Genomic DNA, 57671 nt, shown 5'->3' on the forward strand with positions numbered 1-57671 from the left:
CGACCGACCGCTACGAGGCCAATTCCCCGGCATTCTCCCCCGACGGCAAGTGGCTCTACTTCCTCTCGGCCCGCAACTTCAACCTCGGCAACGCCTCGCCCTGGGGCGACCGCAACATGGGGCCCGTGTTCGACAAGCGCGTCGGCGTGTATGCGCTGGCGCTGCAGCCTGGCGGACGTTTCCCCTTCAAGCCCGAGGACGAGCTGACCAAACCCGAAGAAACGCCAACCGACAAGCCGGCCGAGAAATCGACCGCCAAGCCGGGCGACAAGCCTGCTGAGACTCCTGCCGACGCTGCGCGCGGCGGTAGCAGCGCCGATGCTTCCCATGCCGCCAAGGGCGGTGCGGATGCCACCGCGTCCGCCGGCGCAAAAGACGGCGCGGCCGCGAAGAAGCCGCTGCCGGCCGTCGTGTATGCGGGCCTGCGCGAACGCCTCTACGAAGTCCCCGTCGCCCCCGGCAATTACCGCGGGCTGGCCGTCGACGACAAGCGCCTGTACCTGCTGGACGCCGACGACGACGGCAGCAAGGGCAACCTGCTGACGCTGCCCATCAGCCGCAGCACGCCAAAGCTGGAAACCTTTGTCGGCAACGTGCGCGAGTTCGGCCTCACCGACGACAAGAAGCACGTGTTCTATCGCACCTGGGCGAAGGGCACGCCGGGCGACATGCTGATCGTCGACGCCGGCGCCAAGGCACCCGCCGACCTGTCGCGGTCGAAGGTGAAAATCGACGACTGGGCGGTGAGCTCCAACCCGCGCATGGAGTGGAAGCAGATGTTCAACGACGCCTGGCGCATGCACCGCGACTTCCTCTACGACGCGCGCATGCGCGGTATCGACTGGAACGCCGTGCGCACCCGCTACGCGCCGCTGGTCGAGCGTGTCACCGACCGCGCGGAGCTCGACGACGTGCTGGGCATGATGGTGGGCGAAGTCGGGGCGCTGCACTCGCAGATCCGCCCGGGCGACCTGCGCCGCGCGCCCAGCGAAGGCACGCCGGCCAGCCTGGGCGCGGTGCTGACCAGGGTGCCCGAGGGCTATCGCGTCGACCGCGTGTACCGCAGCGAGCCGGAGCTGCCGGCCGAGCGGGGTCCGCTGGCCGCACCCGACGTGAATGTGAACGAGGGCGACATCATCACGGCAGTCAACGGCAAGTCTGCGCTTGATGCACGCGACATCGCCGACCTGCTGCTCGACACGGCCGACAAGCAGGTACTGCTGCAGGTGCAGCGCCAAGGTGCGAAGGCACAAGCCAAGCCGCGCGCCGTCATCGTCACGCCGGTCTCGATGGCGCGTCACGCGAGCCTGCGTTATGCGGACTGGGAACAGGGCAGGGCGCAGCAGACCGACGCCGCGTCGAAAGGCCGCATCGGCTACCTGCACCTGCGTGCGATGGGCGCGCGCGACATCAATGCCTTTGCGCGCGACTTCTACGCCAACGTGAACAAGGAAGGCCTGGTCATCGACGTACGGCGCAACAACGGCGGCAACATCGACAGCTGGATCATCGAAAAGCTGCTGCGCCGCGCCTGGGCCTTCTGGTCCTCGAACGGCCGCCAGCCGCAGCCGAACATGCAGGGCACCTTCCGCGGCCACCTGGTCGTGCTGGTGGACGAGCTGACCTATTCGGACGGCGAGACCTTCGCGGCCGGCGTCAAGGCGCTCAAACTGGGCCCGCTGGTCGGCAAGCGCACGGCTGGCGCGGGCGTGTGGCTCAGCGACGGCAATGGCCTGAGCGACAACGGCATGGCGCGGGTGGCGGAGTTCGGCCAGTTCTCGAGCGACGGCGAATGGCTGATCGAGGGTGTGGGCGTGGTGCCCGACGTGGAAGTCGACAACCTGCCGCACGAGACCTTCGCCGGGCGCGACCGCCAGCTGGAAGTGGCGATCGAACTGCTGGAGAAGAAGCTGAAGGAGCAGCCGGTGAAGGTGTGGAAGCCGGCGGCGATTCCGGCCTTGAAGCGGGAGTAAGAGTGGAGGCACGCTGCTTGAAGTGGCGTGCCGGTAAGGCTGCCGATGTTCGGATGGTGAGACAGCGTGGGCACGGAGTGCCCACCCTACATATCGCGAGGTTCGTAGGGTGGGCACTCGTGCCCACGCTGTCTACGTGTCGCGAGGTTCGTAGGGTGGGCACTCGTGCCCACTGCCGATGTTCGGATGGTGAGACAGCGTGGGCACGGAGTGCCCACCCTACGTGTCGCGAGGTTCGTAGGGTGGGCCCGTCATCGAGGCCATTGGCCTCGATGACCCCACGCGGTATGACATCATGAACAGTTCGTAGGGTGGGCCCGTCATCGAGGCCATTGGCCTCGATGACCCCACGCTGTCTGGCCTCATGAATAGCCGCGCCATTACCGGAGCCGCAGGATGGCCCCGTTCAAACCATCACATCGCGTCCAGCGCCCGCTGCAGATCCGCCCGCTGGTCCTCGACATGCTCGATCCCCACCGACAGGCGGATCAAGGTGTCGCCAATCCCCAGCTCCGCCCGCTGTGCCGGCGGAATCGTCGCATGCGTCATCAATGCCGGATGCTCGATCAGGCTCTCGACGCCGCCCAGGCTCTCGGCCAGCGTGAATACCTTGCACGCTTCCAGGAAGCGCCGCGAGCCGGCCAGGTCGCCTTCGAGCTCGATCGAGATGATGCCGCCGAAGCCGCTCATCTGCCGGCGCGCCAGCGCATGCTGGGGATGCGATTCCAGCCCCGGGTAATACACCTTGCGTACCTTCGGCTCGCGCTCGAGCCACTGTGCCAGCGCCAGCGCATTCGCGTTGCTGCGCTCGACGCGCAGGGCCAGGGTCTTGATCCCGCGTAGCACCAGGAAGCTGTCGAAAGGCCCCTGGATCGCGCCCACGGCGTTCTGGATGAAGCCCAGCTTGTCCGCCAGCTCGGCCTGGTGCGCTTCGCGCCCGACGACGGCCACGCCGCCGATCACGTCCGAGTGCCCGTTCATGTACTTCGTGGTCGAGTGCACCACGATGTCGATGCCCAGTTCCAGGGGGCGCTGGTTGATCGGGCTGGCGAAGGTGTTGTCGCAGACGGTGACGATGCCGCGCTCGCGGCACAGGCGCGCGATCGCCGAAAGGTCGGCGAGTTTGAGCATCGGGTTGGTCGGGGTCTCGACCCAGACCAGGCGTGTCTCGGGCGTCAGGGCGGCGGCCAGCGCCTCCGGGTCGGCCAGGTTCACGTAGGTGAAGGTATGGCCGGCGCTGACCCTGCGCACACGCTCGAACAGGCGGTAGGTGCCGCCGTACATGTCGTCGCCGGCGACGATGTGCGAGCCGGCCGGCAGCAATTCGAGCACGGCGGAAATCGCCGCCAGGCCCGAGGCAAAAGCGAAGGCCGCGCTGCCGCTTTCGATGTCGGCGACGCAGCGCTCCAGCGCCCAGCGCGTCGGGTTGTGCGAGCGGCCGTAGTCCAGGCCCTTGTGCACGCCCGGGCTCTCCTGGACAAACGTCGAGGTGGCGAAGATCGGCGGCATCACGGCGCCGGTGGATGGATCCGGTGCCTGGCCGCCGTGGATGACGCGGGTGGCGATGTGTTGTTTGTTGTCGGAAGAGCTCACGATAGGGTCCTGCGCAAATGGTTGAGAAGGTCGAAGCGGGTGATCAGGCCGTAGAAACGGTCGCCGTCGGCGATCACGGCGGTCAGGCCGCGGTCGAGGATATCGCGCAGCTGGGCCATGCTGGCGGCCGGCGTCAGCGTCTGCAGCTGCGAGGTCATCGTAGAGGAAACCGGCGTCTGGAAGCGCGCGGCCTCGTTCGTCACGTGCAGCAGCAGGTCGGACTCGTCGATGATGCCCACCAGGCGGCCCTTGTCGATCACCGGCAGCTGGGCCAGGTCGCTCGAGCGCATGCGGTTGAAGGCGACCAGCAGGGTATCGGTCGGACTGACCGTGACGACTTCGCCGGCGTCGAAGCGGCGGCCGATCAGGTCGCGCAGGTCGCCGGTTTTCGGACGGTGCAAGAGGCCCTGGTCGACCATCCAGCCGTCGCTGTAGACCTTGGTCAGATAGCGGGTGCCGGTGTCGCAGACAAAGGTGACGACGCGTTTCGGCGTCGTCTGGGCGCGGCAGTACTTCAGCGCGGCGGCCAGCAGCGTGCCGGTCGAGGAACCTGCAAGGATGCCCTCATGCTGGAGCAGGGCGCGCGCGGTGCCGAAGCTTTCCTCGTCGGTGATGGTGTAGGCGCTGCGCACGCGTGACAGGTCGGCGATGCCCGGAATGAAGTCCTCGCCGATGCCTTCCACCGCCCAGGAGCCGGCCTCGTCGGCCAGGTGGCCGGTGTTCACGTAGTCGGCCAGGATCGAGCCTTTCGGGTCGGCCAGCACGAATTCGAGGTCGGGCTGGACACGCTGGAAGTAGTTCGACAGGCCGGTCAGGGTGCCGGATGAACCGACGCCGACGACGATGGCATCGAGCTCGTGGCTGGTCTGCTCCCAGATTTCCGGGCCGGTGGTGGTTTCGTGGGCGCGCGGGTTGGCCGGGTTGTTGAACTGGTCGGCAAACCAGGCGCCGGGAATCTCGCGTGCCAGGCGCGCCGCGTAGTCCTGGTAGTACTCGGGGTGGCCCTTGCCCACGTCCGAGCGGGTCAGGTGGATTTCGGCGCCCAGGGCTTTCAGGTGCAACACCTTTTCAGCGGCCATCTTGTCGGGCACGACCAGCACGACGCGGTAGCCCTTGATGCGCGCCACCAGGGCCAGCCCCAGGCCGGTGTTGCCGGCCGTGGCTTCCACGACGGTGCCGCCGGGTTGGAGGCTGCCGTCAGCCTCGGCCGCCTCGATCATGGCGCGGCCGATGCGGTCCTTGATCGAGCCGCCCGGGTTTTGCGATTCCAGCTTCAGGAACAGCTGGCAGGGACCGGTATCCATGCGGGTGACTTGCACCAGCGGTGTGTTGCCGATCAGGGAAAAGATTGCCGCTTGAGACGCGTGTTGCTGCTTGCGTGACATGTTGCCTCCAAATAAACGCCTTGTGGGCGCTGGGACGACGGATGAGAGAGCGCGGGTAGGGCGCCGGGCCGTGGTAAAAAAAGCATGGTACGACTGATCAAGGCGGTTTGTCTTGAACTGGCGCGAAAAGACGAACCACGGCCAGCGCCGCCCGAGGAGCGCGAGCGTAGCACTGATAAGGCTTGTCTATACAATAAGAAATTCGCATAAGTGTATGCGGTTTTTGACTTGGTGCGGAGCATTTCGCGGCACACGCTGGTGCTCCTAAGCCACGTCCGCCGTAAAATTTTGCCAACGCCTGAGCCAGACGCTTATACTGGAGCACTATTTCTTTTTGGCATGAATAACATGATCACGCACATTCGCTCCCTCGTACCCGCAGCTGCAGCTGCCCTGACTTTGTTGGCCGGCTGCGGCGGCGAAGGCGGTGTGCCGCTGGGCGAGTTCCCCGCGATCAATATGGCGGAAGGCGAGACGGTCGAGCTGAAGGCGCCGAGCTCGAAGAGTCCGGCAACGTTCAGCTTCAGCAGCAGCAACCCGGCCGTGGCCGAGGTGAGCGGCACGACGCTGTTCGCCCGCGCGCCTGGTGTCAGCACGATCACCGCGCAGCAGGGGAAGATGGGCAGCTACAACCCCACCTCGACCAGCACCACCGTGACCGTGGCCGCCTATGTCAGCCATGGCGGGATGCTCTGGATGCCACCGAGCACGACCCTCAGGAACTGGGCCGATGCAAAAGCGTTTTGCGAGAATACGACCATCAAGACCCTCGACGGATGGCGGGTGCCGACCCAGGCCGAGCTGACCGCGATGGCGTCGTCGGTGGCGCTCCCTAGCCAGGGCTGGCTGCTGGCCGACACCTGGACCTCGAACCCCGGATCCGGTGCGAATACGCACGTGGTCCTGAACCTGTCGAGCAAGGTGTCGAGCTCCATCGCCAGCGACAAGACAGCCGCCGTCACCTGCGTGAGGACGGCACCCTAAGCGCCCTGGCCGCCTGCGCGCAGGCGCCGCCACAGGTCGTGCGGCTGATGCCGAGATGGCGCGCGGCGGCATCGCGCTGGCCGTTGAAGCGCGCCAGCACCGCCGCCGCACTTTCCTCCGCAGGCGCTTCCAGCCTGGTCGCGGGCGCGGGAAGCACCGTTTGCCCCGCGACTTGCGCCAGCTCCGGCGCGATCCCCAGCAAGAAACTCGGCGTCAAGGCCTGCAAGGGCTCGGCCGCCGAGGAACAGGGCCAGGCGCTCCATCAGGTTGCGTAGTTCGCGCACGTTCCCCGGCCAGGGGTAGGCCGCCAGCAGCGGCGCGCAGGCCTGGATTTCGGCATGCAGGTTCGGATGCGGACGCGCACCCAGCGCTGCCAGCGACTGCTTCAGCGACCACTCGGCCAGCGGTGCGATATCGACCGCGCGTGCCCGCAGCGCCGGCAGCGCCAGGCGCAGGACCGCCAGCCGGTAGAACAGGTCGGCGCGGAAGCGCCCCTCGCGCACCCGCGCCTCCAGGTCGCAGTGGGTAGCGCTGATCACGCGCACCGCGATCGGCACCGGACGCGTGCCGCCCACCCGCATCACCTCGCGTTCTTCCAGCACCCGCAAGAGGCGCGTCTGCAGCGCCAGTGGCATTTCGCCGATCTCGTCCGGGAACAGGGTGCCGCCATTTGCCGCCTCGAACAGGCCCGCATGGCCGCCGCGGCGCGCGCCCGTGAACGCGCCTTCCTCGTGGCCGAAAAGTTCCGACTCCAGTAGCGACTCGGCGATTGCACCGCAATTGACCGCCACGAAAGGCCGGTTCGCGCCCAGGCTGCGCGGCCCCTCGCGGTGGATGGCCTGGGCGACCAGCCCTTGCCGCTGCCGGTCTCGCCCGGATCAGGACGGTGGCCGGCGAGCGCGCGTACAGCACCACCGTCTGGCGCAGGCGCTCCATCGCATCGGACTCGCCCCGTAAATCGTTCAGGCCGCGGGCGCGCGCTGCACCGTGTTCGCGCTGCCGCGGCGGATCCGGTTCGCTTCCAGCTGGGTCAGGCGCGCCACTTCCAGCGCATCGTCGAAGGCCTGGCGGATCGAGGCGGCCGAGTACAGGAACACGCTGGAAAGATTCGCCTCCTCGGCCAGGTCCGTGATCAGGCCGGCGCCGACGACCGCCTCGATCCCTGCGCTCTTCAGTTCGCGGATCGCCGCGCGCGCATCCTCGCGCGTCACATAGGTGCGCTGGACGATGTCGAGGCCGAAAGTGGCTGAAAATTCCGCGAGCTCGGGCAGCGGTTGCTGGTAGCTGATCACGCCGACGCGTGTCGACATCTTGCGCGCCTGCGCCAGCGCACGCATGACGTCGTAGCCGCTGGCCTTGGCCACCACCACCGGCGCCGACACCCGGCCCTTCAGGTAGGCGCCGTTCGAACCGGCGGCGATGACGACGTCGCAGCGTTCGCCCGCCATGCGTTCGCGGATGTGGCGGGCCGCCTCGTCAAAGCCGAGCTTGATCGGTTCGATGGTCGCCAGGTGGTCGTATTCGAGCGTGATGTCGCGGAACAGGTCGGACAGGCGCGAGACGGACACCGTCCAGATGACGGGTTTGTCGGCTTCGACGGGAGCAGGGGAGAGTGGGCGCATGTTGCAATTTTACTGCAACGATGTTTCGTGCGTTTCATTTGAAACGACGAGTGAAACATCACGGGGACGGAAGCTGAGCGAACCCTGGATGCAAGTAGCTGAAACATAAAGGATTTCTGCTCATCGGATGCAGCCGGCATGGCTGGCACGCTCCTTGCAAAAGAGGGAGCCATTCATCACCGAACCCTCAGGAGAGCACATGACCCCATCCGCAGGCGCGCTGTTTCGCCGCGCAGTCCAGGAAGAATCGCCGCTGCAAGTCGTCGGCGCCATCAATGCCAACCACGCGCTGCTGGCCAAGCGCGCCGGCTTCAAGGCCATCTACCTGTCCGGTGGCGGCGTCGCCGCCGGCTCGCTCGGCCTGCCCGACCTGGGCATCTCGAACCTGGACGACGTGCTGACCGACGTGCGCCGCATCACCGACGTCTGCGACCTGCCGCTGCTGGTCGACGTCGACACTGGCTTCGGTTCCTCCGCCTTCAACGTGGCGCGCACCGTCAAATCGATGATCAAGTTCGGCGCCGCGGCCATCCATATCGAAGACCAGGTCGGCGCCAAGCGCTGCGGCCACCGTCCGGGCAAGGAGATCGTCTCGAAAGGGGAGATGGTCGACCGCATCAAGGCGGCGGTCGACGCACGCACCGACGAGAACTTCGTCATCATGGCCCGCACCGATGCGCTGGCCGTCGAAGGTTTCGACGCCGCCATCGAGCGTGCAGTGGCCTGCGTGGAAGCCGGTGCCGACATGGTCTTCCCGGAAGCGATGACGGAACTGGGCATGTACGCCAAATTCGCGAAAGCCGTGGGCGTGCCGATCCTGGCCAACATCACCGAATTCGGCTCGACCCCGCTGTTCACCGTGGACGAACTCAAGTCCGCCGACGTCGGCCTGGTGCTGTATCCTCTGTCGGCTTTCCGCGCCATGAACAAGGCGGCCGAGAACGTCTACACGGCGATCCGCCGTGACGGTTCCCAGCAGGCCGTGCTCGATACGATGCAGACCCGCGCCGAGCTGTACGAGCGCATCAACTACCACGACTTCGAGCAGCACCTCGACGCCCTGTTCGCAGCCCAGAAAAAATAACAACCACTGAATTGGAGATCGACATGACTGAACAAGCCCCAGCATTCAAGCCAAAAAAATCCGTTGCCCTGTCGGGCGTTGCCGCCGGTAACACGGCCCTGTGCTCTGTCGGTAAATCGGGCAACGATTTGCACTACCGCGGCTACGACATCCTGGACGTGGCCGATTCCTGCGAATTCGAAGAGATCGCCTACCTGCTGGTGCACGGCAAGCTCCCGACCGCCGCCGAACTGAAGGGCTATAAAGCCAAGCTGAAGATGCTGCGCGGCCTGCCGCACGCGGTCAAGCTGGCGCTGGAAGCGCTGCCGGCCGGCAGCCACCCGATGGACGTGATGCGTACCGGCGTCTCCGCGCTGGGCTGCGCGCTGCCGGAAAAGGACGACCACAATATCGCCGGCGCGCGCGACATCGCCGACCGCCTGATGGCCTCTTTCGGCTCGATGCTGCTGTACTGGTACCACTTCAGCCATAACGGCCGCCGCATCGAAACGGAAACCGACGACGACTCGATCGGCGGGCACTTCCTGCACCTGCTGCATGGCACCGCGCCATCGGAAGAGTGGGTGAAGGCGATGCACACCTCGCTGATCCTCTACGCCGAGCACGAGTTCAACGCCTCTACTTTTACCGCACGCGTCATCGCCGGCACCGGTTCCGATATGCACTCGGCCATCACCGGCGCCATCGGCGCGCTGCGGGGCCCGAAACACGGCGGCGCCAACGAAGTCGCCCTCGACATCCAGAAGCGCTACGAGAACGCCGACGAAGCCGAAGCGGACATCCGCAACCGCGTCGCCAACAAGGAAGTCGTGATCGGCTTCGGCCACCCGGTCTATACGATTTCCGACCCGCGCAACAAGGTCATCAAGGAAGTGGCGCGCTCGCTGTCGCAGTCGGCCGGTTCGATGAAGATGTTCGACATCGCCGAGCGCCTCGAGTCGGTGATGTGGGAAGTCAAGAAGATGTTCCCGAACCTGGACTGGTTCTCGGCCGTCTCGTATCACATGATGGGCGTGCCGACCGCGATGTTCACGCCGCTCTTCGTCATTTCGCGTACCTCGGGCTGGGCCGCGCACATCATCGAGCAGCGCATCGACAACAAGATCATCCGCCCGAGCGCGAACTACGTCGGTCCGGAAGACCTGGCCTTCGTGCCGATCGCCGATCGTAAATAACCGAGTTTTAGAATGAACAACGCCTACCGCAAACCCCTGCACGGCACGGTGCTTCACTACTTCGACGCGCGCGAAGCCGTCGACAGTATCGAAGCCGGTGCTTGGGACAAGCTCCCCTACACCTCGCGCGTGCTAGCCGAAAACCTGGTGCGCCGCTGCGAGCCGATGGCGCTCGTGCCGTCCCTGAAACAGCTCATCGAACGCAAGCGCGACCTCGATTTCCCCTGGTACCCGGCGCGCGTGGTCTGCCACGACATCCTCGGCCAGACGGCCCTGGTCGACCTGGCCGGCCTGCGCGACGCCATCGCGCTGGAAGGGGGCAACCCCGCGCTGGTGAACCCGGTGGTGCCGACCCAGCTCGTCGTCGACCATTCGCTGGCCGTCGAGTGCGGCGGCTTCGATCCGGACGCGTTCGAAAAGAACCGCGCCATCGAGGACCGCCGCAACGAAGACCGCTTCCACTTCATCGACTGGACCAAGAAGGCCTTCCAGAACGTCGACGTGATCCCGCCGGGGAACGGCATCCTGCACCAGATTAACCTCGAGCGCATGTCGCCCGTGATCCAGGTGAAGGACGGCGTCGCCTTCCCGGATACCCTGGTCGGCACCGACTCGCACACCCCGATGGTCGATGCGCTGGGCGTGATCGCCATCGGCGTGGGTGGCCTGGAAGCGGAAAGCGTGATGCTGGGCCGCGCCTCGTACATGCGCCTTCCGGACATCGTCGGCGTCGAACTGACCGGCAAGCCGGGTCCCGGCATCACCGCCACCGACGTCGTGCTGGCGCTGACCGAGTTCCTGCGCAATGCCAAGGTCGTGTCGACCTACCTCGAGTTCTACGGTGAGGGCGCATCGAACCTGACCCTGGGCGACCGTGCGACGATCTCGAACATGGCGCCGGAATTCGGCGCCACCGCCGCGATGTTCTACATCGACGAGCAGACCATCAAGTACCTGAAACTCACCGGCCGCGAAGACGAGACCGTGAACCTGGTCGAGCTGTATGCGAAGGAAACGGGCCTGTGGGCCGATGCGCTCACGACCGCCGAATACGAGCGCGTGCTGCGTTTCGACCTCTCGACCGTGGTGCGCAACATCGCCGGCCCGTCGAACCCGCACAAGCGCGTGCCGACCTCGGAACTGGCGGCGCGCGGCATCGCCGGCGTGGTGGAAAACGAACCGGGCCGCATGCCCGATGGCGCCGTCATCATCGCGGCCATTACCAGCTGCACCAACACGAACAATCCGCGCAACATGGTCGCGGCGGGCCTGCTGGCGCGTAACGCCAACGCCCGCGGCCTGCTGCGCAAGCCCTGGGTGAAATCCTCGCTGGCGCCGGGCTCGAAAGCCGTGTCGCTCTACCTGGAAGAAGCGGGCCTGCTGCCGGAGCTGGAAAAGCTGGGCTTTGGCGTCGTCGCCTTTGCCTGCACCACCTGCAACGGCATGAGCGGCGCGCTCGACCCCGTCATCCAGCAGGAGATCATCGAGCGCGATTTGTACGCGACCGCCGTCCTGTCGGGCAACCGCAACTTCGACGGCCGCATCCACCCGTATGCGAAACAGGCCTTCCTGGCCTCGCCGCCGCTGGTGGTGGCCTATGCGATTGCCGGCACCATCCGCTTCGACATCGAGAAGGACGTGCTGGGCGTGGACGCCAACGGCCAGCAGGTGACCTTGGCCGACATCTGGCCGAGCGACGAGGAAATCGACGCCGTCATCGAACAGAGCGTGAAACCCGAGCAGTTCCGCAAGGTGTACACGCCGATGTTCGCGCGCGTGGCCGACGATGGCGAAGCCGTCAGCCCGCTGTACGACTGGCGCGAGATGTCCACTTACATCCGCCGTCCGCCGTACTGGGAAGGCGCGCTGGCCGGCGCCCGCGCCTTGTCCGGCATGCGTCCGCTCGCGGTCCTGGGCGACAACATCACGACCGACCACCTGTCGCCGTCGAACGCGATCATGATGGATTCCGCCGCCGGCGAATACCTGTTCAAGATGGGCCTGCCGGAAGAGGACTTCAATTCCTATGCCACCCACCGCGGCGACCACCTGACGGCCCAGCGCGCGACGTTTGCCAACCCGACCCTGAAGAACGAGATGGTGCGCAATCCCGACGGGACCGTGCGCGCGGGTTCGCTGGCACGCATCGAACCCGAAGGCCAGGTGACGCGCATGTGGGAAGCCATCGAAACCTACATGGAGCGCAAGCAGCCGCTGATCGTGATCGCCGGCGCCGACTACGGCCAGGGTTCCTCGCGCGACTGGGCGGCCAAGGGCGTGCGCCTGGCGGGCGTGGAAGCGATCGTCGCCGAAGGCTTCGAGCGCATCCACCGCACGAATCTGGTTGGCATGGGCGTGCTGCCGCTGGAGTTCATGCCCGGCGTGAACCGCTTGAGCCTGGGCATCGACGGTACCGAGACCTTCGACGTGATCGGCGAACGCACGCCGCGCGCGACGCTCACCCTCGTGATCAATCGTCGCGATGGGCAGCGTGTCGAGGTGCCGGTGACCTGCCGCCTCGATACGGCGGAAGAGGTGTCGATCTACGAGGCGGGCGGCGTGCTGCAGCGCTTCGCGCAAGACTTCCTGGCGTCGTCGAAAGTCGCGGCGTAATCCGGACGTTTTCGAGGGCGATTATTTTCCGCCCGTGACGATGTTCGGCGCACATAAGCGCGTGGGCACGGAGTGCCCACCCTACGGGCGGCGGATCGGCTTTAACGACACTGCCACACGCGTTCGTCATTGTAGGGTGGGCACTCTGTGCCCACGCGGGACCAGCGTCACACCGGCCACGCACGGCGAATCGTCGCCCGCATCATCAAACAGGACCACGAACACATGGCACATACTCCCCAAATCAAAATCCCCGCCACCTACATGCGTGGCGGTACCTCGAAAGGTGTGTTCTTCCGCCTCGACGACCTGCCTGAAGCGGCCCGCGTGCCGGGCGCGGTGCGCGACGCGCTCTTGCAACGCGTGATCGGCAGCCCCGACCCCTACGGCAAGCAGATCGACGGCATGGGCGGGGCGACGTCCAGCACCAGCAAGACCGTGATCGTCTCGAAGAGCACCCGTCCCGGCCATGACGTCGACTACCTGTTCGGCCAGGTCTCGATCGACAAGCCTTTCGTCGACTGGAGCGGCAACTGCGGCAACCTGTCCTCGGCGGTGGGCTCGTTCGCAATCAATGCAGGCCTGGTCGCGGACCTGCCGCAAAACGGCATGGCGACCGTACGCATCTGGCAGGCCAATATCGGCAAGACCATCGTCGCCCACGTGCCGGTGACGAATGGCGAAGTGCAGGAAACGGGCGACTTCGAACTCGACGGCGTGACCTTCCCGGCCGCCGAAGTGGCGCTCGAATTCATGGACCCGGCAGCGGACGAGGAGGGTGGCGGTGGAGCGATGTTCCCGACCGGGAACCTGGTCGACGACCTCGAGGTTCCAGGCCTGGGCGTCGTCAAGGCCACCATGATCAATGCCGGCATCCCCACCATCTTTGTGAACGCCGCCGACATCGGCTATACCGGCACCGAACTGCAGGATGCGATCAATGGCGATCCGCGCGCGCTGGCGCTGTTCGAAACCATCCGCGCCCACGGCGCCGTGCGCATGGGCCTCATCAAGCATGTCGACGAGGCGGCCAAGCGCCAGCACACGCCGAAGGTCGCCTTCGTGGCGCCGCCCGCGGGCTATACCTCGTCGAGCGGCAAGGAAGTGGCGGCCGCCGACATCGACCTGCTGGTGCGTGCACTCTCCATGGGCAAACTGCACCACGCGATGATGGGCACGGCGGCGGTCGCCATCGGTACGGCTGCCGCGGTGCCGGGCACGCTGGTGAACCTCGCGGCGGGCGGCGGCAAGCCGGGCGCGGTACGCTTCGGCCACCCATCCGGCACGCTGCGCGTGGGTGCCGAGGCGGTCGAGAAGAACGGCCAGTGGAGCGTCACCAAGGCGGTGATGAGCCGCAGCGCGCGCGCGTGCTGATGGAAGGCTGGGTGCGCGTGCCGGGCGAGGTGCTCGGCGCCTAGCACACAGCCGTCCAGGGGCCCTGCAGCAGCCGGGTCGGCGCCATCTGTGCGCCGGCCCGGCTTTTTTTTGTCTATACAGGCCCTTTACCCATCCCTCATGGTTTATCATTGGGCAACTTTTTGTGGCCGATGGGGCCACGCGCACGGAACTACCCCTGATGGACCGAATTTCAAGCAAACCCGCCGGCATCGCCGAGGCCCGGACCTGATTGCGGCACCCGCCTGTGCCTGCGACGCCGGGGGCCTCGTTTTCGCCGCCAATGCCGCCATGGCCACCCCTCAGCGGCAGGCCGGTGGAAGGGCGCGCGCTGCCCGAGCTGTTTGCCGGGCGCGCCGCCCGGATTGCCGCGATCGAGCTGCGCAAATCGATGCGGCGCGAACGCGCATGGCAGGCCGTGCTGGCGACGCAGGGCGGCGACCGGGCGGTCCAGGTCAGTTCCTGGCCCCTGCCTCAAGGGAGCGGCGCGCCAGGTGCGACCTTCGTCTTCCATGACATGACGGCGCGCGAAGCGCAAGCCTCGGCCTTGCGCACCACCGTGCTCGAGCAGAAGGCCATCCTCGATCACGCGCCGCTCGGCATCGGCTTCACCAAGGCGGGCGTGCTCATGGAATGCAACGTGCATCTGGCCGACATGGTCGGCTATCGCGTCGCCGACCTGGTCGGGCGCGACCTCGGCACGATGTTCCCCTCCAGCCCCGACTTCCAGCACCTGCGCGACGAGGCGCTGGGGGCGCTGGCGCAGGGCGGCATCTACGAAAAGAGCGAATACCCTTTCCGCCGCCGCGACGGCTCCCTGTTCTGGGCACGCTTGCGCGCCAGTGCCGTGGTGCCGGGACGGCGCGAGGCCGGCATCGTCTGGACCGTCGAGGACATCGGCGAGAAATTCCAGGCCCAGCGCGAGCTGCAGGCGTTGATGGACAACGCCTCGCTGGCGATCATGTTCACGCGCGCGCAGCGCGTCAAGCGCTTCAACGCGGGCTTCCTGGCCCTGTTCGGCTACAGCGCGGCCGAGAGCGTCGACCTGCCCGTGCAGCAGCTGCATCCGGACGCGGACGCGTTCGCGCGCATGGCGGCAGCCTCGTACCCGCTGTTCGCGCAGGGGCGCACCTACGAGGACGAAGCCGAAGTCGCGCGCAAGGACGGCACCCGCGTCTGGGTCAAGGTGATCGGCTACGCCGTCGATCCGGATGACCTGGACCAGGGCTATGTCTGGATCGTCGAGGACCGCTCGCGCCAGAAGCGCGACGAGCAGTCGCTGCGCGAGGCGCTGCTGGAGAACCAGGCCATCCTCGATACCGCGGTACTGGGCATCGCCGTGGTCGAGAACGGCCGCACGCTGCATTGCAACCGCAAGATGGAAGAGCTGTTTGGCTGCGTACCCGGCCAGATCCAGGGCGCCAGCGTGCGCTCGCTGTATCCCGGCGTGGACGGCTGGCTGGCGGCGCGCCAGGAGACTGCGCGCGACTTTTCAAATGGACGCGTCAGCGTCGGCGAGCACCTGCTGGTGCGGCGCGACGGCACGACTTTCTGGGGGCGCCTGTCGGGACGGCCCTTCGACCTGGACGACCCGCACGGGCGCAGCCTGTGGCTGGTCGACGATGTCACCGCCCAGCGCGCGGCGGCCGAGGAAGTGCGGCGCGCGCGCGACGAACTCGAGGTGCGCGTGGCCGAACGCACGGCCGAACTGGCGGGCGCGAATGCGCTGCTGCAGGAAGAAATCCTCGAGCGGCGCCAGGCCGAGGCGCGCGTGCACCACATGGCCTACCACGACAGCCTGACCGGCCTGCCGAACCGCGCGCTGCTGGCCGACCGCCTCGAGCGCGCCATCCTCGCGGCAACGCGCAACGATGCTCGCCTGGCCGTGATGTTCATCGACCTCGACCGCTTCAAGACGATCAACGATTCGCTCGGCCACGCGACCGGCGACTTCCTGCTCAAGGAAGTCGCCGGCCGGCTGTGCCGCGCGGTGCGTGCCAGCGACACCGTGGCACGCCTGGGCGGAGACGAGTTCGTGGTGCTCATTCCAGGCGTGCATGGGATCGAAGAGTGCAGCCAGGTCGGCGACAAGATCATCGAGGCGCTGGCCGCGCCGATCCGCTTCGAAGGCCGCAGCCTGCACATCTCGCCCTCGATCGGCATCTGCGTCTATCCGGACGACGGCGGCGACGTCGACATCCTGATGCGCCATGCCGATGCGGCCATGTACCACGCCAAGGCGGCCGGCCGCAACAACTACCAGTTCTTCACCCAGAGCCTCGATGGCGCGGCAACCCGCCGCTTCGAGCTGGAAACGAGCCTGCGCCGCGCGCTCGAGAACGGCGAATTCGAGCCCTTCTACCAGCCGATCATGGACATGGGCACGAACCGCGTGCACGCGCTCGAGGTCCTGCTGCGCTGGCGCCGTCCCGGCCTTGGCCTGGCGCTGCCGGACGAGTTCATCCCCATCCCGGAAGAAAACGGCATGATCGTGCCGGTCGGCGAATGGGTAATCCGGCGCGCCTGCGAACAGAGCATGGCCTGGCAGCGCGCCGGCCTGCCGGCGGTGCCGCTGGCGATCAACCTGTCGGCGCGCCAGTTCATGCACAAGGCGCTGGTGGCCTCGATCCGGCGCATCGTCGACGAAACCGGAATCGACCCGAGCCTGGTGGAGTTCGAGATCACCGAGACCGCGCTGATGCAGCACGGCGAGCAGACGCTCGAGATCCTCGGCCAGATCAACCGCATGGGCATGGCGCTGTCGATCGACGACTTCGGCACGGGGTATTCCAGCCTGGCCTACCTGAAGCGCTTCCCGGTCAGGAAGATCAAGATCGACCGCGCCTTCATCCGCGAGCTCGAGGCCAGCAGCGAAGACCGGGCGATCGTCGCCGCCGTGATGGCGCTGGCGAACAGTTTGCAGCTGCGCGTGGTGGCCGAGGGCGTCGAGACCGAGGAACAACTGGCGCTGCTGCGCACCTACGGCTGCCAGTACGTGCAGGGCTGGCTGTTCGCGCGCGCGCTCGACAGCGAGGCGGCGCAGGCGCTGCTGAGCGCGCAATCGTAAAGCCGGCGCGCCGGCGCCGGGATCAGGCGAGCGTCGCGATGACGGGCGTGTGATCCGACGGCTGCTCCCACTTGCGCGGTTCGCGGTCGATCTCGCAGGCGGTGCAGCGCGCGGCCAGGGCGGGCGAGAGCAGGATGTGGTCGATGCGTAGGCCGCGGTTGCGGCGGAAACCCATCATGCGGTAGTCCCACCAGCTGTACTGCTTCTCGGGCTGCTCGAACAGGCGGAAGGCGTCCACCAGGCCCAGGCCAATCAGCGCCGTCATGGCCGCGCGCTCGCGCTCGGAGCAGTGGATCTTGCCTTCCCATTCGGCCGGGTCGTGCACGTCGCGGTCCTCGGGGGCGATGTTGTAGTCGCCCAGCAGGGCCAGTTGCGGGTGCTGGCGCAGTTCGTCCTCCAGCCACGCATGCAGCGCGTCCAGCCAGGCCATCTTGTAGACATACTTGTCCGAGTCGACCGCCTGGCCGTTCGGGATGTAGGCGCAGACGAAACGCACGCCCTCGACTGTCGCAGCGATGATGCGCTGCTGCTCATCTTGATACCGCGGGTTGTTCCGGACCACATCCTGGAGCGGCGCCTTCGACAGGATGGCCACGCCGTTATAGGTCTTCTGGCCGCTGAAGGCGACGTGGTAACCGGCCGCGTTGATTTCCGCGAGCGGAAATTTATCGTCGGTGAGCTTCGTTTCCTGGAGGCAGAGCACGTCCACCGGACTGGTTTCCAGCCAGCGCAGCAGGTGCGGCAGACGGACTTTCAGGGAATTGACGTTCCAGGTTGCTATTTTCATGTAAATATTCGGTCGTGAGAGGAGAGTCAGGCGTGTTGCATTGGTGCGCAGTATCGATGCTGGCGCCAGATCGTGCAACTTTTCGCAAGTTTTGCGGCCTGCATTCCATCTTGTTATTCGATTTGTATATATATGCGACCAGAAATGATCGCGTAACAAGTTTGTGGTTTAAAATCTATTGTCCGGAGTACAAATTTCTATTTACCGGTAGCGAGAAGTAACAGTTACGGTGTAGCATGTCACATTCCCTAAATATTACCTTTAGGGAATATCCGGTTGTATTTGCATAACTCGCGATGTAATATTTCGATCAGGCGGCATGTGCCGCTACCACCGCCGCGGTGCGCACGATTGGCTTCATGCGTGCATGGCTTTTGCGGTGAATGGTACTATGGTGAAATATTGCTGTATCGATAGCGAGTATTTGTACCCATATGAAAAGGACAGAGATGCGCAGTGCATTTGAAGCATGGGCCCAACGCGATGGCCACATCGTTCGTCGCCGTGAAGACAAGCCCGAGGAATACCTCGTCTACGAAACCCAGCGCCGCTGGGTGATCTGGCAGGCAGCATTGGCACACGGTGCCAAGGCCGCAGGCGAGACCTCGTCGAAATTCGCCGGCGAGGGCGAGGTCAAGGCAATCCAGCCGGACGAAGCAGCGGTACGCAATCGCGTGCTCAACGAAGTCCTGGACGCATTCAGCGACCTCGACGAGAGCGCCGGCATGGAAGGCGTGCTGAAGGTCATCCAGGGCCTGAAGAAGAAGCAGAAGGCCACGGCCGAGCAGGCCTGAATCGAGCACGCTTGATCAAGTATCGTCACTACAAGGGCGGTCTGTACGAGCTGGTCTGCGAGGCCACGCTCGAGGCCGACCTGACGCCGATGATCATCTACCGCGCACACGACGGCTCGATCTGGGCCCGCCCGAGGGCGGTGTTCTTCGAGCTCGTCGAGGTCGACGGCAAGCAGGTGCCGCGCTTCGCGCAGGTAGACTAGCATCGCGGGCCGGCTTTGCCCGGCCTGGGTGGCGTGACATTTAATTTCATTGCTGAGCCGCATCTGAAATAATATTTCAGCTGCGGCCTTCTCGCGTCCGTAGGGTGGGCTCTTGAGCCCACGCGGTATGGTACCGTCGCGTTCTCCGGTATTGGCCGAAGTCCGTGCAGACGGCACGCAGGTTCAGCACCTGCAGTCGAGTTCGGCGTTCGATACGCAGCCGAACCATACCGCGTGGACACAGGTGTCCACCCTACGGTTCTCCCTGTTCGCCTTGCCGGGCCGACGGTGACACCAAAAAAAACGGGCCGCTTTCGCGGCCCGGTTTCATTCCCGGCTCAAACCAATCACACGCGGTTCATCAGGAAAGTCGTCAGCAGCGGCACCGGACGCCCGGTCGCGCCCTTGGCCGCGCCGCTCTTCCACGCCGTACCCGCGATATCCAGGTGGGCCCAGGTGTAGTTGCGGGTGAAGTTCTCCAGGAAGCAGGCCGCCGTGATCGAGGCGCCGCCAGGCGTGCCGATGTTGGCCAGGTCCGCGAAGTTCGACTTGAGCTGCTCGTTGTAGATCTCGCCGATCGGCAGGCGCCATGCGCCGTCGCCGGTTTCCTTGCCGGCGTCCAGCAGTTCGTCGGCCAGGGCGTCGTGGGCGGCGTCGTGGCGGGTGAACAGGCCGCTGTTGTGGTGGCCCAGCGAGACGATGCAGGCGCCGGTCAGCGTGGCGATGTCGACGACGGCCGCCGGCTTGAAGCGCTCGGCGTAGGTGAGGGCGTCGCACAGGATCAGGCGGCCTTCGGCGTCGGTGTTCAGGATTTCGATGGTCAGGCCGTTCATGGCGGTGACGATGTCACCCGGCTTGGTGGCGCGGCCCGACGGCATGTTCTCGCAGGCGGCGACGATGCCGATCACGTTCAGCTTCAGGCCCATCTCGCCGATGGCGCGGAAGGTGCCCAGCACCGACCCGGCGCCGCACATGTCGTACTTCATTTCGTCCATGCCGGGGCCTGGCTTGATCGAGATGCCGCCGGAATCGAAGGTGATGCCCTTGCCGACCAGGACCACGGGCGCGTCCTTCCTGCCGCCGCCCATGTGCTTGAGGACGATGAACTTCGGTGCTTCCTCGCTGCCCTTGGCCACGGCCAGGAAGGAACCCATCTTCAGTGCTTCGAGCTGCTTGCGCTCGAGGACTTCGATCTCGAAATTGAAGTCGTCGGCGAGCTTGCGGGCGACGTTGGCGAGGTAGGTCGGGGTGCAGACGTTCGGCGACAGGTTGCCCAGTTCGCGCGTCAGGTTCATGCCGTTGGCAATCGCGATCGCTTGCGCCAGCGCGGCCTTCGTTTGCGGCGCGGCCAGCGGCATCGCCACGGTGACCTTGCGCACGCCGGTGGAGACCGGATCCTTCTTGCTCTTTTGCGCGTCGGTGCGGAACTCGCCTTCGGTGGCGGCCAGCACAATGCTGCGCAGCGCCCACTCGGGTTCACGCTCTTTCACTTCCGTCATCGGAAATGCGATAATGGCATCTGCCGCACCCAGCGACGCGAACGCCTTGAGCGTGGCGTTGACCGCGGAAGTAAAGGACTTTTCGCTTACCGCCTCATCGGCGCCCATCCCGACCAGCAGCACGCGCGCCGCAGCCACGCCGGCCACGCCACGCAGCAGCAGGGTCGAGCCAGGCTTGCCGGAGATGTCGCCCGACTTCAGTGCCGCGGTGATCTCGCCGGTTTGATCGAGGGCTTTTGCAGCCTGCGACAGTTTCTTGTTTTCGAACACCGCCACTGCCAGGCAGCCGGTCTTGGCTGCGGTCAGGGTGTTTTTTGCGTCGAATGCTTTTATGCTAAAGTCCATTTGATTCTCCGTTTCGTTTTATGCGTGCATTGTGCGCGCAGCGTGCACGCGATGTGTGCACCCCAGCTCAACCTGCAATTATAACTATCGAATGATTTTCCAACGCGCTTTGCATCGTGAACTGGCCAGCGCAGCCGGGGCAACCTTCACGGTCTTGTTCACGGTGTGCGTCACCTGGACCCTGATCGCCATCCTGGGCAGGGCCGCGGGAGGCAGGGTCGCGTCCAGCGACGTGGTGGCATTGATTGCATTCCAATCACTGAATTATCTGCCAACTGTCCTGATCCTCACCAGCTTTATTTCCGTGCTCGTCGCCATCACGCGCAGCTACCGCGATTCCGAGATGGTCGTCTGGTTCGCCTCGGGCCAGTCGCTGCTGGCCTGGATCCGCCCGGTGCTCGTGTTCGGCCTGCCGCTGGTGCTGCTCGTGAGCGCGCTGTCGCTGGTGGTTGCGCCCTGGGCCAAGATGAAGAGCGCGGAATTCATCCAGCGCTTCGAGAAGCGCGAAGACCTGAAACGCGTCGCACCCGGCCAGTTCCGCGAGTCCTCATCGAGCGACCGCGTCTTCTTCGTCGAGGGCAGCACCAACGGGTCGACCGTGGTCAAGAACGTGTTCGTCAGCACCGCGGGAGCGAACAACAGCAATTCGATCGTCGTCGCGCGCGAAGGCGTGGTGGAGTCGGACGGCAAGGGCGGACAGTACCTGGTGCTCAAGAACGGCCGCCGCTACCAGGGCGTGCCGGGCCAGGCCGATTTCCAGTCGATGGAGTTCGAGCGCTACAGCATGCGCGTGGCCACGAAGGTGCCCGTGCTGGGTGCCGACGTGCCGCTCGATGCGCTGTCGATGCCGGCGCTGCTGGCGGTGAAGAACCAGTACACGCGTTCCGAGCTCCTGTCGCGCATCTCGGCGCCGATCGTCTGCCTGCTGCTGGTGCTGCTGGCCATTCCGCTGGGTTTTGTGAATCCGCGCGCCGGCAGCTCGGCCAACCTGATTCTCGCGCTGCTGATCTTCTTCACCTATAACAACCTCGTGAAGATGGTGGAAGCGAGCGTCAAGCAGGGCAAGATCGACTTCGCCGTGGCCTGGTGGCCGCTGCACCTGTTCGTTGCGCTGATCGTGCTGGCCCTGTTTGCCTGGCGCCTGAACGTGAATCACCATTACCACCCGCTGGTGCTGTTCAGCGCCTGGAAACGCCGTCGCCTGCTGGGCAAGACGGCAGGAAAGGCGGTGGCGCCATGAAGGTCCTGCAGCGCTATTTTGCGATCAACATCTCGCAGGCCGTGGTGTTCGTGCTGGTGGCCTTCCTCGGCCTGATCTCCTTCATGGACCTCACCAGCGAGCTGCCCTCGGTAGGCAAGGGCGCCTACACCTTCCAGCACGCGCTGCTGTACGTGGCGCTGATGATTCCCGGTCACGTCTACGAAGTCATGCCCGTTGCCGCGCTGATCGGCACCATCTACGCGATGGCGCAGTTCGCGCAAAGCTCCGAGTTCACCATCATGCGCGCCTCGTCGATGTCGACGCGCATGGCCGGCTGGATGCTGTTCAAGATCGGCATCGTGTTCGTCGTGATCACCTTCATCTTCGGCGAACTGATCACGCCGCGCACGGCGCCGCTGGCCGAACGGGTGCGCCTGTCGGCCAAGGGGGCGACGCTCGCCTCCGAGTTCCGCTCGGGGATGTGGACCAAGGATAACGTGCATGCGGACGTCAAGGAGGGAGGGCGCGGCGCCGTCGTCGGCTCGCGCTTCTTCAATGCGCGCCAGATCCGGCCGGATGGCCAGTTGCTGGACGTGCGCCTCTACGAGTTCGACAATTCGATGCGCATGCGCGCGATCATCACCGCGAAAAGCGCGAGCTTCAGCGGCAACGGCACCTGGCGCCTGCAGGACGTGACGGAGACCCTGTTCTCGAACAGCCGCACGCTGCCCGAGCCGGGCGCGCCGCTCGCGCAAGGACAGACCATCCAGAGCAGCTTTGGCCAGGACACCAGTGCGGTCGCCACGCGCAAGCTGGCCAGCATGGACCTGGTATCGGAAATCACCCCGAAGATCCTGCAGGTGTCGCGGCGCGACCCCGAGCGCATGTCGGCCAACGAACTGGCCGTGTACACGCGCCACCTGGCCGAGAACCGCCAGGAGAGCGAGCGTTTCCGCATCGCGTTCTGGAAGAAGATCGTGGGTCCGCTGGCGATCTTCGTGCTGATGGCGCTGGCGCTGCCCTTCGCCTACCTGCACACCCGCAGCGGCGGCGTCAGCCTGAAAATCTTCATCGGCATCATGATTGGCGTTTCTTACATCCTGATCAATTCGCTGTTTTCGCACCTCGGCATGCTCTCGACCTGGCCGGCCTTCCTCACGGCGGTGGCGCCAAGCCTGCTGTTCCTGCTGATGGCGATCCTGGCGCTGCGCTGGGTGGAGCGGCATTGATGGACGCTTTGCCCAAGCGCGCCCGGTCCTGTTCGCGCACGGCGCGCGCGCCGCCTCCCGGGCCGCGCCCTTCGAGCGCCTGCGCGACCTGACGCGCGCACGCCTGCCCGATTGCGCCGTCACGCTGGCGTTTCTCGAACTGATGGAGCCGCGCCTGCCAGACGCGGTTGCCGCGATCATGGCGGAGGGGATCGAGGACGTAACGATCGTGCCGGTCTTCCCGGGACAGGGCGGACATTTGCTGCGCGACCTGCCGCTGCTGGCCGAGGGCTTGCGCACGGCGCATCCGGGCTTGCGCCTGAGCGTGGCGGGTGCCGTCGGGGAAGACCCCGGCGTGCTGGCGGCGATGACCGATTATTGCGTGCGCTCGCTCGGGTAGAGAGGGGTGAACGAGGCTCCCGGCCTCATTCAACCCACCCTGCGGTCAGGTCAACACCTCAATCCAGATCCGACGCATCATGGCGCTCGGCCAGCTGCTCCTCAGGATTGCCGAACACCCGATTCACACGCCGTCCACGCTGCACCGCCGGCCGCGCGAACACTTCGTCGGCCCAGCGCCGCACGTGCTCGTATTCGTGCACCGAGAGGAATTCGCCTGCCTGGTACAGTTCCCCGCGTACCATGCCGCCGTACCAGGGCCAGATCGCCATGTCGGCAATCGTGTACTCGTCGCCGGCAACAAAGCGCTGCGTGGCCAGCTGGCGGTTCAGCACGTCGAGCTGGCGCTTCGATTCCATCGCATAGCGGTTGATCGCGTATTCATATTTTTCCGGCGCATAGGCATAGAAGTGGCCGAAGCCGCCGCCCAGGAAAGGTGCCGAGCCCATCTGCCAGAACAGCCAGTTCAGCGTCTCCGTGCGCGCCGGCGCGCTCGTTGGCAGGAAGGCGCCGAATTTCTCCGCCAGATACATCAGGATCGAGCCCGATTCGAACACGCGCACGGGCGTCTCGCCGCTGCGGTCGAGCAGGGCCGGAATCTTCGAATTCGGATTCACCTCGACGAAGCCGCTCGAGAACTGGGCACCTTCGTTGATGCGAATCAGCCAGGCATCGTACTCGGCACCGGTATGGCCGGCTGCCAGCAATTCCTCGAGCATGATCGTCACTTTCACGCCATTCGGCGTCGCCAGCGAGTACAGCTGCAGCGGATGCTTGCCGACCGGAAGTTCCGCTTCGTGGGTGGCGCCGGCGACCGGACGGTTGATGTTGGCGAAGGTGCCGCCTGACGAGGCGGGTGGTACCCAGACTGCGGGCGGAACGTAGTCGGCTTGGTCGCTCATGTGGATCTCCCAGGTAGGATAAACAGGTTGCAATCGCAATCGCAATCGCAGTCGCAGGGGCGCGCAGGCCGCGCCGCCTGGCGATGTCGAAAGCACATGACGAAAGAGCTTACCCGACTCCTGCGCTTTTCGCTGACGGCCCTCAAATGCGGAGGGCACGGGCATGCGTCGCCCCGTGCCGACGCCGAGTCCCGAAGCTGCGCAAACTGCGCCGCGGCGGCAACGAACCGCGCGCACCTTGTTCTTGCTCATGCATCAGGACCGTGTGCGGGTTTGACAGTGCCCGGTAATCCGCCCACACTTCTCGAGCACTTTCGTCCGCGTCCGCCTTCCCAACCAACAGGGTCGCACATGCTCCCAGCCATCCTCAAGCACATCGTTGCCACGCTGCGCCGCTTCGGCTCGGGCGAGGCAGATTTTCTCGATGGCCTGCGGCTGCCTGGCGGGCTGTTCGCGCAAACGCGCTGTGCGCGCCGCATCGATGCCACCGCCCGCCGCATCGCCGCGATGGGCGTGAAGATCGGCCGCTTGTCCGGGCGCCTGCATGCACGGGCGATCCCCGGCCTGGTCGACGCCGACCGCAGCCTGCGGCGCATGCTGGGCGAATTGCGCGAAGACTGGGCGGCATGCGCCGCGACCTGGCGCTGTGGCATGTGCGCGAGTGCCATGGACGCGCCGGCGCGCGCCTGGAAACGGCGATCGCGCAGTTGAACCGTATCGCATCCGAAACCCAGGCCGCGGCCGAACGCCTGGTGCAGGAAATCGAGGAATACGACCGGGCCTAGGCTGGGCGCGCCTGGCGGCGCGCCGACGCGGGGACGGTTTGCAGTGACTTCATCCGGAACGATGCCGTAACGAGCGGCGAACAAGGGCGGCTGGCGTGCCCGCCACCATCAACTATCCCCGGGTCGGCAAAGCTCCCGCTGCGGAGCTTTGCCGACCCCGGGTCTGGTGTTCGCGCAGGCGCAGGGCTTCGCCGATCATCACCAGCACCGGGCCATGGGCCGTGCCCAGGCCCCGTGCCAGGTCCGTCAGGGTGAGGCGCTCGATGCGCTCGTCATGGCGGCTGCAGTTTTCCACCACCACCACGGGCGTATCGGCGCTGCGGCCCCGGGCCAGCAGGCGTTCGGCGGTGGCGGCGGCTTCGCGGCCGCCCATGTACTGGATCAGGGTGTCGGTATGGGGCAGAGCCGGGTGTTCCGGCTGGTCGGGGGCGGTGCTGGAGGTGAAGAAGGCGACGCTGCGGGCGACGCCGCGCCGTGTCAGCGGCGCCTTGGTGACGGCCGCCGCCGCGACCGCGGTGGTGATCCCGGGGACGATCTCGACCTCGATGCCTTCGCTCTCCAGCGCGCGCAATTCCTCGTCGGCGCGGCCGAACAGCATCGGGTCGCCGCCCTTCAGGCGCACGACAAGACGGTACTCGCTGGCGCAATCGACCAGCAGGCGGTTGATCGCTTCCTGGGCCGTTGAGCGCTGGCCGGAACGTTTGCCCACCGAAATGAGCGTGGCCTGTGAACACAGTTCCAGCATCTCGGGGGTGACCAGTGCGTCGTAGAGCACGACGTCGGCCTGGGCCAGCAGCCGCGCGCCGCGCACCGTGATCAAGTCGGCAGCGCCAGGGCCGGCGCCAATCAGGTAGACCTTGCCCATCCCCGCCATGCACCGCTCCTGTTATTCGCCTAAACGAATCATACCCGCGGCAACGGTCTGGTGCGTCACTTCATCGATCAGGATGAATGCGCCTGTAGCGCGGATGTCGGCATAGGCGTCGGCCGCCAGCGGCTGCTGCACGCTCAAACCGATGCGCGCGATGTCGTTCAGCTTCAGGCCGTCCGCAGGGTGGCGTTGCTGGGTGTTGATATCCAGCAGCGTGTCGACCCTGGTCACCTTGGCCGCCGTCTGGCGCGTGCCGTGCTTGATCCAGTACTTGCGGCGCGCATCGAGCGGCTCGTCCGACATCCAGCACACGTCCGCCACCACCTGCTTGAGCAAGGTTGCCGGCGCATCGGCACCAGCGAGCGTATCGCCGCGCGAGATGTCCAGGTATTCGTTCAGCAGCAGCGTCACCGACTGGCCGGCGGCGGCCGTATCGAGCGAACCGTCGAAGGTCAGGATTTCCTTGACGGTTGCGCTCTGGCCGGAAGGCTGGACCACCAACTTGTCGCCGACGGCAACGCTGCCCGACTCGATACGGCCCATGTAGCCGCGGAAGTCGTTGGCCTCATGGCCGTTGTGGCGGGCCACTAACTGCACCGGGAAACGGAAGGGCGCATCGTGGGCTTCGTCGTAGACCGAGATGTCTTCCAGCAGTTCGATCAGGGTCGGGCCGGTGTACCAGTCCATCCTGGCCGAGCGATCGACGACGTTATCACCGGACAGGGCCGACAGCGGAATCGCGGTCACGTCCTTCAGCCCGAGCGACTGGGCGAATTCGCCGTAAGCCTTGACGATGCGGTCATAGACGGCCTGGTCGTAGTTCACCAGGTCCATCTTGTTGACGGCCACGATCACGTGCTCGATCTGCAGCAGCTTGGCGATCGTCGAATGGCGCTTGGTCTGGATCAGCAAGTCCACGCCGCCATCCTCGCGCAGCTTCACTTTCGACACGTCGACCAGGATGATCACCGCGTCCGCGGTCGAGGCGCCGGTCACCATGTTGCGGGTGTACTGCTCGTGGCCCGGGGTGTCGGCAATGATGAACTTGCGCTTGGGCGTGGCGAAATAGCGGTAGGCCACGTCGATCGTGATGCCCTGTTCGCGCTCGGCTTCCAGGCCGTCGGTCAGGAGCGACAAATCGATGGTGTCGCCGACGGTGCGCTTGTGCTTCGAGCGCGAGACGGCCGCCAGCTGGTCGGCGAAGATGCCCTTGCTGTCGTAGAGCAGGCGTCCGATCAGCGTGCTCTTGCCGTCGTCGACGGAACCGGCCGTGATGAAGCGCAGCAGGCTGTGTTGGGTCAGTTTATCGTAGGGGGAGTCGATGCGGGCGTTCATCAGAAATATCCTTGCTTCTTGCGTTTTTCCATCGAGGCTTCCGAGGTCTGGTCATCCATCCTGGTCGCGCCGCGCTCGGTGACTTGCGTCACGGCGGTTTCGGCGATGATGGCCTCGACCGTGCTGGCGGTCGACGATACCGGGCAGGTGCAGGAGATGTCGCCGACGGTGCGGAAGCGGACCGTTTGCGTTTCGACCGTCTCGCCTTCCTTCGCCGGGGTCAGCGGGGTCAATGGCACCAGCAGGCCATTGCGCGGAATCACCTGGCGCTCGTGGGCGAAATAGATCGGCGGCAGGGCCAGCTTTTCACGGGCGATGTACTGCCACACGTCCAGTTCCGTCCAGTTCGAGATCGGGAACACGCGCATGTTTTCGCCCGGGTGGACGCGGGTGTTATACAGGTCCCACAGTTCCGGACGCTGGGCCTTCGGGTCCCACTGGCCGAATTCGTCGCGGAAGGAGAAGATGCGCTCCTTGGCGCGGGCCTTTTCCTCGTCGCGGCGGGCGCCGCCGATGCAGGCGTCGAATCCGTGTTCGGCGATGGTTTCCAGCAGCGTCACGGCCTGGGCCGCGTTGCGCGAATCGGTGGCCGGGTTACGCAGGCGCACGGTGCCCTTCCTGATCGAGTCCTCGACCGAGCCGACGATCAGGCGCTCGCCGAGCTCAAGCACGCGTGCATCGCGGAAGGCGATCACTTCGTCGAAATTGTGGCCGGTGTCGATGTGCACCAGCGGGAAGGGGAATTTGCCGGGGCGGAAGGACTTTTCGGCCAGGCGCAGCAGTACCACCGAGTCCTTGCCGCCCGAGAACAGCAGGGCCGGATTGCTGCATTCGGCCGCCACTTCGCGCAGGATGTGGATCGCTTCGGATTCGAGGGCGTCGAGGTGGCGCGCGTTGACGTCGGCGAGGATGCCGGTCGTATCTTGGAGATTCGTCATGGGTTCTGCCTTGTGTTCATGCTGTGGCTCAGGGGGCCACGGATTTGATACGGATCAGTTTGCCGTCGACCACATGCAAGCCGCATTCCTTGGACTCGGGGTTTTCCCACCACCAGCGGCCGGCGCGCACGTCCTCGCCCGGCTGGACCGCGCGGGTGCAGGGTTCGCAGCCGATCGAGGGGTAGCCGCGGTCATGCAGGGCGTTATACGGCACGTCGTTGGCGCGGATGTATTCCCACACTTCCTCTTCGGTCCAGTCCACCAGCGGATTGAACTTGGTCATGAAGTGGGCCGGATCGTCTTCCTCGACGCGCAGGTCGGAACGGGTGGACGACTGGGCGCGGCGCTGGCCGGTAATCCAGGCCTTGTTGCCGAGCAGCGCACGGCCGAGGGGCTCGACCTTGCGCACGCGGCAGCATTCACGGCGCATCTCGACGCTGTCGTAGAAGGCGTTCAGGCCGTTGGCGGCGACATAGGCGTCCACCGCTTCCGTCTCCGGGCGGAACAGCGCGATCTCATAGCCATACTTCGCCTTGACGGCATCGAGCACCGCCAGGGTTTCCTTGTGCAGGCGGCCGGTCTCCAGCGAGAAGATGCCGATCGGCAGCTTCGCTTTCAGGATCAGGTCGGTCAGCACCATGTCTTCCGCCGCCAGGCTGGAGGCGAACACGGCGGGCGAATGGTCGGCCGCGATGCGTGCCAGGATCGCCTGGGTTTCTGCGACGCGGTGGGCGAGGGCGCTCATAAGGTATCCAATGCGTCCTTAAATGCCGGCGCCAATGTCGGCGTGTTCCGGCGGGATGTCGCGTTCCTTGCGGCGGAACAGCGGCAGCGGCTGGTCGACCGACGCCTGGTAGGTTTCCGAGAACACGGTCAGGCCTTTCAGCGCGTCATGGATCGAACGGTCCTTGCGCGGGGCGTAAGCGTTGAAGCCCACCCGCGACATCGAGAACAGCTGGTCGCGCAGCACGTCGCCGATCGCACGCAGTTCGCCCGTATAGCCCAGGCGCTTGCGCAGGTTGTAGGCGATCGAGTAGCCGCGGCCATCGGAAAACTTCGGGAAGTCCACGCCGATGACGGCGAAGCGCTCGGCCTCGCCCTTGAGCATTTCGAAACGCTCGTCGGCGGCCAGCCACACGCCCAGTTCGGCGCGTTGCGAGAGCGTCTCTTTCTGCGCCAGCCAGACCGTCAAGGGCACGATGACCTTGCCTTCAGGGATGGTGACGCTCCCGGCGGCCTCTCCCTCTTCCAGGCGCAGCACGCGCCAGTCGTCGGCCACGACTTCACGGCCGCGGATGATGTGTGAGTGCACTACTTCAAGCATGGTCTTCCCCAACAAGTTCGCCTTTTGAAATCGGCGTCGCATACACGTGTTCCTTGAATGGCGTAATGCCCAGGCGCTGCGCCGTTTCGGCGAAACGCTCGCCTTCGAAACGGTTCTGCACATACACGTTCAGGAGGCGGTCGATCACTTCCGGCATCTGGTGCGCCGAGAACGAGGGGCCGATGATCTTGCCGATCGCCGAGTTGTTGCCCTGGGCGCCGCCAATCGACACCTGGTACCACTCGCTGCCGTCCTTGTCGACGCCCAGCACGCCAATCGACCCGACGTGGTGGTGGCCGCAGGCGTTGATGCAGCCCGAGATGTTCAGTTCGATCTCGCCGATGTCGTGCTGGAAGTCGAGGTCGTCGAAACGCTCCGCAATGGCGGCCGCGATCGGGATCGATTTCGCGTTCGCCAGCGAGCAGAAGTCGCCGCCCGGGCAGGAAATGATGTCCGTCAGGAGGCCAATGTTCGGCGTCGCCAGGCCCTTCGACTTGGCCAGCTGCCAGACCGCGAACAGATCAAGCTGCTTCACATCCGCCAGCACCAGGTTCTGTTCGTGGGTCACGCGCAGTTCGCCGAAGCTGTACTTGTCGGCGAGATCGGCCACGAAATCCATCTGCTCGGCGGTGGCATCGCCCGGCGGCACGCCGGTTTTCTTCAGCGACAGCACGACCGACGCATAGCCCGGTACCTTGTGCGGCTTGACGTTGCGGCTCAGCCAGTTGGCGAAAGCCTTGTTCTCAGGCTGAGCGGCCAGCGGGTCGATCGCGGGCAGGGTCTCGTAGGCCGGGGCCTCGAAATAGGCCGCGACGCGGTCGTATTCTTCCTGGGTCAGGGTTTCCGGACCATCCTTCAGGTCTTGCCACTCTTCTTCGACCATGCGCGCGAATTCCTCCACGCCCAGGGATTTCAGCAGGATCTTGATGCGGGCCTTGTACTTGTTGTCGCGGCGGCCGTACGAGTTGTACACGCGCATCACGGCTTCGGTATAGGTCAGCAGGTGTTGCCAGGGCAAAAAGTCGCGGATCACGCTGCCCAGGATCGGCGTACGGCCCATGCCGCCGCCGGCCATGAACTTGAAGCCGACTTCGCCCGCTTCGTTCTTCACCAGGGTCAGGCCGATGTCGTGGATGGCGATGGCGGCGCGGTCTTCCACGGCGCCATTGATCGCCACCTTGAATTTACGCGGCAGGGCGATGAATTCGGGGTGGAAAGTGCTCCACTGGCGCAGGATCTCGGCGAAGGGGCGCGGATCCATCAGCTCGTCAGCCGCGACACCGGCGAACTCGTCGGTGGTAATGTTGCGGATGCAATTGCCCGACGTTTGGATCGCGTGCATTTCGACGGACGCCAGGTCGGTCAGGATGTCCGGGGTCTGTTCCAGCTCGATCCAGTTGTACTGGATGTTCTGGCGCGTGGTGAAGTGGCCGTAGCCGCGGTCGTACTTGCGCGCGATGTGGGCGAACATGCGCATCTGCTTCGACGACAGCAGGCCGTAGGGCACGGCAACGCGCAGCATGTAGGCGTGGCGCTGCATGTACAGGCCGTTCTGCAGGCGCAGCGGCAGGAACTCTTCTTCGGTCAACTCGTCGTTCAGGCGGCGTGCCACCTGGTCGCGGTACTGCGCAATGCGCTCGCGGATGATGAGATGGTCGTATTGGTCGTAGCGGTACATAAATTAATCCCGGGATAGTCGGGCTGAAGGGCCCGGTAAGCTAGCCTGAATGGTAAGCCCGCACAGCTTTATTCCAAACGACTGACAATTTATTTGCTTATATACGGTAAGGGCATAAGCAATCGCATAAAATACGCCTTGGCTATCTACCATCACACATAACAACAGGAATGAACCTTCACCAACTGCGTTTCGTGCGCGAAGCCGTGCGCCAGAACTACAACCTGACCGATGCCGCCAAGGCCCTGTTCACCTCGCAGCCGGGCGTGTCGAAAGCCATCATCGAGCTCGAGGAAGAGCTCGGCGTCGACATCTTCACCCGCCATGGCAAGCGCATCCGCGGCCTGACCGAGCCCGGGCGGCTGGTACTGGCCTCGGTCGAGCTGATCATGCAGGAAATCGACAGCCTGAAACGCATCGGCAAGGAATACGCCGCCCACGATAGCGGCAGCTTCACGATTGCCACCACGCATACCCAGGCGCGCTACATGCTGCCGAAAGTGGTGCAGGCCTTCATGGGCAAGTTCCCGAAAGTGCGCCTGTCCCTGCTTCAAGGTAATCCAAAGCAGATCGCTGACATGGTGAAAAACGGCCAGGCTGACCTGGCGATCGCCACCGAGTCGATTGCCGCCGTCGACGGCCTGATCACCTTGCCCTGCTATCAGTGGGAGCACGTGCTGGTGGTGCCGCCGGAACACGAGTTGCTGCGTTCGAAAGCCGTGTCGCTGGAAGAAATCGCGACTTACCCGCTGATCACCTACGACGCGGCCTTTGCCGGACGCAGCAAGATCGATCATGCGTTTTCCCTGCGCGAACTGAAGCCCGACGTGCTGCTGGAAGCCATCGACGCCGACGTCATCAAGACCTATGTGGAGCTGGGCATGGGCGTGGGCATCATCGCCGGCATGGCCTTCGATGCCGAACGCGACCGCAACCTGCGCGCCATTCCCGTGGGTCACCTGTTCGGCATGAACGTCTCGCGCGTGGCCGTGAAGCAGGGCGCCTACCTGCGCAGCTATATCTATACTTTCATCGAGCTGCTGGCACCCGTGCTGAACCGCAAGATGGTCGAGGCCGCCATGCGCGGCGGCGAAAACTACGAGCTGTAAGAGAAAACATGAGCAATCAACAAGTCGCACAATACTATGCCCTGCTGGGCGAAGCCCTCGAGGACAAATACCTCGAGCCGGACATGGACGAAGACATCGACGACATGAGCATCCACCTGGCCAGCCTGCTGGCGGGGCACAAGGTGCTCGAGCTCGGCTGCGGCGCCGGTTTCTGGACCGAGGTCGTGGCCGAAGCGGCCGAGTCGGTGCTGGCGGTGGACATCAATGCCAACCTGGTCGATATCGCGCGTTCGCGTGAGATGCCGGAAGGGAAAGTGGGCTTCCGCGTGGCCGATGCGCTCGACCTGCCGGAAGATATCGGCAAGTTCACCGCGGTGCTGGTCAGCTTCCTGTGGTCGCACCTGAACAAGGGCGAGCAGGAAAAGCTGCTGGCCACCCTCAAGAAGCGGCTGGGCAAGGACGTGTTGCTGGTAATTTTGGACGATTCGTTCGTCGAAGGCTTCAGCGAAACGATCGCCCGTACCGATGCCGAGGGCACGACTTACCAGATCGTCACCGCGCCCGAAGGTGAACGTTTCGAGCTGCCCAAGAGCTACCAGTCCGACAGCGCGCTGCGCAAGCGGCTCGGTGCTGCCGGCAAGGAGATCAAGATCGAACGGGTGGAGTTTTTCTGGATTTTGACGTGCAGGTTGAAGTGATTCGCTAGCTGCAGATCTTTGTAGGGTGGGCTCTCGAGCCCACGCGGTCCGACGGATGAGAGTCGAGTCGGCTCTTGGAAAAGCCGCCGTGGCGAGCGCACTCTGCGCACCATGCATGGGTTCAACCGCGTGGGCTCGAGAGCCCACCCTACGCCCATCTCAACATCCGTGGCCAAAAAAAACGCGCGTGGTTTCACGCGCGTTTTTCATTTCAGGCAACCAATCAGAACGAGTGGCGTACCCCCAGCGTGAACACGCTCGGATCCGCCCCCGCCACCGTCACCGGTGTCGCCCCGGTCGTGGTCGGCGTCACACTGGTCGATGACGAATTCAACCCGAAGCTGGCCAACCCATTGTTGCGCATCGAACCGTAGGTGGTGTACACGTTGGTGCGTTTCGACAGTGCGTAGGTGTAGGCAAGCGCCCAGGCATTGCCCTTGGCATCGCCGCGCGCGGTCTCGACCTGGTTGCGCTGCAGGTTCACGAAGAACTTGTTCGAGCCCATCGTATAAGCCGCGCCCAGGTTGACCTGCTCGAACTTGTTGCTGGCGCCGGCCTGGTCGGCCGACAGGTAGTTGGCCTTCAGGTCGATGTCGCCGATCTTGACGCCCGCGCCGAAGGCCATTTCCTTGTCGTCCTCGACCGCCAGGCGCTCGAGGCGGTGGTAGCCGGCGCCCGCGTAGAAGGGGCCGTTCGCGTATTCCAGCGCCACGCCCATCAGGTCGCCCGACGGGTCGACCGTGCGCTCGCCGGCCGAGTACGCGGCCAGCAGGCTGAAACCGGCCATCGGCGCGCTCTTGAAGTTCACGGAATTGCTCAGGCGGCGTGTCAGGCGGTTGGCGGTGAAGGCGGACAAATTGCTGCCATAGAAGCCCTGGCCGAAGACGTCGGTTGCCGCGGCCACCGAGGCGATCGGGCTGTATTCGCGGCCCACCGTCACCTGGCCGAAGCTGCCCTGCAGGCCGACGATCGAGCGGCGGCCGAACAGCGCCGAATCGGCAGCGCCGGTGTCGATGGACACGCCCGCCTCGATGTTGAAGATGGCCTTCAGGCCGTTCCCCAGTTCCTCGGTCCCGCGAAAGCCGAGGCGGCTGCTCGACTGGTTGCCCGAGTTGATGACGGTACGGCGGCCTTCGCCCGGCACGTCGGTGTCCTCGACGGCGACCGCGGCGTCCATGATGCCGTAGAGGGTGACGTTGGTCTGGGCCTGCGCGAACAGGGGGAGGGACGCGATCAGCGCAGCGGCCAGGGCTTTGTATTGCATGGAAATCTCCAATAAGGTGGCGAAGGGTTCCGCTTGCCGTTCTGGCAAGCTCAACTTCGAGCATCTTATCGAAGCAATATTTCTGGTTGATGACAGGTTGGCATCCGCCGGCGGCGGACTAAAGGAAACCGGCTAAACGGTATGCCCTGTCACCGGGATGACGATGTCGATGCGCGTGCCCGGCGGCTCGTCGGCGCTGATTGTGATGTCTCCCTTCAGGCCCCAGACGCGCTCGCGCATGCCGATCAGGCCGAGGGATTCTGCCTTGTCCATGTCTTCCTCGCGGATGCCGCGGCCGTCGTCGCGGATCGTCACCAGCAGTTCGCCGTTGATGCGGTACAGGTTCATGGTGACGCTATGGGCCTGCGCGTGGCGGGCGACGTTGGTCAGCGCTTCCTGCACGATGCGGAAGATGGCCGTGCTGGCGGTATCGTCCAGGCGCAGTTCGGCTTCGTCGGCCAGCAGGGTGCAGGCGATGGCATAGCGCTCGGCGAAGTCCTCGCACAGGCCCTGCAGCGCAAAATACAGCCCGCCCTCGTCGAGCGCGCGCGGGCGCAGGTTGGTGGCGATGCGGCGCAGCGAGGCGATGGCGGTGAGCAGGTTGCCGTCCATGCCGTTAATCAGGCGCTGGGCGTCAAGCGTGGCGCCGCAGGCCTCGCGCAGCAGGGTGAGGTCCATGCGCAGCGAGGCCAGCAGTTGCCCGAGGTCGTCGTGCAGCTCGCGCGCGATGTGGGTGCGTTCCTCCTCGCGGATGGTCTGCAGCGCAGCCGACAACTGGCGCAGCTGGTCGTGCGAGCGCGCAAGCTTGTGCTCGACGCGGTGCCGCTCCGAGACGTCGCGCAGGATGATGGTGTAGAGGGTGACGCCGTCCTGGAAGGCGTCGGTGATCGAGCCTTCGATGGGGAAGGGATCGCCGCCCGCGCGCAGGCCGACCCCGGCGTAGTCGGTGGCGCGGCGGCCGGCGCGTCCGCCCAGGAAATAGTCGAGGGGGCTATGGCCGCCATTGGCCGGCGCGCGGATGAAGCGCGCCGGGGCTGGCCCAGCATCTGGGCAGCGGTGAGGCCGAACATGGACGCGGCCGCCGGGTTGGCCAGCACGATGCGGCTGGTTTCGTCGGCGGAGATGATGGCTTCGCCGGCGTTGTCGACGATGCGGCGGCTGTGGCGTGCGGGCGAGTCGCCGTGGTGGTCGGCATTCAGGCGGGCAATCAGGTGGCCGCCGAGTAGCCCGAGCGCGAAAACCGCCGCGCCGCGCCCGCGCCGGGACCTGTTGCGTTGAAGTGTCATGGGGCTTCCTGCGAAGTCGCCCGCAATGCGGGCAAGCCTTCACGATACGGCGCGAACGGCTGAGCAGGATTGAGCGGGAGCAAACCGAGGGGGCGTCGCGACGGCGCTGTGGGAACAGCGCACCACGCCCGGACCCGGCATGAAACGGGGCCGGCCGGACCGCCGGACGGCCGGGCCGCCGGGCCGCCGGACCGCCGGACCGCCGGACCGCCGGACCGCCGGACCGCTCCCCATGAACGGTCCGGCACCGGGAGTGCCCCTTACATCTGCTTGAACAGATGCAGGAAGCTGCGGCTCACTTCGAGTTTTTCCGAACGGCCCTTGACGAGCACCAAGTGGCGGCCGCGGATGTCGCGTGTCACGCCTTCGATGGCATTCACGTTCACCAGGGTGGCGCGGTGGATCTGCCAGAACAGCGAAGGGTCGAGCTCGTCGGCCAGGTCGCGCACCGGCTTCCTGATCAGGGCTTCGAACTTTTCGGTTTGCACGCAGGTATATTTTTCGTCCGAGCGGAAGAACAGGATGTCCTCGACCGGAATCATGCGCAGGTCCTGGCCGATGCTGGCCTGGATCCACTGCAGGTGCTTCGGCTTGGGCGCGGCGATTTTTTCGGCCAGCTGCGACAGCATGGCCGTCACGCTGTCGTTGACCACCACCCCCGGCTTGCCCAGGCGCGCCTTGAGGCGTTCGACGGTGAGTTTCAGGCGCTCCGGTTCCGACGGCTTGAGCACGTAATCGACAGCGCCGCGCTCGAAGGCCTCGACCGCGTATTGGTCGTAGGCGGTCACGAACACGATCTGGCTGCGGTCGCCGATCTCGCGCGCCGCTTCCATCCCGGTCTTGCCCGGCATGCGGATGTCGAGGAAGGTCAGGTCGGGCTGGTGCTCTTCGACCAGTTCGACCGCTTCCTCGCCATTCTTGGCCTCGCCCACGATTTCCAGTTCGGGCCACACCTGCTCCAGGCGCATGCGCAGCTGGTCGCGCATCAGTCTTTCATCGTCGGCAATAATCGCAGTAGGCATGGTGGTGTCCGGTACAGGAAGGAGAGGGTGACAGGAGAGTAACAATTATTCAACGAAACCGCGTGACAGGCAAGGTCGGCCGAGGGACAGCCGTCGGCCTCGCGTCCTGGACGGTGCCTGCGCGGCGGAGCGCGGCATCAGCGCGACACCTGGTAGGGCACTTCGACCATGGCGATCACGCCGCTCGGGCTGTTGGCGGCAATGTGCAGCTGGCCGGCGTCGCCGTGCAGCAGGCGCAGGCGCTCACGGATGGTGGGCAGCCCCAGGCCGGTGCCGGTGCTGGGCACCACGCCGAAGCCCACGCCGTCGTCCGTCACGGTCACGCGCAGCTTGCCGTCGGCAACGTCGGCAACGATCTTCAGGGTGCCGCCCTCGGGTTTGCACTCGAGGCCGTGCTTGATCGCGTTCTCGACCATCGACTGCAGCATCATCGGCGGGAAGGAAGCCGTGCGCAGCTTCTCGGGAATGCGCATGTCCACCGTCAAACGTTCTTCCATGCGCATCTTCAGCAGGTTCAGGTAGGCCGTCACCATGTCGACCTCGCGGCCGAGGTTGGTAACCAGGTTGTTTTCGCGCATCTGCGGCAGCACGGCGCGCAGGTACTGGATCAGGCTGCGCTGCATGGCCGAGGCGCGTGGCGGATTGGTCTCGATCAGGTGCTCGACGGAAGCGAGCGTGTTGAACAGGAAGTGAGGCTCTACTTGCGCCTGCATCATCTGCATGCGGGCTTCGGACAACTGGCGCTGCATCGACTCGCGCTCGGCGGCGGCATTCGCGCTCAGGGTCTGCTGTTCGGCGCGCTTCTTGCCGCCGACCAGCGCCTTGGTGCCAAACAGGGCCAGCACCAGCAGCCAGACGAAGCTGGTGAACCAGGTCGAGGCCTGTTTGTGGTAACGCGACACTTTCGCTTCGGCCGCATCGTCGACCGCGCCTTCGATTGCCACCGACAATTCCTCGGCGATCTGGGGCGGCAATTCGATGTGCACCGCGTCCCCATTCGGGTGCGCGCCTTTGGGCAGGGCAAGGTCGGGCGCAGTGGTGCTGCCGCCAGTCCCGGCGGCGGGCGCGGGAGGTGTCGCAGGCGGTACCGGCGGGGTGGGCGTTGTCTCGGGCGCACCCGCACGCGGCTTGTTGCGCGGATTGAAATGGATGCCGCTGTCGTCGATCAGGATGCTCGCCTGCTCGCGGCGCGCGGCGCGCTCGGCCGCGGCAATCTCGGCTTCTCCGTCGGAAAACAGTTCTTCCTGCAGGATGGCGCCGGCGATCAGCAGCAGTGCCGCAAACAGAAAGAACTTCCACCACGACAGCTGGGTCACCCAGGTGGCCACCGCGTCGAAGGCACGGTAGAGCCACGAGAGGATGCCGGAAAAGGGATGGTGGACGGAGCTGCGCGCTTGCATGGTCAGGATAAGGTGGTCGGTTTCGATGGCGGAGCGAGTGTACCGCGTCCCCGCGCCCGGGTGCCGAAAAATTGATTGACGGAACAATCCGCCTTGCCGATGCCCGTGTTGGAATGTTGCAACTCTACCTGCCGGCGGGCGGGCATGTCAGCGGCGATGCGACAGCCTGCAGGAAGCGGGGAACAGGCTGCGCCCAGCCCCGTGGCTGCGCCGTGCGCACCTTTCATGCACCTTGCTTGAAATGCATTTCAGTCGCTGACAATCGGAAACCTTGCGCGGTATGATGAATCGGCATCCTCAACCAGCCGAATGCCGTTCGCTCCATGAAAGGAGTTACCGATGTCCGCCATTCCGAAACAATTCCGCCTCGTTACCCGCAGCGATTTCGATGGACTGGTCTGCGCGGTCCTGCTCAAGCACCTGAACCTGATCGACGACATCCTGTTCGTCCACCCCAAGGACATGCAGGACGGGAAAATCGCGATCGGCGAGCGCGACATCACGACCAATCTGCCCTACGTCGCTGGCGCCCACCTGGCTTTCGACCACCATTTGTCGGAAACCATCCGCAATAGTGGAGACCGGCGCAACCACGTGATCGATCCCGAAGCTCCCTCTGCCGCGCGCGTGGTCTGGGACCACTATGGCGGCGCGAGCATCTTCCCTGTGGCCTGGACCGAGATGATGGCGGCCGTCGACAAGGCCGACAGCGCACGCTTTACGCAAGAAGAAGTGCTGGCGCCCGCGGGCTGGAACCTGCTCAATTTTCTGATGGATGCGCGTACCGGACTCGGGCGCTTCCGCGACTTCCGCATCTCGAACTACCAGCTGATGATGGAACTCATCGACGCCTGCCGCCAGCACCCGATCGACACCATCATGGCGCTGCCGGACGTGCAGGAGCGTACCCGGCTGTACTTCGAGCACAACGAGCGTTGCAAGGAACAGATCCGGCGCTGCGCCCGCGTGCACGGCAACCTGGTCGTGCTCGACTTGCGCGAGGAAGCAACGATCTATGCCGGCAACCGTTTCGTTATCTACGCGCTCTTCCCGCAATCAAATATCTCGATTCACGTGCTATGGGGCCTGAAGAACCAGAACACGGTCTTCGCGGTCGGCAAATCCATCCTGGACCGCAGGTCGAAAACGAATATCGGCGCCTTGATGCTGGAATACGGCGGCGGCGGGCATGAGAACGCGGGCACCTGCCAGGTCTCGAACGAGATGGCGGAAGAGGTGCTGGGCGCACTGATACGGCGCATCACGCGCGAGGGCTGAGCGGCCAGGAGCCTGTTCCAGCAGGCCGGAGCCGCTGCTGGCGCGCCTGGCAAGCGGGTGCCCCGTTGCTCGTCGTTGCATGGCTCGCCATGCGGCCTCCTCAGGCCTTGCCCGCGCTTGCCATGCATCGCAGACGCGCATGTCGCCGTCCGCTTTCCCCTGCCTGCTGGAACAGCCTCTCAGGCCGGCATGCTGTCGCGCAGCAGTTCGCGGGCGGCGTCGGGCGCCAGCGGTTCCTGGAACAGCTTGCCGGCCAGGCCCTCGCAGCCATGGGCGGCAAGAAATTCCATCTGCGTGCGCGTTTCGACCGCGTCGCCGACCACCGGCATGTGCAGGTTGCGGCCGATGTCGATCAGCGTGCGTGCCATGGTGTTGCCCTTGTCGCCCTCGCCGTCGCCGTTATCGGCCTTGATGGCGTGCACCGCCGCTTTCGCCAGTTTCAGTTCGCCCACCATCAGTTCGCGCAGGAAGCCGATATCGGACAGGCCCTGGCCGAATTCGTCGATCGCCAGCCCCAGCCCGAGCTGGTGCAGCTGGGCGGCCAGGTCGCGCACCTGGCCGGGGTTGCGCAGCAGGGCCTCCTCGCGCAGCTCGATCTTCAGGTTGTCCGGGCTCAGGCCGTAATGCTCGAGGCGCGCGGCGATGGCCGTGACGAAGTCCTGCTGCGCGTATTCGCGCGGCGAGACGTTCACGCTGACGGGCACGCCCGTCACGCCCAGCTCCCTGAGTTCATACAGGAAGGTGCAGACCTGGTCGAGCACCCATGAGCCGAACTGGACGATGCGGCCGCTCTCCTCGGCTTCAGTCAGGAAGGCGGCGGGCAGCAGGACACCGTGCTCGGGGTGGCGCCAGCGCAGCAGGGCCTCGAAGCTGCGCACCTTGCCGCTGCGCGCGTCGATGCAGGGCTGGTACAGCACGAACAGTTCGCCGCGCTCGATGGCCTGCGACATGCCGGAATCGAGCTGCTGGCGCGCCTCGGTGGTCGACTTCATGTCGTTCGAGAAGAAGTGGATTTCGTTGCCCCCGGAAGCCTTGGCATGGTACATGGCGACATCCGCGGCGCGCACGAGGTCGGCCGCGCTGCTGCCGTCGTGCGGATAGACCGCCACGCCCAGGCTGGCCCCGACGGCGATTTCCTTGTGGTCGAACGAGACCGGCTGGGTCAGGCCCTGGCGCAGGCGCTCGATCATGCGCAGCGTGTAGCGCAGCGACGGCTGGTTGACCAGCACCAGCACGAATTCGTCGCCCGACAGGCGCGCCACGGTATCGCTGTCGCGCACCGATGCCTGCAGGCGCCGCGCCACCACTTTCAGGACGACGTCGCCGGCTTCGTGGCCGAAGGTGTCGTTGATGGTCTTGAAGTTGTTCAGGTCGATCAGCACGACGCCCACCAGCGACTTCTGGCGCTGCGACAGGTGCAGTGCCTGTTCGAGCCGGTCCCACAGCAGATTGCGGTTGGCCAGGCCCGTCAGCGCGTCGTGGTTGACCTCGTGTTCGAGGTGGGCGGTGCGCTGCTTGGTGGCGGTGACGTCCAGGATGACGCCGATGAAATGGGTCGTCGCGCCGTGTTCGTCAAGCACCGGCGTGATGGAGAGGTCGTTCCAGAACAGCTCGCCGTTCTTGCGCAGGTTGCGGAACACGACGTTGACAGGCTCGTGTGCACTGATCGCCTCGCGTACGCGGCTGCGTTCGTTCAGGTCCATGCCGGGTGCGGCCATGAAGCGCGAGTCGCGCCCGATCACTTCGCTTGCCGCGTAGCCGGTGATGCGTTCGAAGGCCGGGTTGACGTATTCGATGGGCGTGTCGCGGCCATCGATGCCGGTGATGACGATGCCGTTGCTGGTGGCGTGCAGGGCGCGCTCGCGCAGGCGCAGCATGCGTTCCTGCTCGCGCCGCGCGGAGATGTCGATCCCCATGCCGAACAGGTACTGGTTGCCGTTGGCGGGCACGCGCGCCCCGCACAGGAGCATGGGCGTCTCGCGCCCGCTGCGCGCAATGAAGTTGGCCTCGATGGCCACCTCCTCGCCGTTCTCGAACACGCGGCGGATGCTCTCGGCGATCAGGGACCGGGTTTTCAGGTCGAACAGTTCGACAGCGTTGCTGGCCGCAATTTCCTCCGGCGTCATTTCGGTGATGCGTTCGTGGTTGCGGTTCCAGAGGATGAAGCGGCCCTCCCGGTTGAGCGCATAGAAGGTGCCGGGCAGCAGGTCGACGATCGTGGCCATCGGCGTGCGCCCGACCAGCACGGCATCGGGCGTGGCGTCGTCGTGGACGTTGTCGATGGCGGCCACCCAGATGTGGGTGACGCCATCGGGACCGGCCTGGGGAGCAAGTCCCAGGTTCGCCTTGACCACGCCGCCATCGGCATGGCGCAGCACGACCTGGTTGGTACGGCCATGGTCCTCCGCCAGCCCGCGCCAGCGCTCGTTGCGGTCCTCGGGTTCGACGCCGACGAGCAGGGCACCCAGCGGCTGGCCGATCACGTCGCCGGCTGGAAAACCGAGCAGGCGCTCGCATGCGCTGTTCCAGGCCGCGATGATGCCGGACTCGTCGACCAGGAAGGCTGCATTGGCAGTCGGTAGGGACAAGAACATGCTCAGCGCCTTTCAAGGTGGGAGCCACCCTAGTTGGACTCGCTAAAGACTACGCGTGTTCCCCAAGTTTCGTCGCATGATGCTGAATAAAGCAAAAGCCACGGCACTGCCGTGGCTTTTCCATGTCGAAAGGGCGACGGGCCGGGCCCGGTATTGCTTCAGGCTGCCACGGTTTCCTGTTTCGGCGGCAAGGCGATCTCGTTGTCGACGCTGAACTGGTAGTCCTTGAACACGTGTTCCGCGCTCAGGATCTGGTAGTTGCCGTCGGCCAGTTTGTGGGTGGTGTCCTTCAGGCGGTAGGTGTAGTGGCCGCAGGTCCAGCAATTGAAGTTGCGCATGTGCGTGCACAGGCAGGTCTTGTCCATCACCGATACCGTCTTCGTATCCGGATTGGCCAGCACTTCGCGGTTGTACGAATTGATGTAGGCGCAATTGCCGGTGGCGTCCAGCAGGTAGCCGTAGGATTCGCAGCCCGGGCGGATGCCGGAACCGATCGCCGGCGTGCTCTTGAGCATGCGCATCGGGTAGCCGGTCGGCGAGATGCCGTTGACGATGATGTCTTCCTCGCTGGCGCGGAAGTATTCCTGCTTGACGTTGTCGGGCAGGCCGCACTCGTGGGTGACGGTGAAACGGGTCGCCACCTGCACGCCGCCCACGCCTTTTTCCAGGAAACCCACGGCGTCGGAACCGGTGAACACGCCGCCGGCCGCGATCAGGGGAATATCGATGTTTTCCGCACGCATATAGGCGAGGATTTCGTCGATGATCAGGTGCAGGTCGTAGTTCTTCCAGTCGAAACCGAAGCCAAGGTGGCCGCCGGCCAGCGGGCCTTCGACGATGATGAAATCGGGCGGGCGGTTCAGTTTCGCCACCTTGCGCAGGAATAGCTGCAGCGCGCGGACCGAAGACACGATGATGCCCAGCTTGGCTTCGCGGAAGCGCGGATGGTCCTTGATCAGTTCGAACGAGCCCAGATGCAGGCCGGCCGACATGGTGATGCCGTCGATGCCGGCGTCCAGGGCCGAAGACAGGCGCGTGCGCAGCGTTTCCTTGGGCGCATTCATGGTCAGCTTTTCCATGCAGTTCACGAAAATCAGGCCATCGCCCTTTTTCGCCGCCATGGTAGCGCCCACGTGCAGGCGCGTCGCTTCGGCCAGGCGCTCGAGGTCGAACTGCACCACCGCCTTGTCCATGTTGTTGATGTTGAACTTGTAGAGCTTGGTCTTGTCCTTGACGAAGGTGGTGTCGAACTTGCGGTCCGACACGTCCTGCACCATGGCGTCCGAGATGTGACCAATGCCGCCGAGGCGCGCCGCTTCCAGCGCCAGTTCGGAGGTCGAAATGTCCACGCCCATTCCGCCAATCATGATGGGCACGTATTCCTTGTTGCCCAGACGCAGGCGGAAATCATCAACACGTTTCATTGCTATCCTTAGACTACCGAAGTTGCGCTTGTCCGGCGGGCAGGCCACGACGGGCGGGCGCACGCGAGCAAGTTTTTTGCTGCCTTTATTCTACCCCAAGCAAAAAGAGGGCAGCGCGAGGCATGGGACGATGGAGCGGGGCAAAGCGACGCAGGAGGCCGCGTTCGCGGACCCCGCACGACACGAGCGATCCATTAGTCGCGGAAATTGTTGAACGCCAGCGGCAGGTCCTGCACATCCTTGCGCAAGAGCGCCATGGCCGCCTGCAGGTCGTCGCGCTTGGCGCCGGTGACACGCACGGTTTCGCCCTGGATCGAGGCCTGCACCTTCATCTTGCTTTCCTTGATCGCCTTGGTGATCTTCTTGGCGTCTTCGGTCTCGATGCCGTTGCGCACCTTGATGAGCTGCTTGACCTTGTCGCCGCCGATCTTCTCGACCTTTTCCTCGTCGAGGAAGCGGACGTCGACCTTACGCTTGGTCATTTTATTGACCAGCACGTCCTTCACCTGGCTCAGCTGGAAGTCGGAGTCGGCGAACAGAGTCAGTTCGCGTTCCTTCTGCTCGACCTTGGCCGAGCTGCCCTTGAAGTCGAAGCGGGTGGTGATTTCCTTGTTCGATTGCTCAACGGCATTCTTTACTTCAACCATGTCTGCTTCGCAGACCACGTCAAACGATGGCATGGCGGTTCCTTTTCGGGTTTCTCTATTATTGCAAATTCATAAGTGGCAGTATTTTAACGGACTGGCCGGAATAGAACGACCGTTTTTGCCGTCAGGACAGGGCTTACCCCTATAATCGACCCGTTTTCGCCTTTGCCCATCCCGACACCATGCACTCCACGCTCCCGATCGAACACGACGTTTCGCTGCAAGCTTTCAATACCTTCGGCCTGCCGGCAAGGGCGCGCCGCTACCTGCGCGTGTCGGACCCCGCCCAGCTCGACGGGCTGCGCCAGGACCCGGAAGCCGCGAGCCTGCCCCGTTTCGTGCTCGGCGGCGGCAGCAACGTGCTGCTCACGCGCGATGTCGAGGCACTGGTGCTGCACATGGCCATCCCCGGTCGCGAAATCGTGGGCGAGGAGGGCGATGCCGTGCTCGTACGCGCCGGCGCCGGCGAGAACTGGCACGCCTTCGTCGACTTCACGCTGTCCCAGGGCCTGGGCGGGCTGGAAAACCTGTCGCTGATCCCCGGCACGGTCGGCGCCGCACCGATCCAGAATATCGGGGCCTACGGGCTCGAAATCAAGGATGTGTTCCATTCGCTCACGACCTACGACCTGGCCAGCGGCGCACGGCGGGTGCTGGCAGCTGCCGATTGCCGCTTCGGCTATCGCGACAGCCTGTTCAAGCATCCCGAAGGCGCGGACCTGGTCGTGCTCGACGTCACTTTTGCGCTGCCGCGCGCCTGGCGGCCGAACCTGCGCTACGCCGAGCTGGCCCAGGCCGCCGAGGCCGCCGGCCTGGCCGACCCGACGCCGCGCCAGGTCAGCGACCTGGTCGTTGCCATCCGACGCCGCAAGCTGCCCGACCCGGCCGACATTGGCAATGCCGGCAGCTTCTTCAAGAATCCGGTCGTCAGCGCGGCGCAGTGCACGGCGCTGCTGGAGCGTTTCCCGCAACTGGTGCACCATGCGCAGCCCGACGGCAGCGAGAAGCTGGCCGCAGGCTGGCTCATCGACCAATGCGGCTGGAAGGGGAAAAACCTGGGCGCGGCCGGCGTTTATCCGAGGCAGGCGCTGGTATTGGTGAACAATGGCGGCGCGACCGGGGCCGAGGTGCAGGCGCTGGCGCGGGCGATCCAGGACGATGTGCTGGCACGCTTCGGGGTGGCACTGGAGCCGGAGCCGGTGTTCGTGTGAGGCAATGAGTCCGGGGTGCTGGCGGACGGCCGGGAGGACCCGTCAAACGACGGGCAGTGCGAACTGCTCGCCCGCACCCGGCCTCGGGCAATTAGGCCCTGAAGGCCACCACCCGGTTGCGCCCGCGCGCCTTGGCCGCTTCGATCGCCTCGCCGGCGCGCGTTACCACGCCCTCGAACTGGGCATCGTCCTGCGGCACCGTGGTGGCCACGCCGACCGAGATGGTGACGATGCGGCGCTGCGGTTCCGGATGCGAGAGGGCCAGGCGCTCGATGGCGGCGCGGCAGGCCTCTGCCACCTGCACCGCGCCGTCCAGGCCCGTGTCGGGCAGCAGGATCGCAAACTGCTTGCCGTCGAAACGCGCCGCCACGTCGGCCGCGCGCTTGAGCTGGCCGGTGAGCACGCCAGCCAGGCGGCGCAGGCAGATATCGCCCGCGTCGCGCCCTAAACGCTCGTTGAAATAATCGAAATTGTCGACGTCGCACAGCAGCAGCGACAGCGGCTGGCTGCTGCGGCGCGCGCGCTGCCATTCGCCCTGCGCGACCTCTTCGAAACGGCGGCGGTTCGGAATCCCGGTCAGGTTGTCGTAGCCGGCCAGGCGGTCGAGCTCGGCCTGGATGCGCGCCAGCGCTTCTTCTGTCTGGCGCAGGCGGCGCAGGGCATCGTCGCGCTCCAGCGCTGCGCGCGAAGCAAGCGCATGGTAGCGCAGGCGCGCCAGCATTTCGGTGCGGCTCGGCAGGCCGGCCAGGTAGTCGCTGGCGCCGGCGGCGAAGGCGGCCTCGCGGCCCTGCGCCGCGGCATCGTCGCTTGCCTGCGGTGCCAGCACCAGCAGAGGCAGCTCGCGCGAGCGCCTGTCGTCGCGGCAGGCGTGCAGGAAAGCGTGGTCGTCGGCGTCGGCCAGCGCGCGCACGATCAGCGAAGGACGCAGGCTCGCCACCTGTTCCAGCGCGCGCTCGGCGTCGGTCAAGACCAGTTCGATGTCGTCGACGCCGGCAAGCATCTCGCGCAAGGCGGCGGCGGCAGGCGGCGCGCCGACCAGCAACACGCGGCAGGGAGCGTTCTGGAACTGGACGGCGGAGGTGGATGGCATCGGATTGGCTGAGGTGAGCATGAACCTCGATTCTACCCCGAGGTATCGTCGGAATGTTGCTTTTTGGCGACGGCCGCTGCTGGCTTACAACGGAATCGAAGGCCTGCGCGTGATCCGTTATGCTTGCGCCAATTCGCAAGGAGAAACACCATGAAAGCAATCGTTACCGGATACTCGAAAGGCCTGGGCGCGGCCATCGCCGCCGAACTGCTCGGGCGCGGGATCCCTGTGCTGGGCCTGGCGCGGGGACGGGCGCCCGATCTGGCTGCGCGCTTCCCCGATGCCTTGCAGGCGGTGGAACTCGACCTGGCCGACCCGGCCGCGCTGACCGCCTTCCTGGCGGGCGGCACGCTGGCAAGCTGGGTGCAGGGCAGCGACATGGTCCTGCTGGTCAACAATGCCGGCGTGGTGTGGCCGGTGGGGCCGCTGGCCGAGCAGGATCCTGCAGCCGCCGTGCAAGCGGTGACGGTCAACGTGGCGGCGCCGCTGGCGCTGGCCGCCGCCGCCGTCCGCGCGTCGAACGGCGCCGAGCGGCGCATCCTGCACGTGTCGAGCGGTGCCGGACGCAGCGCCTATCCCGGCTGGAGCGTGTACTGCGCCACCAAGGCTGCGCTCGACCGCCATGCCGAGGCGGTGGCGCTGGACGGCGACGCGTCCGTGCGCTGCTGCAGCCTGGCGCCGGGCGTGATCGACACCGGCATGCAGGCCGAGATCCGCGCCACGCCGGAATCGCGCTTTCCGATGAAGGAACGCTTCGTGCAACTGAAGGCCCAGGGCGGACTGAATTCGCCCGAAGCCTGCGCGTGCGCGCTGGTCGACTACCTGCTGGCGCCGCGTTTCGGCAGCAAGCCGGTGGACGATTTACGCAACGCGTGAACCTGCAGGGTGGGGTAATCGAGGCCCCGCCTCGATTATCCCACCCTACGAAAAGCGACAAAAAAGCCGCCCGGAGGCGGCTGTCGTTCCTGCGCGGCGAGATTACTGCCCGCGCTTGGCCCGCGCCTTGGCCGCGATGCGCATGCGCAGCGCGTTGAGCTTGATGAAGCCGCCCGCATCGGCCTGGTTGTAGGCGCCGCCGTCCTCGTCAAAAGTAGCGATGTTCATGTCGAACAGCGAGTCCGTTTTGGAGTCGCGCGAGACCACGATCACGTTGCCCTTGTAGAGCTTGATGCGCACCCAGCCGTTCACGGTCGCCTGGGTGTGGTCGATCAGCGTCTGGAGTGCGACGCGCTCCGGCGCCCACCAGTAGCCGTTATAGATGAGCGAGGCGTAGCGCGGCATCAGGTCATCCTTCAGGTGCGCCACTTCGCGGTCGAGCGTGATCGATTCGATCGCGCGGTGGGCGCGCAGCATGATGGTGCCGCCCGGGGTCTCGTAGCAGCCGCGCGACTTCATGCCGACGTAGCGGTTTTCCACCAGGTCGAGGCGGCCGATGCCGTGCTTGCCGCCCAGGCGGTTCAGCTCCGTCAGCACTTCGGCGGGCGACATGCGCTTGCCGTTCAGCGCGACGATGTCGCCGCGCTCGTATTCGATGTCGAGGTACTCGGCTTCGTCCGGTGCCGCTTCCGGGCTCACCGTCCAGCGCCACATCGATTCCTCGGCTTCCGCGCTCGGGTTCTCCAGGTGGCGGCCTTCGAAGCTGATGTGCAGCAGGTTGGCATCCATCGAATAGGGCGCGCCGCCGTTCTTGTGCTTCATGTCGACGGCGATGCCGGCGTCCTCCGCGTACTTCAGCAATTTTTCGCGCGACAGCAGGTCCCACTCGCGCCATGGGGCGATGATCTTCACATCGGGTTTGAGCGCATAGGCACCGAGCTCGAAGCGCACCTGGTCGTTGCCCTTGCCGGTCGCACCGTGCGAGACGGCATCGGCGCCGGTCTCGTTGGCGATCTCGATCAGGCGCTTGGCGATCAGGGGACGCGCGATCGAGGTGCCCAGCAGGTACTCGCCTTCATAGACGGTGTTAGCACGGAACATCGGGAACACGAAGTCGCGCACGAATTCCTCGCGCACGTCGTCGATGTAGATGTTTTCCGGCTTGATGCCGAACTTGATGGCCTTGGCGCGTGCCGGCTCGAGTTCTTCGCCCTGGCCGAGGTCGGCCGTGAAGGTCACGATCTCGCAGCCGTAATGGTCTTGCAGCCATTTCAGGATGACGGAGGTGTCGAGGCCGCCCGAGTAGGCGAGAACTACTTTTTTGATGTCGCTCATGGAGATTCCAGTGTGGAGGGAGGTGGGTAGGTCAGCCGGCCCGCTGTCCAAAAACAGCGGGACCGACGATCAAACTAAAGGTGCTGCAGGGTTCAACTAACAATAATCAGGTGGTCTCCAACCTGCCGAGCAGCAGGTATTCGATCAGTGCCTTCTGCACGTGCAGGCGGTTTTCGGCTTCATCCCAGACCACCGACTGCGGTCCGTCGATCACCTCGGCCGCGACTTCCTCGCCGCGGTGGGCCGGCAGGCAGTGCATGAAGATGGCATCCGGATTGGCGCGCGCCATCTTGGCGGCATCGACGATGAAGCCGTCGAAGTCCTTCAGGCGCTGGGCGTTTTCCTTTTCAAAACCCATGCTGGTCCACACGTCCGTGCTGACCAGGTGCGCGCCTTCGCAGGCATCCGATGGGTTGTCGAAACGCGTGTAGCGGTTTGTGGAGACCAGCGCCGGGTCGAGGTCGTAGCCCTGTGGCGTGGAGATATTCAGGTGGAAGCCGAACACTTCAGCCGCCTGCAGCCAGGAGTAGAGCATGTTGTTGGCGTCGCCGATCCAGGCAACAAGCTTGCCGGCGATCGGGCCGCGGTGCTCGTAGAAGGTGAAGATGTCGGCCAGCACCTGGCAGGGATGGTGTTCGTTGGTCAGGCCATTAATCACCGGCACGCGCGAGTGGGCCGCGAAGCGCTCGATGATGTCCTGGCCGAAGGTGCGCACCATGATGATGTCGCACATGCGGCTCATCACCTGGCCCGCGTCTTCCACCGGCTCGCCGCGACCCAGCTGGCTGTCGCGCGTGTTCAGGTAGATCGCCGCGCCGCCCAGCTGGTGCATGCCGGCTTCGAAGGACAGGCGCGTGCGCGTCGAGCTCTTCTCGAACACCATCACCAGCGTGCGGTCGACCAGCGGGTGGTAGACCTCGTAGGCCTTGAACTTGCGCTTGATGACCTTCGCGCGCTCGATGACGTATTCGAATTCGTCGAGGGAGAAGTCGGAGAACTGCAGAAAATGTTTGATCGGCTTGATCGCGTCGGCGCCTGGCATATCGTGTCTTGGATGCTGTTATCCAGCTGATTATAGAGGGTTTCTACAAGATATGCGGCAGTGCGTCATTTGTGGCGCCAAGGCGCAGGTCTGGGGTCAGGTCTGACATTTGGACACGACCTCAAGCGTATCAGAGCCAGGCAAGCGCGCTTTTCTCGAGCAAGGCTGAGTCCCGTGTCCGAATGTCAGACCTGACCCCGGCCCTTTGGTTGTCAGGGCGCAGGTCTGGGGTCAGGTCTGACATTTGGACACGACCTCAAGCGTATCAGGGCCAGGCAAGCGCGCTTTTCTCGAGCAAGGCTGAGTCCGTGTCCGAATGTCAGACCTGACCCCAGCACTTACCCATTGTTTCTCAAGCAAGGCAGAGCTCGTGTCCGAATGTCAGACCTGACCCCGGCCCTTTGGTTGTCAGTACAAGGTCTGCGCGGATTCGTGGAGCAGCTGTCCGTACAGCTCGTGGCGGTGCTTGGCGATCTTGCCCTCGCGGACAGCCTCGAGCACGGCGCATTGCGGCTCGGCCAGGTGGCGGCAGTTGTAGTACTTGCAGCCGCCGAGGTAGGGCTTGAACTCGACAAAGGCCCGTTCCAGCATGCCTTCTGACAGGTGATACAGGCCGAATTCCTGGAAGCCGGGTGAATCGATGATGGCTGCGCCTTCACCTGCCTCGCCAGGCAACCAGTACAGGCGCGTGAACGTCGTGGTGTGCTTGCCGGTGTCGAGCGCCGCCGAGATTTCGCGCACGGCGATGTCGGCGTCCGGCACCAGCAGGTTGATGAGCGAGGACTTGCCCATGCCCGACTGGCCGATGAAGATCGACGATTGCCCGGCCAGCAGGGGCCGCAACACTTCCAGTGCGTGCTCGGGATGGGCGCGTGCCGATACCTCGTGCACCGGGTAGCCGAGCGAAGCGTACACGCCGGCACGTTCGCGCGCGCGCGGCAGCAGGTCGGTCACGTCGGTCTTGTTCAGGATCAGGTGGGCCTCGATGCCGGCCGCCTCGGCCGCCACCAGCGAGCGCGAGACCAGGTCGTCGGCAAATCCCGGTTCGGTCGCCACCACGATGAACAGGCGCGAGATGTTCGCCGCCAGCAGCTTCGACTTGTACTGGTCAGAGCGGTAGAGCAGGGTGCTGCGCTCGGCGATGTCCTCGATGACGGCCTGGTCGTTCGAGGTGCGCTTCAGGTGGACAACGTCGCCGACCGCCACGTTGGTCTTCTTGCCGCGGGTGACGCACTGGAGCAGTTCACCGCCGGCGTCGGCCAGGTAATGGCGGCCGTGGGCGGCGATGATGGTGCCGCGCATGGCGCCGCCGTCGGCCGCGCCCTTGCTCTCGCCTTTGTTCTTCTTGTCGTTCATGCGCGGGTTCGTCCTTCGTAGAGTGCGTCGGCTTTCGCCGCGCAGATGAAATCGTTCAGGGAGACGGCGTTGCCCGCCGAATGGGTGGTGTAGGCGACGACGCAGTGGCGGTAGCGCACGGTCAGCTCCGGATGGTGGTCCTCGCGGTGGACCATCCACGCCAGCGCGTTCACGAAGGCGATGGTTTCGTGGTAGTCCTTGAACGCGTAAGTACGCTCGATGCGCGGTCCGGCGAGGCGCCAGTCGGGCACCTGCGCCAGCAGCGATGCGAGTTCGTCGCTCCCGAGCGCCGGTGCGCCGTGGGTGCAGTGCAGGTCGGTCAGCATCACAGCTGAGCTCATGCGCCGGCGGCGCGCATCTGGGCGCCCAGGTGGGCAATCCGCACCGAGGCCGGCGGGTGCGAGTCATAGAACGCCGAGTGCAGCGGATCGGGCGTCAGCGTCGAAGCATTGTCCTCGTACATTTTCACCAGGGCGGACACGAGGTCGCGCGCGTCGCTATGCTGCGCGGCGAAGGCGTCGGCCTCGAACTCGTGCTTGCGCGAGGTGATCGAATTGAGCGGTCCAAGGACGAAGGTGAAGATCGGCAGTACCAGCGCGAACAGCAGCAGGGCCATCGCGTCGTCCGCGTTCGGTGGCATCGTCGGCGCCAAACGCAGCGGCATCACGCCCAGGCCGGTGTAGAACCAGGCCTGCTCCTTCAGGTAGCCGAGCAGCGCCAGGAAGGCCAGCGACAGCGCGAACATCACGACGATGCGCTTGACGATGTGGCGCAGCTTGAAGTGGCCCAGTTCATGCGCCAGCACGGCCTCGATTTCCTGCGGCGCGAGGCGCTCGACCAGGGTATCGAAGAAGACGATGCGCTTGGCTGCGCCGAAGCCGGAGAAATAGGCATTGCCGTGGGCGCTGCGGCGGCTGCCGTCCATCACGAACAGGCCCTTCGATGCGAAACCGACGCGCGCCATCAGGCCCTCGATGCGGCTCTTCAGAGCTTCGTCGGCGAGCGGGGTGAACTTGTTGAACAGCGGCGCGATCACGCTCGGGTACAGCACCATCATCAGCAATTGGAAACCGCTCCAGACGAACCAGGTCCACAGCCACCACAGCGAACCGGTGGTTTCCATCAGTTTCAGTACCACCCACAGCAGCGGCAGGCCGATGACCGCGCCAACCAAGGCGCCCTTGACCATGTCGGTCAGCCACAGCGAGACGCGCATCTTGTTGAAGCCGAAGCGTTCTTCCAGCACGAACTGGCGGTAGTAATCGAAGGGCAGGTCGAGCAAGCCTGAGACGATGGCGAACGCCGTCACCAGGGCGATCTGATGTAGCATGCCGGGACCGGTCCACCCAAGCAGGGTAGTCGACATGGCCTGCAGGCCGCCCAGCAGCGTGAAGCCGATCAGGGTCAGGCCGCCGAAAAGGAGGCCGGCGATGCCGAAGCGGGTGCGGGCAACCGTGTAGTCGGCGGCTTTCTGGTGGGTGTCGAGCGAGACTTTGGCTGCAAATTCGCTTGGCACCTTGCCGCGGTGGCGCAGCACGTGACCGATCTGGCGGGTGGACAGCCAGAAGCGCAGGGCGAGCGTGCCTACCAGGAAAACGACGAACAAAACCGAAAACGCGAGTGAAGACATTCAGTGCCTGTGAGAAAATGCAGGATTGATTAGGCAAAGAGAGAATTATGTCACAAGCCACCGATTCCGCAGTATCCGCAACCCCTGCCACGCCCGCCGGGCGCCCGAACGAGATGAACCTCGTCTGGGTCGACATGGAAATGACCGGGCTCGACCCGGACACCGACCGTATCATCGAAGTCGCCGTCGTCGTCACCGACATGCACCTGAACGTGCTGGCCGAGGGCCCCGTCTTCGCCATCCACCAGTCCGACGAAACGCTCGACAAGATGGACAACTGGAACAAGGGCACCCACGGCAAGTCCGGCCTGATCGACCGCGTGAAAGCCTCCACCGTCACCGAGGCGGACGCCGAAGTCGCGCTGATCGCGTTTCTCAAGAACTTTGTCCCGGCCGGCAAGTCGCCGATGTGCGGCAATACCATTTGCCAGGACCGCCGCTTCATGGCACGCGGCATGCCGAAGCTGGAAGCCTTCTTCCACTATCGCAACCTGGATGTGTCGACACTGAAGGAACTGTGCCGCCGCTGGAAGCCGGAACTGGCGTCGGGCTTCAAGAAGCACCAGAAGCACACGGCCCTGGCCGACATCATCGAGTCGGTCGAAGAGCTCAAGTACTACCGCGAGCACTTCATCAAGCTGTAAGTCACGCCACGGATCGGCCGCCGCGCGCGGCCGTCCATCCACATTGGCTCATACGGCTCAGCGACATAACAATTGTGTTCCAGCACGGTGCAGTCCTGTGCCAGAATCACGGGATGCCCCGAATTCACCATAGCGGTTCACCGAAGGCCCAGTCGGCCGTACGCTCGCTCATTGCCGCGCGCGACTGGAGCGGCCATCCGCTCGGCCATCCCGACCGTTGGCCCGCCGAACTGGCGACCGCGGTCGGGATGACGCTCAACTCCTCGTTCCCGATGTTCGTCGCCTGGGGCGCGGAGCTGCACCTGCTCTACAACGACGCCTATGCCCAGATCATGGGCACCAAGCACCCGGCCGCACTGGCCCAGCCTTTCAAGCAGGTCTGGGCCGAGATCTGGGACGACCTGGTGCCGATCATCGACCGGGCGCTGTCGAACAAGCCCGCCTTCTTCCAGGACCTGCCGCTCACCATCGTGCGCCAGGGCTATCCCGAACAGGCCTGGTTCACCTTTTCCTATGCGCCTCTGGAAGACGCCGCCGGCAACGTCGCCGGCATGTACTGCACCGTCATCGAGACCACCGACCGCGTCCAGGCCGAGCGCCGCGCCGCGCTCGAACTGAAACTGTCGGACGCGCTGCGCCCCCTCAGTGCCCCGAGCGAGGTACTGGCCACGGCCAGTGCGCTGCTCGGCCAGGAACTGCGCCTGACACGCGCGCTCTATGCCGAAGTGGACGACGAGGCCGGCACCTTCCATACGCCGCGCGAGTGGAGCGGGCCGGGGATGGAACACCTGTCGCGCGAAAGCTTCCCGATCGCCGAGTTCGGCACCGAGCTCATCAAGGTGCTGCGCGCCGGCGAGACCCTGATCATCGACGATGCCTTCCTTGACCCGCGCACCGCCGGCTTCCCGCAGCGCTATATCGAGGAAAACATCCGCGCCGTGCTGACCGTGCCGCTGGTGCGCGGCGGGCGCCTGGTCGCCTTCCTCAGCCTGAATCGCGCCGAGCCCTACCGCTGGAGCGCGAACGACGTGCGTTTTACGCGCGATACCGCCGAGCGTACCTGGGCCGCGCTCGATACGGCACGGGCCCAGGCCGAGCTGCGCGCCGAGCGCGACCGCAGCCGCTACATCTTCGACACCATGCTGGAAGGTTTTTCGCGGGTGGCGCCGGACTGGACCCTGGTGGAGATGAATGCCGAAGGCCTGCGCATCTGCCGCAAGACGGCCGCCGAGGTCGTCGGGCGCAACCACTGGGACGTGTTTCCCGAGGTGGCCGCGACCAATGCGGGGGCGATGCTGATGCGTACCATGCGCGAGCGCGTGCCCGGCGCCGTCGAGCACAGGGTACCGGACGCCGAAGGACGCCTGGGCTGGCACGAACTGCGCGCCTTCCCGACCCAGGACGGCGGCATGGCGATCTTCTTTCGCGACATTACCGACCGCAAGCTGGCCGAGAGCAAGCTCAAGGCGGCCGACCAGCGCAAGGACGAATTCCTGGCCATGCTGGCGCACGAGCTGCGCAACCCGCTGGCGCCGATCAGTGCCGCCGCCCAGCTGCTCGACATGGGCGCACTCAACGAAACCCGGGTGCGCCAGAGCAGCGCCATTATCGGACGCCAGGTGCGCCACATGACACGCCTGGTGGACGATTTGCTGGACGTGTCGCGCGTCACGCGTGGATTGATCGAACTCGACAAGGTGCCGCTGGACGTACGCAACATCGTCGACGAAGCGATCGAACAGGTGCGCCCGCAACTGGCGGCGCGGCGCCAGCGCCTGGGAGTGCACCTGCCGTCGACGCCGCTGGTGGTCGAAGGCGACCGTGCGCGTCTGGTGCAGGTGCTGTCCAACCTGCTCGGCAATGCCGTGAAGTATTCTCCGGACGAGCGTGCCATCGAAGTGAGTGCGCGGCCAGAGGGAGAGCGCCTGGTGCTGACGGTGGCCGACGAGGGCATCGGCATGGAGCGCGAATTGACGGAACGCGCCTTCGACCTGTTCGCCCAGGCCAAGCGTTCCTCGGACCGCTCGCAGGGCGGCCTGGGACTGGGCCTGGCGCTGGTGCGCAACCTGGTCGAACTGCACGGCGGCGAGGTGGCCTGCGCCAGCTCCGGGCCGGGGCGGGGCAGCACTTTCACGGTGACGCTGCCGCTGGCGGGGCGCTCCCCTCGCTTGTGACTGGCGCGCGTCCGGCGCGTGCGGGAGGCGTCGGCATGTCGGTGCTGGTCGTCGACGACAACATCGACGCGGCCACCACCCTGGCGATGCTGCTCGAAGCGGCCGGACACCGGGTCGCGGTCGAACACGCGCCGCTGGCGGCCATCGAACGGGCCCGCGCGCTGCGTCCCGACGTCTGCCTGCTCGACATCGGGCTGCCCGGCATGGACGGCATCGAGCTGGCACGGCGCCTGCGCGCGCAGCGTGAGAGCGCGGGCGCGCTGCTCGTGGCGGTGTCCGGCTACGGCCAGGAAGCGGACCGCCACGCCGCCCCGGGAGCGGGGTTTGCCCACCACCGGTCAAGCCGGTCGATTTCGACGCGCTTGCCGCGCTGCTCGCCTCCAACGGCAGCGAGCGCGTCGGGGGCGCTAGGCGATCAGCGCATCTGCGTGTAGTTGACCGGGACCCAGCGGTAGCCCTTGCCCTCGCTGCGCAGGTAGCCCAGTCCCGGGAACTGCAGGTGGGCGCCGCCGATCAGCGCGCCCTCCTTGGCGGCGGCGTCGAACACCTTCTTGCGCGCGGCGGCTGCCGCTTTCTGGTCGCTGTCGAAGCCGATCGTCACCGCCGGATTATCGAACTGCACCGCCGCCACGTGGATCAGGTCGCCGACGAGAACCAGCTTCTTGCCGCCGCTTTCGACCACATAGGTCGCGTGGCCGGGCGTGTGGCCCTGGGCGCCCTGGACGCGGATGCCGGGGACGAGCTCGCCATCGCTGTCGAAGGGCTTGAACTTGCCGCTCTTGATGTAGGGGTCGAGCGTGGCCATCGCGTTCTTGAAGAAGTCCCTGGCTTCCGCCGGCGCCTTGTCCATGTTCGCCTGGCTCAGCCAGAAATCGGCCTCCTGCTTCGACGCGCGCACGATTGCATTCGGGAAGGCGATCTTCGACTGCGCCAGCAGGCCGCCGAGGTGGTCGCTGTGGAAGTGGGTGATATAGACCTCGTCGACCTGCTCGGGCGTATAGCCGGCGGCCTTCATGTTCGCCAGCAGCTTGCCCAGGGTCGGGCCGAACAGCGCCCCGGCGCCGGTGTCGATCAGGACCAGCTTCTTGCCGGTGTTGACGAGGAAGGCATTGTCCGAGGTTTCGAGCGGCGTCTTCAGGTGGGCTTTCGCCAGCGCGCCGGTCGTCTTGTCGGCCTTCTGGTTCAACAGTTTCTCCACCGGCAGGTCGACCGTTCCGTCCGACAGCGGGGTGATCTCGAACTCGCCCAGCATGGTGCGGAAATAGCCCGGGGCAGGGGTCTTGGCCATCGGCGCGGCGGCGAAAGCGGGAGCGGCGATGCAGGCGGCGGCGCAGGCGGCGGCCAGCAGGCGCAGGGTGGATGGCAGAGCTCGGGTCATGGGTTCTCCTCGTCGTTGATGTTGTTGGATACGGAACTTAGATACTGAACAATGCTGGGTATCGTACATGAATGCCGGGGAGCGCGTGAGTACCGGCGAAGGCTGGGACATCGCTTATGCGTCCCGGGCAAGCCGACGCCGCTTGTGGTGTAATAGCCGTCTTTGCCCGGAATTTCCACGGAATGCGAGTCACCTTCGTCCAGTGGCTGCACGGCTTCCTGCCGCAGCCGCTTGCCGCCAGCGGCGCCGAGCGCATGCGCGCCGTTGCCGGCGCCTGCGTTGGCCTGCTGGCCACAGCCCTGCTTTCCCACCTGCTCGCGCCGCAGCTGTCGGCCTGGCTGGTCGCCCCGATGGGCGCCTCCGCCGTGCTGCTGTTCTGCGTACCGGCCAGCCCCTGGCCCAGCCCCGGTCTGTCGTGGGCGGCAATACCGTGTCGGCCCTGGTCGGCGTCGCCTGCGCGCACCTGCTGCCCGATCCGGCGCTGGCCGCGCCCCTGGCCGGCGCCCTGGCGATCGGCACCATGTTCGCGCTGCGCTGCCTGCACCCGCCGGGCGGGGCGGTGGCACTCACCGCGGTGCTGGGCGGCCAGGCCGTGCATGACGCCGGCTTTGCCTTCGCCTTCATGCCGGTGGCGCTGAACTCGGCCCTGATCGTCGGCGCCGCCCTCGTCTACAACAACGCCACCGGCCGGCGCTACCCGCACCTGCCGCACGCGGCCGACCGCAACGTGCATGCCACCGGCGACGCGCTGCCCGCCGAGCGGCTCGGCATCACGGAGGAAGACCGGAAGCGGCGCTGCTGCGCTATGGCGAAGTGCTGGACGTGAGCCGCGACGACTTGCTGGCGATCGTCGACGACGCCCGCCAGATCGCGCTGCAGCGCCACTTCAAGGAGCGCACCTGCGGCGAATTGATGTCGACCCATATCATCGCCCTCGGCCCGCGCGACACGCTCGAGCATGCGCGCGAACTGCTGTTGCGCCACCGGGTGCAGTCGCTGCCGGTGCTGGACGAGACGCGCCACCTGCGCGGGGTGCTGGCGCAAGAGGACCTGCTGCGCCATTCCGGCTGGATCGCGCGCCTGCGCCACCGG

General features: G+C 65.4%; 47 protein-coding genes and 3 pseudogenes (1 of these 50 cut by a window edge). 23 read left to right on the plus strand and 27 right to left on the minus strand.

Going from position 1 to position 57671, the window contains the following annotated elements; all coding sequences use genetic code 11:
• A protein-coding gene (locus G4G31_RS11735; protein ID WP_182991546.1) for a S41 family peptidase crosses the window boundary here: on the plus strand, nt 1–1973 show its 3' portion. The gene continues 1453 nt to the left of window position 1, outside the view; only the last 1973 of its 3426 coding nucleotides appear in the window; its start codon lies beyond the left edge, outside the window; it ends in the stop codon at nt 1971–1973.
• 414 nt (nt 1974–2387) lie between these two features.
• On the opposite strand, the gene G4G31_RS11740 is transcribed toward G4G31_RS11735, so the two are convergent.
• Both G4G31_RS11740 and G4G31_RS11745 read right to left on the minus strand, forming a co-directional pair.
• A complete protein-coding gene (locus G4G31_RS11740) occupies nt 2388–3566 on the minus strand; it encodes a PLP-dependent aspartate aminotransferase family protein (protein WP_182991547.1) in 1179 nt (392 codons plus the stop codon).
• A complete protein-coding gene (locus G4G31_RS11745; protein WP_182991548.1) occupies nt 3563–4951 on the minus strand; it encodes a cystathionine beta-synthase in 1389 nt (462 codons plus the stop codon). The genes G4G31_RS11740 and G4G31_RS11745 overlap by 4 nt, the downstream gene beginning before the upstream one ends.
• A 348-nt stretch (nt 4952–5299) precedes the next feature.
• Between G4G31_RS11745 and G4G31_RS11750 the strand changes: the two genes are divergently transcribed.
• Nucleotides 5300–5935, plus strand: a complete 636-nt coding sequence (locus G4G31_RS11750) for a hypothetical protein (RefSeq protein ID WP_182991549.1) — start codon at nt 5300–5302, stop codon at nt 5933–5935.
• Here G4G31_RS11750 and prpR read toward each other — a convergent pair.
• A pseudogene (prpR, locus tag G4G31_RS29070) lies at nt 5932–7557 on the minus strand (propionate catabolism operon regulatory protein PrpR). The gene G4G31_RS11750 and the pseudogene prpR sit on opposite strands and share 4 nt — an antisense overlap.
• A 199-nt stretch (nt 7558–7756) precedes the next feature.
• Between prpR and prpB the strand changes: the two are divergent.
• From prpB to G4G31_RS11780, 5 genes and pseudogenes are all read left to right on the plus strand, one after another.
• Nucleotides 7757–8641, plus strand: a complete 885-nt coding sequence (gene prpB, locus G4G31_RS11760; RefSeq protein WP_182991550.1) for a methylisocitrate lyase — start codon at nt 7757–7759, stop codon at nt 8639–8641.
• Between the two features lie 23 nt (nt 8642–8664).
• The gene (gene prpC / locus G4G31_RS11765) at nt 8665–9816 is read left to right on the plus strand and encodes a 2-methylcitrate synthase (RefSeq protein WP_182991551.1); all 1152 of its coding nucleotides are present in this window, start codon (nt 8665–8667) and stop codon (nt 9814–9816) included.
• 12 nt (nt 9817–9828) lie between these two features.
• Nucleotides 9829–12429, plus strand: coding sequence for a Fe/S-dependent 2-methylisocitrate dehydratase AcnD (gene acnD / locus G4G31_RS11770; RefSeq protein WP_182991552.1), 2601 nt, complete (start codon nt 9829–9831; stop codon nt 12427–12429).
• 225 nt (nt 12430–12654) lie between these two features.
• A pseudogene (gene prpF, locus G4G31_RS11775) lies at nt 12655–13847 on the plus strand (2-methylaconitate cis-trans isomerase PrpF).
• 293 nt (nt 13848–14140) lie between these two features.
• Nucleotides 14141–16891, plus strand: a complete 2751-nt coding sequence (locus G4G31_RS11780; protein ID WP_229425553.1) for an EAL domain-containing protein — start codon at nt 14141–14143, stop codon at nt 16889–16891.
• A gap of 22 nt (nt 16892–16913) precedes the next feature.
• Here the strand turns inward: G4G31_RS11780 and xth are convergent, their stop codons facing one another.
• On the minus strand, nt 16914–17678 hold the full coding sequence (gene xth / locus G4G31_RS11785) for an exodeoxyribonuclease III (protein WP_182991554.1): 765 nt from the start codon (nt 17676–17678) through the stop codon (nt 16914–16916).
• Nucleotides 17679–18127: 449 nt separating this feature from the next.
• Here xth and G4G31_RS11790 point away from each other — a divergent pair, with 449 nt between their 5' ends.
• On the plus strand, nt 18128–18472 hold the full coding sequence (locus G4G31_RS11790; protein WP_182991555.1) for a hypothetical protein: 345 nt from the start codon (nt 18128–18130) through the stop codon (nt 18470–18472).
• Nucleotides 18473–18483: 11 nt separating this feature from the next.
• The gene (locus tag G4G31_RS11795; RefSeq protein ID WP_182991556.1) at nt 18484–18675 is read left to right on the plus strand and encodes a DUF1653 domain-containing protein; all 192 of its coding nucleotides are present in this window, start codon (nt 18484–18486) and stop codon (nt 18673–18675) included.
• 347 nt (nt 18676–19022) lie between these two features.
• Here the strand turns inward: G4G31_RS11795 and G4G31_RS11800 are convergent, their stop codons facing one another.
• A complete protein-coding gene (locus G4G31_RS11800) occupies nt 19023–20519 on the minus strand; it encodes a leucyl aminopeptidase (protein ID WP_182991557.1) in 1497 nt (498 codons plus the stop codon).
• Nucleotides 20520–20610: 91 nt separating this feature from the next.
• Here G4G31_RS11800 and lptF point away from each other — a divergent pair, with 91 nt between their 5' ends.
• From lptF to G4G31_RS11815, 3 genes are all read left to right on the plus strand, one after another.
• On the plus strand, nt 20611–21759 hold the full coding sequence (gene lptF, locus G4G31_RS11805) for an LPS export ABC transporter permease LptF (protein ID WP_182991558.1): 1149 nt from the start codon (nt 20611–20613) through the stop codon (nt 21757–21759).
• Nucleotides 21756–22949, plus strand: coding sequence for an LPS export ABC transporter permease LptG (lptG, locus tag G4G31_RS11810; RefSeq protein ID WP_182991559.1), 1194 nt, complete (start codon nt 21756–21758; stop codon nt 22947–22949). Before lptF ends, lptG begins: the two co-directional genes overlap by 4 nt.
• A gap of 88 nt (nt 22950–23037) precedes the next feature.
• Nucleotides 23038–23328 (plus strand): sirohydrochlorin chelatase, encoded by a 291-nt coding sequence (locus G4G31_RS11815; RefSeq protein WP_374011306.1) that lies wholly within the window; start codon nt 23038–23040, stop codon nt 23326–23328.
• Between the two features lie 58 nt (nt 23329–23386).
• On the opposite strand, the gene yghU is transcribed toward G4G31_RS11815, so the two are convergent.
• On the minus strand, nt 23387–24229 hold the full coding sequence (gene yghU / locus G4G31_RS11820) for a glutathione-dependent disulfide-bond oxidoreductase (RefSeq protein ID WP_182991560.1): 843 nt from the start codon (nt 24227–24229) through the stop codon (nt 23387–23389).
• Nucleotides 24230–24580: 351 nt separating this feature from the next.
• Between yghU and G4G31_RS11825 the strand changes: the two genes are divergently transcribed.
• Nucleotides 24581–24940, plus strand: a complete 360-nt coding sequence (locus G4G31_RS11825; RefSeq protein ID WP_182991561.1) for a hypothetical protein — start codon at nt 24581–24583, stop codon at nt 24938–24940.
• A gap of 186 nt (nt 24941–25126) precedes the next feature.
• On the opposite strand, the gene cobA is transcribed toward G4G31_RS11825, so the two are convergent.
• Genes cobA through G4G31_RS11855 form a run of 6 tightly spaced genes read right to left on the minus strand, consistent with a single transcriptional unit; the run spans nt 25127 to nt 31160 of the window.
• On the minus strand, nt 25127–25888 hold the full coding sequence (gene cobA / locus G4G31_RS11830) for a uroporphyrinogen-III C-methyltransferase (RefSeq protein ID WP_182991562.1): 762 nt from the start codon (nt 25886–25888) through the stop codon (nt 25127–25129).
• Nucleotides 25889–25900: 12 nt separating this feature from the next.
• Nucleotides 25901–27220, minus strand: a complete 1320-nt coding sequence (locus tag G4G31_RS11835) for a sulfate adenylyltransferase subunit 1 (protein WP_182991563.1) — start codon at nt 27218–27220, stop codon at nt 25901–25903.
• Nucleotides 27220–28158 carry a sulfate adenylyltransferase subunit CysD gene (cysD, locus tag G4G31_RS11840; RefSeq protein ID WP_182991564.1) on the minus strand — a complete coding sequence of 313 codons (939 nt, stop codon included), beginning with the start codon at nt 28156–28158 and terminating at the stop codon, nt 27220–27222. Before cysD ends, G4G31_RS11835 begins: the two co-directional genes overlap by 1 nt.
• 28 nt (nt 28159–28186) lie before the next feature.
• The gene (locus G4G31_RS11845; RefSeq protein ID WP_182991565.1) at nt 28187–28903 is read right to left on the minus strand and encodes a phosphoadenylyl-sulfate reductase; all 717 of its coding nucleotides are present in this window, start codon (nt 28901–28903) and stop codon (nt 28187–28189) included.
• A gap of 18 nt (nt 28904–28921) precedes the next feature.
• Nucleotides 28922–29482, minus strand: a complete 561-nt coding sequence (locus tag G4G31_RS11850; RefSeq protein WP_182991566.1) for a DUF934 domain-containing protein — start codon at nt 29480–29482, stop codon at nt 28922–28924.
• A complete protein-coding gene (locus G4G31_RS11855) occupies nt 29475–31160 on the minus strand; it encodes a nitrite/sulfite reductase (protein WP_182991567.1) in 1686 nt (561 codons plus the stop codon). Before G4G31_RS11855 ends, G4G31_RS11850 begins: the two co-directional genes overlap by 8 nt.
• A 170-nt stretch (nt 31161–31330) precedes the next feature.
• Between G4G31_RS11855 and G4G31_RS11860 the strand changes: the two genes are divergently transcribed.
• Complete coding sequence (locus G4G31_RS11860; RefSeq protein ID WP_182991568.1) at nt 31331–32269, plus strand: CysB family HTH-type transcriptional regulator; 939 nt, start codon at nt 31331–31333, stop codon at nt 32267–32269.
• 8 nt (nt 32270–32277) lie between these two features.
• Nucleotides 32278–32928 (plus strand): class I SAM-dependent methyltransferase, encoded by a 651-nt coding sequence (locus G4G31_RS11865; RefSeq protein WP_182991569.1) that lies wholly within the window; start codon nt 32278–32280, stop codon nt 32926–32928.
• Nucleotides 32929–33151: 223 nt separating this feature from the next.
• On the opposite strand, the gene G4G31_RS11870 is transcribed toward G4G31_RS11865, so the two are convergent.
• The 5 genes from G4G31_RS11870 to G4G31_RS11885 form a co-directional block, all read right to left on the minus strand.
• A complete protein-coding gene (locus tag G4G31_RS11870; RefSeq protein WP_182991570.1) occupies nt 33152–34192 on the minus strand; it encodes a porin in 1041 nt (346 codons plus the stop codon).
• A 132-nt stretch (nt 34193–34324) separates the two neighbouring features.
• The gene (locus G4G31_RS25895; RefSeq protein ID WP_229425594.1) at nt 34325–34921 is read right to left on the minus strand and encodes a sensor histidine kinase; all 597 of its coding nucleotides are present in this window, start codon (nt 34919–34921) and stop codon (nt 34325–34327) included.
• A complete protein-coding gene (locus G4G31_RS25900) occupies nt 34813–35478 on the minus strand; it encodes a PAS domain-containing protein (RefSeq protein ID WP_229425554.1) in 666 nt (221 codons plus the stop codon). The genes G4G31_RS25895 and G4G31_RS25900 overlap by 109 nt, the downstream gene beginning before the upstream one ends.
• A 260-nt stretch (nt 35479–35738) precedes the next feature.
• Nucleotides 35739–36500: a LytTR family DNA-binding domain-containing protein gene (locus G4G31_RS11880; RefSeq protein WP_182991571.1), complete on the minus strand. Its 762-nt coding sequence runs from the start codon at nt 36498–36500 to the stop codon at nt 35739–35741.
• A 137-nt stretch (nt 36501–36637) separates the two neighbouring features.
• Nucleotides 36638–37900 (minus strand): sensor histidine kinase, encoded by a 1263-nt coding sequence (locus tag G4G31_RS11885; protein ID WP_182991572.1) that lies wholly within the window; start codon nt 37898–37900, stop codon nt 36638–36640.
• A 339-nt stretch (nt 37901–38239) separates the two neighbouring features.
• On the opposite strand from G4G31_RS11885, the gene G4G31_RS11890 reads away from it, so the two are divergent.
• Complete coding sequence (locus G4G31_RS11890; RefSeq protein ID WP_182991573.1) at nt 38240–39178, plus strand: exopolyphosphatase; 939 nt, start codon at nt 38240–38242, stop codon at nt 39176–39178.
• A 179-nt stretch (nt 39179–39357) separates the two neighbouring features.
• Here the strand turns inward: G4G31_RS11890 and G4G31_RS11895 are convergent, their stop codons facing one another.
• The 3 genes from G4G31_RS11895 to G4G31_RS11905 form a co-directional block, all read right to left on the minus strand.
• Nucleotides 39358–41772: a bifunctional diguanylate cyclase/phosphodiesterase gene (locus tag G4G31_RS11895; protein WP_182991574.1), complete on the minus strand. Its 2415-nt coding sequence runs from the start codon at nt 41770–41772 to the stop codon at nt 39358–39360.
• Nucleotides 41773–41930: 158 nt separating this feature from the next.
• The gene (locus G4G31_RS11900) at nt 41931–43196 is read right to left on the minus strand and encodes a nitronate monooxygenase (protein ID WP_182991575.1); all 1266 of its coding nucleotides are present in this window, start codon (nt 43194–43196) and stop codon (nt 41931–41933) included.
• A 194-nt stretch (nt 43197–43390) separates the two neighbouring features.
• Complete coding sequence (locus G4G31_RS11905; RefSeq protein ID WP_182991576.1) at nt 43391–43876, minus strand: YajQ family cyclic di-GMP-binding protein; 486 nt, start codon at nt 43874–43876, stop codon at nt 43391–43393.
• Between the two features lie 149 nt (nt 43877–44025).
• On the opposite strand from G4G31_RS11905, the gene murB reads away from it, so the two are divergent.
• Nucleotides 44026–45054, plus strand: a complete 1029-nt coding sequence (gene murB / locus G4G31_RS11910) for a UDP-N-acetylmuramate dehydrogenase (protein ID WP_182991577.1) — start codon at nt 44026–44028, stop codon at nt 45052–45054.
• Between the two features lie 91 nt (nt 45055–45145).
• Here murB and G4G31_RS11915 read toward each other — a convergent pair whose 3' ends face one another.
• A complete protein-coding gene (locus G4G31_RS11915; protein WP_182991578.1) occupies nt 45146–46144 on the minus strand; it encodes a diguanylate cyclase domain-containing protein in 999 nt (332 codons plus the stop codon).
• 150 nt (nt 46145–46294) lie between these two features.
• Between G4G31_RS11915 and G4G31_RS11920 the strand changes: the two genes are divergently transcribed.
• Entirely contained in the window at nt 46295–47020 is a 726-nt protein-coding gene (locus G4G31_RS11920; protein WP_182991579.1) for an SDR family oxidoreductase, read from the plus strand.
• Nucleotides 47021–47122: 102 nt separating this feature from the next.
• Here G4G31_RS11920 and G4G31_RS11925 read toward each other — a convergent pair whose 3' ends face one another.
• The 5 genes from G4G31_RS11925 to G4G31_RS11945 form a co-directional block, all read right to left on the minus strand.
• Nucleotides 47123–48355 carry an argininosuccinate synthase gene (locus G4G31_RS11925; protein ID WP_182991580.1) on the minus strand — a complete coding sequence of 411 codons (1233 nt, stop codon included), beginning with the start codon at nt 48353–48355 and terminating at the stop codon, nt 47123–47125.
• A gap of 106 nt (nt 48356–48461) precedes the next feature.
• Complete coding sequence (gene argF, locus G4G31_RS11930; protein WP_182991581.1) at nt 48462–49397, minus strand: ornithine carbamoyltransferase; 936 nt, start codon at nt 49395–49397, stop codon at nt 48462–48464.
• A gap of 408 nt (nt 49398–49805) precedes the next feature.
• Complete coding sequence (gene rsgA / locus G4G31_RS11935) at nt 49806–50753, minus strand: ribosome small subunit-dependent GTPase A (protein ID WP_182991582.1); 948 nt, start codon at nt 50751–50753, stop codon at nt 49806–49808.
• The gene (locus G4G31_RS11940) at nt 50750–51094 is read right to left on the minus strand and encodes a 4a-hydroxytetrahydrobiopterin dehydratase (RefSeq protein WP_229425555.1); all 345 of its coding nucleotides are present in this window, start codon (nt 51092–51094) and stop codon (nt 50750–50752) included. Before G4G31_RS11940 ends, rsgA begins: the two co-directional genes overlap by 4 nt.
• Nucleotides 51091–52383, minus strand: coding sequence for a M48 family metallopeptidase (locus tag G4G31_RS11945; protein WP_182991583.1), 1293 nt, complete (start codon nt 52381–52383; stop codon nt 51091–51093). The genes G4G31_RS11940 and G4G31_RS11945 overlap by 4 nt, the downstream gene beginning before the upstream one ends.
• A gap of 47 nt (nt 52384–52430) precedes the next feature.
• Between G4G31_RS11945 and orn the strand changes: the two genes are divergently transcribed.
• From orn to G4G31_RS11960, 3 genes are all read left to right on the plus strand, one after another.
• Nucleotides 52431–53027, plus strand: coding sequence for an oligoribonuclease (gene orn / locus G4G31_RS11950; RefSeq protein WP_182991584.1), 597 nt, complete (start codon nt 52431–52433; stop codon nt 53025–53027).
• Nucleotides 53028–53140: 113 nt separating this feature from the next.
• Nucleotides 53141–55201 (plus strand): ATP-binding protein, encoded by a 2061-nt coding sequence (locus G4G31_RS11955; RefSeq protein ID WP_182991585.1) that lies wholly within the window; start codon nt 53141–53143, stop codon nt 55199–55201.
• Nucleotides 55202–55236: 35 nt separating this feature from the next.
• A complete protein-coding gene (locus tag G4G31_RS11960) occupies nt 55237–55635 on the plus strand; it encodes a response regulator (RefSeq protein WP_182991586.1) in 399 nt (132 codons plus the stop codon).
• On the opposite strand, the gene G4G31_RS11965 is transcribed toward G4G31_RS11960, so the two are convergent.
• Entirely contained in the window at nt 55617–56579 is a 963-nt protein-coding gene (locus G4G31_RS11965) for an MBL fold metallo-hydrolase (protein WP_182991587.1), read from the minus strand. The genes G4G31_RS11960 and G4G31_RS11965 overlap by 19 nt on opposite strands.
• 415 nt (nt 56580–56994) lie before the next feature.
• On the opposite strand from G4G31_RS11965, the gene G4G31_RS25905 reads away from it, so the two are divergent.
• Both G4G31_RS25905 and G4G31_RS25910 read left to right on the plus strand, forming a co-directional pair.
• Nucleotides 56995–57405, plus strand: coding sequence for an HPP family protein (locus G4G31_RS25905; RefSeq protein ID WP_229425556.1), 411 nt, complete (start codon nt 56995–56997; stop codon nt 57403–57405).
• A gap of 86 nt (nt 57406–57491) precedes the next feature.
• Nucleotides 57492–57581: pseudogene (locus G4G31_RS25910) on the plus strand (hypothetical protein); the annotation flags it as partial.
• Nucleotides 57582–57671: the final 90 nt, after the last annotated feature.

This window comes from Massilia sp. Se16.2.3 (genome assembly GCF_014171595.1).
In the GTDB taxonomy this organism is placed as follows: domain Bacteria; phylum Pseudomonadota; class Gammaproteobacteria; order Burkholderiales; family Burkholderiaceae_D; genus Telluria.

Coding starts and splice junctions, on each gene's coding strand:
- G4G31_RS11745 (WP_182991548.1), bottom strand. CDS start 4,951: ATGTCACGCAAGCAGCAACACGCGTCTCAAGCGGCAATCTTTTCCCTG.
- G4G31_RS11750 (WP_182991549.1), top strand. CDS start 5,300: ATGATCACGCACATTCGCTCCCTCGTACCCGCAGCTGCAGCTGCCCTG.
- prpB (WP_182991550.1), top strand. CDS start 7,757: ATGACCCCATCCGCAGGCGCGCTGTTTCGCCGCGCAGTCCAGGAAGAA.
- prpC (WP_182991551.1), top strand. CDS start 8,665: ATGACTGAACAAGCCCCAGCATTCAAGCCAAAAAAATCCGTTGCCCTG.
- acnD (WP_182991552.1), top strand. CDS start 9,829: ATGAACAACGCCTACCGCAAACCCCTGCACGGCACGGTGCTTCACTAC.
- xth (WP_182991554.1), bottom strand. CDS start 17,678: ATGAAAATAGCAACCTGGAACGTCAATTCCCTGAAAGTCCGTCTGCCG.
- G4G31_RS11790 (WP_182991555.1), top strand. CDS start 18,128: ATGCGCAGTGCATTTGAAGCATGGGCCCAACGCGATGGCCACATCGTT.
- G4G31_RS11800 (WP_182991557.1), bottom strand. CDS start 20,519: ATGGACTTTAGCATAAAAGCATTCGACGCAAAAAACACCCTGACCGCA.
- lptF (WP_182991558.1), top strand. CDS start 20,611: ATGATTTTCCAACGCGCTTTGCATCGTGAACTGGCCAGCGCAGCCGGG.
- lptG (WP_182991559.1), top strand. CDS start 21,756: ATGAAGGTCCTGCAGCGCTATTTTGCGATCAACATCTCGCAGGCCGTG.
- yghU (WP_182991560.1), bottom strand. CDS start 24,229: ATGAGCGACCAAGCCGACTACGTTCCGCCCGCAGTCTGGGTACCACCC.
- G4G31_RS11825 (WP_182991561.1), top strand. CDS start 24,581: ATGCTCCCAGCCATCCTCAAGCACATCGTTGCCACGCTGCGCCGCTTC.
- cobA (WP_182991562.1), bottom strand. CDS start 25,888: ATGGCGGGGATGGGCAAGGTCTACCTGATTGGCGCCGGCCCTGGCGCT.
- G4G31_RS11835 (WP_182991563.1), bottom strand. CDS start 27,220: ATGAACGCCCGCATCGACTCCCCCTACGATAAACTGACCCAACACAGC.
- cysD (WP_182991564.1), bottom strand. CDS start 28,158: ATGACGAATCTCCAAGATACGACCGGCATCCTCGCCGACGTCAACGCG.
- G4G31_RS11845 (WP_182991565.1), bottom strand. CDS start 28,903: ATGAGCGCCCTCGCCCACCGCGTCGCAGAAACCCAGGCGATCCTGGCA.
- G4G31_RS11850 (WP_182991566.1), bottom strand. CDS start 29,482: ATGCTTGAAGTAGTGCACTCACACATCATCCGCGGCCGTGAAGTCGTG.
- G4G31_RS11855 (WP_182991567.1), bottom strand. CDS start 31,160: ATGTACCGCTACGACCAATACGACCATCTCATCATCCGCGAGCGCATT.
- G4G31_RS11860 (WP_182991568.1), top strand. CDS start 31,331: ATGAACCTTCACCAACTGCGTTTCGTGCGCGAAGCCGTGCGCCAGAAC.
- G4G31_RS11865 (WP_182991569.1), top strand. CDS start 32,278: ATGAGCAATCAACAAGTCGCACAATACTATGCCCTGCTGGGCGAAGCC.
- G4G31_RS11870 (WP_182991570.1), bottom strand. CDS start 34,192: ATGCAATACAAAGCCCTGGCCGCTGCGCTGATCGCGTCCCTCCCCCTG.
- G4G31_RS25900 (WP_229425554.1), bottom strand. CDS start 35,478: ATGACACTTCAACGCAACAGGTCCCGGCGCGGGCGCGGCGCGGCGGTT.
- G4G31_RS11880 (WP_182991571.1), bottom strand. CDS start 36,500: ATGCCTACTGCGATTATTGCCGACGATGAAAGACTGATGCGCGACCAG.
- G4G31_RS11885 (WP_182991572.1), bottom strand. CDS start 37,900: ATGCAAGCGCGCAGCTCCGTCCACCATCCCTTTTCCGGCATCCTCTCG.
- G4G31_RS11890 (WP_182991573.1), top strand. CDS start 38,240: ATGTCCGCCATTCCGAAACAATTCCGCCTCGTTACCCGCAGCGATTTC.
- G4G31_RS11895 (WP_182991574.1), bottom strand. CDS start 41,772: ATGTTCTTGTCCCTACCGACTGCCAATGCAGCCTTCCTGGTCGACGAG.
- G4G31_RS11900 (WP_182991575.1), bottom strand. CDS start 43,196: ATGAAACGTGTTGATGATTTCCGCCTGCGTCTGGGCAACAAGGAATAC.
- G4G31_RS11905 (WP_182991576.1), bottom strand. CDS start 43,876: ATGCCATCGTTTGACGTGGTCTGCGAAGCAGACATGGTTGAAGTAAAG.
- murB (WP_182991577.1), top strand. CDS start 44,026: ATGCACTCCACGCTCCCGATCGAACACGACGTTTCGCTGCAAGCTTTC.
- G4G31_RS11915 (WP_182991578.1), bottom strand. CDS start 46,144: ATGCCATCCACCTCCGCCGTCCAGTTCCAGAACGCTCCCTGCCGCGTG.
- G4G31_RS11920 (WP_182991579.1), top strand. CDS start 46,295: ATGAAAGCAATCGTTACCGGATACTCGAAAGGCCTGGGCGCGGCCATC.
- G4G31_RS11925 (WP_182991580.1), bottom strand. CDS start 48,355: ATGAGCGACATCAAAAAAGTAGTTCTCGCCTACTCGGGCGGCCTCGAC.
- argF (WP_182991581.1), bottom strand. CDS start 49,397: ATGCCAGGCGCCGACGCGATCAAGCCGATCAAACATTTTCTGCAGTTC.
- rsgA (WP_182991582.1), bottom strand. CDS start 50,753: ATGAACGACAAGAAGAACAAAGGCGAGAGCAAGGGCGCGGCCGACGGC.
- G4G31_RS11940 (WP_229425555.1), bottom strand. CDS start 51,094: ATGAGCTCAGCTGTGATGCTGACCGACCTGCACTGCACCCACGGCGCA.
- G4G31_RS11945 (WP_182991583.1), bottom strand. CDS start 52,383: ATGTCTTCACTCGCGTTTTCGGTTTTGTTCGTCGTTTTCCTGGTAGGC.
- orn (WP_182991584.1), top strand. CDS start 52,431: ATGTCACAAGCCACCGATTCCGCAGTATCCGCAACCCCTGCCACGCCC.
- G4G31_RS11955 (WP_182991585.1), top strand. CDS start 53,141: ATGCCCCGAATTCACCATAGCGGTTCACCGAAGGCCCAGTCGGCCGTA.
- G4G31_RS11960 (WP_182991586.1), top strand. CDS start 55,237: ATGTCGGTGCTGGTCGTCGACGACAACATCGACGCGGCCACCACCCTG.
- G4G31_RS11965 (WP_182991587.1), bottom strand. CDS start 56,579: ATGACCCGAGCTCTGCCATCCACCCTGCGCCTGCTGGCCGCCGCCTGC.